Source organism: Marinomonas sp. 63XJN7_7_ISO-PGPR-S23-202, from assembly GCF_056173505.1.
This window is the reverse complement of sequence record NZ_CM149677.1, coordinates 3,483,024-3,540,694: the sequence shown is the minus strand read 5'-3', so window position 1 is coordinate 3,540,694 and position 57,671 is coordinate 3,483,024. Positions and strand designations below refer to the sequence as shown.

The following is a 57,671-nucleotide window of genomic DNA, read 5'->3' as shown; positions in this document are numbered from 1 at the left end:
TGCAATGGACTACTCATTGGCAGGAGTTCGGTACTAGATAAATGCGGCAAAGATATTACCATTGAAGAAGCGTTAACTGAAGTAACTAAGGACTTGGAAATTCCTGTTGTCTATGATGTAGATATTGGTCATTTACCGCCAAATATGACAATACTAAATGGCTCATATGCTGAGGTCGTTATGAATGGTAACGCAGGTAAAATACGTCAAACGCTGAAATAAACAACTAACAAAGCATTTAAGAGTGATTCGCAACGCTTGGCAGTTTCGCTTCGCTCAAGTATAGCCAATCGTCGCTCACACCTTAATGCGGCGTTAAATGCTCAAGGCGGAAATGAAAGAACTGCACGAAATCCTAGATGAAGTCAAAGATGAAAAAAGTTTCTTGGACTTTGCGAAAGCGCTGATGAAAGACCGTGAGGTTCATGAAGAAAAGCCTGTCTATGAGGTTGGTTGTGCTGGCGATTGGGCAAACAACGATATCGCTGGTTTCTTGGAGTCAGCTATTGCTTGGGCGGAAGATTCTGATTTTGGTATTAGGCAAGATTCAGATCTTCAGTCTAATAAATGGAAGCAATTCGCAGTGTTTTTGTATTGCGGAAAAATATATGAGTAATTCCGCATTTAACAAACAGCTCAAGCCGACCTCCACTGCGTTGTTTGTTTTGTGCTTTTCCGCTACGCTCGCACAAAACAAACAACTTCGTTCCGGCGGTTTAGCTGGGCGTTAATGCCCCAATCAGGAATTAATATGCTAGAAATATTACCTGCAAAAATCGAAGATTCAGAGTTATTACTAACATTTATAAAAGAGTTAGCCGAATTTGAAAATTTTCCGTATGAAATATCAGTTACTAAATCGGATATTGAAAATAATTTATTTAAACCTAATCCTGATGCAGAAGCTATCATTTGTTACGTAAATAAAATAGCATGTGGCTTTGCTGTTTTTTATTATACATTTTCTACTACTACAGGAAGGCGTGGACTGCATCTTGATGACTTATACATTCAACCTGAATTACAAGGTCAAGGTATTGGAAAAGAAGTGCTTAGCTATTTATCAAAGTTAGCAATCAAACAAAAATGTTCACGTTTTGAATGGTGGGATTTAAAAACTAATGACCCAGCAATACAGTTTTATAAAAAAATTGAGGCAACAAAACTGGATGAAATCTGTATATTTAGAATGGAGGAAGTTGAAATCTCCAGACTTGCGTCAAAAGACATATAACAAATTCATTAAATCGGACATAAAGCAGCTGGTTTTTCTTCTTGCCTCACAAAGAATATGGATATTATGACTAAAAAAACCATTATTTTTCTACATGGTGGACCTGGCTTCGATGATTATCTAAAGCCATATTTTTCAATCTTAAATGATACATTCAATTGTATCTTTTATAGTCAAAAAAAAGGACCTAATATAACTATTGATGAATTAATAGAAGAAATAGATATTCTAGTAAATAGGTGCGAACATAAGCCAATAATATTAGGGCACTCATGGGGTGGCGTTCTCGCATTAAAATATATATCTTTATTTAAAAATAAAATTTGTGGATTGATCCTGATGAATACAGGGTTGAATACTGAACAATGGTTAAAATATAGAGAAACGCTTAAATTATTTAATTTAGAAGATGCTGAGCCTGAAGATGTTTTTATGACAGAAAAAGAAAAGTTAGTGGGGTTAACTTTTTTTGAAAATATGTCTAGAACATTATCTGAGGATACATTTGATTCAATATTCAAAATTTTTTTATCAAACTTTGATCTAATCGATGAGTTATCAGAAATTACTTTTCCTATTTTGAATATTTTTGGAGAAAAGGATTATCGTTTTCCAGTTGAAATTCCAAGATCTTTTAAAAAATTTAATCGATATATAATTGAATTGGAGTTGAAGGGTTCTGGTCATTTTCCTTTTATCTTAGAAGATAAATTAGATAGAATTTGTTTGGCAATAAATAAAACATTTAACTGAGCAAATACTTTAGGTTTGGTGGTTGGCGTTGTTCACCACTTAACGCGGCGTTGGTCACAATACCGAGTTTCAGCTAATAGAAGAGCTTTACTTTAATTATTCCGCAACACTAAGAATATTCTCGGAATCTTGCATAGGTTTTGAGGGAATTAAAAGTGAGTTAGGAATTCAACCATCATTACCACATAATAAACCGAGTCCAAATCTCTCTTACCCCAAATCCCTCTGTTGTTGAATTCTCTGTTGGTAAAAGTGTGTTGATGCCACAGATTTAGGGCTTGCTGTTGAAAGCGAAATTATTTCAATAATGAGGCTTATTTAAATTTGTTGGTAGCCTTTTCTAAATCCGTCTTACGAGCATTCTGCAACATGTCAGCGGTTAACAATGAAGAGTCAATTTTAGTGTAACAGAGTGTAATACCTATCTATTTTTTTTCATGTTACCGTTTTCTTAGTCTTTGTTAGGCGATGTTGGCATGGCTGTCGTCACGCTAAGACTGGAGACGCAACTGTAATTCTCTAGCGGCTTGTTTAAAGCAACTTATTATTAACCCAACAAAAAAGAACAACTTATTATGGCTTCTAGCAGTTTTGCCTGTGATGTATCACAGGGATTTAATTTTCAAAAAGACGCCCAATGCTTGATTGGGCATATCACGTCACTAAAAATAGGTGATAAAGAATTTAACAAAGACTTGGCGGTTACCGTGCCGACCAATACCACAGGAGACAAAGTCAAGGTTGTTGGGGTAATTTCCAATATCTTCTGGGAAGGCGGTCATTCCGATCCGATCATGTTTGATTGCCGAGTGTCTACCGACAATAAACAGTCGAGTGTTTTATTACAACATCAAGAGTTGAGCGACACCAGCGTCGTGTACTCTTTTGTGGTTTACGATTATGACCCGAAAGAGAAAAAATTCTATCCTAACTTTCATACCAACGAAACCGACCTCAACGGGCTGGTGGCGAAAAGTGGTGGTGAACTGGATTTGGGCATTGATATGGATCAGGCCACGGATGTGGTATCGCCGGAAAACTACAGTTTTATACTCGGAGTCATGCCTACTGAAGAAGAACAGGAAATACATTTTGCAGTGAGTGTCAGCGGAAAATTCGTGAAAAAATGGGGCGTCACTGTCGCAGAATAGTTTTTGCCCGTATCGGAGCATCATTCTGATAATACAAACCGGTGTGAAACTGGGGGATTCGTGTCGCCAGCCTCGTCCCCCGCGATGATATGACTCGGTGGAAATAGGCTTGAGGCTAAAAAAATAAATTAATCAGTAAGTTAAGGGCTCCTTCTCTCCCAGTGAGAACAGGGCACCCTAAAGAGAATAATGTAAAGCTGGACTTGAATAAAAAGGACTTAAACATGACCAACATCACTCCTCAGCAGTACCTTGAACTAAATGACGACGAGCAATTAAAATACATTTGGGCTTTTACCCAACGAGGGTTGGTTTACCCCGCACCCCATGCCATTTTTGCGACGTTTTGGCTTCGTGACGAGTCAACTTATAAACGAAATCAGTTAGCTCAGTTGATGCTAGAAGTCAGAAATTATATTCATTGTACGGAAAGCCTTCGCTCACATAACTCAACGGCGGTGGTGGGGACTAGTTTCTCGCTTTGGCGCAAGTTTTGTCAGGATGACGGACTCAGTGTGCCTAAAAGTATTGAGCTGCACTTTCCAGAAAGTGACGATAAAAATACGTCTGAGGTTTTTGCTAAATCCGATGGCGTTTTTCAGCATTCTAAAGGCAGTTTATGGTTTCATATTAAGTCCGATAAAGTTGCCGATTGTAGTGCTATATTTGAATTTATTAAAAATAAATTGGAAAGCATTGCTGATAAGCATATTGAACAGCCTGCGTCTTCTCGAACAGAGCGTGAAGATGGCAAAAAAGGCAAGGTACTAGGATGTCGTTTCTCTGAAAACTTGAATAACCCATCGAGCCCCATTTCTCTTTCTAAGCACTCGGTTTGTGGTACCGAGGATCTGGAGCATATTGGCGCGTCGGTGGCTCTGGCACAACGATTCAATATTAATTGGGAGCATCTTCATTCAATGAGTGAAGAGGCCATTGAAGATATCATTGGTCGTCGCACGAACGACGCAATTATTCCTAATCGCGATCAGCGATCACATATTAAGTCGGCACGAATGCAAGATTCTAACGGCAATACCACGCCTGTTTTACGTTTGGGTTTGCCGTTTGGTCAATCAACCAATGCTAATAAAGGTCGAGGTTCGGTGTTATCGGAAGAGCAGGGTATTTATTTTGCTGGCTTTGCTAAAAATGTTCAGATCTTAGAAAACATCATGAGCCAGCAAATTGGTAGTCAATCTGGATTTATGAATGACAGGTTACTCAATCACATAAAATCCGACCTTGGTGATTTTTACTATATTCCTAGTCGCATTGATCTTGGCCTTCACAAACGTGATAACAGCAATAACTTCGACCGCCTGTTAAAACAAAAGCGTTGGGATAAATTTCCTGGTGTGGATTGGGAGCGACTCGACCGTCACTTCGAACAAGCTTCCGATAACGGTTTGATGTACTACAACCATAAAAACTACTTGTATCGCATGGCAACCATGTCCGATAAGCAAAGAGAAGCCGTTTGCGCATTCGACGCGCCAACAGCGCGAATTCTGAGCTTAATGGAGAACATGTTCTCGCTGTGGCAGGACAACTGGTACATAGATCGTGCTCAGCTTGAAATGAAAGGCTACATCAATGGCAGCCTAACCGGGAAGGTTGAACAAGGGTATGGGGATATCCGAGATTACATCGACCATTACAATAAACAGGGTAATATCGATGCGCCAGCGGACATCATGAAAGAAAGTGTGATGATCAGAAAAGGGTGGGCGACGCGTTTGCAACTTCACCAAGTGACTTCCGAAGAATATGGTTTCCGTGGTCGTAAAGTGCGTTACAACAATCACCTAGTACCTTTTTGCGAACACATTCAAGCCGATAAAAAAGACATTGTAAATGGGGCCGATACGTTTCGAATTTCCCCAGGGGAAATCATTGTTGGCGCAATGCCAAATTTGTCTTTAGGTCAGGGGCGACACTACATTAAGTACCTAACGGAACAAGAATATAAAAACGGCTTTTTGGATAGCCTGAGTGAGGCTTCGGGTGTGGGTCATAACGTGCCGGGGTTAGATAAGGTGTTGGATAAAGGCTTAGGCGGTCTCATTTCCATGTTAGAAGCTAAACGCGATGCTGCTAGCGACAAAGTATTTGGTGCTGCGAAATACAGTACAAAAGATTTTTATACGGCGAGCATATTATCACTACAAGGTGTGAGTGAAGTGTGTGAGCGTTTTGCCGCGCTGGCTACAAAGCAGGCTTCGCAATTGAATGCGGATCAACTCCGTGAGAAACAAAATCTTGAAGCTATCGCAAAGCGAATGAATAAGCTTTCAACGGAAAAGCCCGATACGTTGGTTGAAGCGGTACAGCTTATTTTCACCGTACATAGTTGCTTACATTTAACTGGTGAGCCAACCGCGCTTGGTCGCTTGGATCAGTTATTGGCCCCTTTCATGAAACAATCGCTTACGCCGGAGCAAATCCAATCAGGTGAAGTAGAGCCGGATCGTGATGAACAAGAAATCATTGATGCGTTCTACATTAAGCTTAGCGAAAAAGTGCAGTCAAATCGCCTTAATATTGAAGATCACCAACCATTAGGAAATCTTGCTATGGCAGGTGCAAGTGGGCCTTATCCACAGCATACCTCGGTGAACCAATGGGTGCAGCAAGTGACGGTGGGAGGCACAGAAGCCAACGATGATCCAGCAATTGATAACCCCGCATACAATCAAATGACGCGTATGTTCATTCGAGCGAGTGCTCGTTTACCATTAAATGCACCTTGTTTATCGCTACGTACAAGAAAGGATATGCCTAAATATATCTTGGAAGAAGCGAGTAAAGCCATACTTTCAGGGGGGGCTCACCCTATTTTGCTTAACGATGAGAAACTCATTCCGAGTTTGCATCAAAGTGGCAATGGTGTCGGCGGAAATGAACTCAAGAATGAGTTCTTTGATTCCAAAGTAAGTCTGAAGAGTGCGCGAAACTACGCTTGTGACGGCTGCTATGAACCTCAGTTTCCGGGCGAAAACTGGTTCACCTTGGGCGGATTCTCGGCGTTACAACCGTTAGAATGCGCTATGAATCAGGGTAAAACATGGTCTAGCGCTGGGGCGGGATACTTCTATGGTTCGGTGGTATCCTTCGGGTCAAAACCCGCCGCTCAAATTGAATCATTTGATGAATTGTTAGATTTGTACTTCGAACACTTCCAATATATTGATATGAAAAATCAGTCGGGCCGCCTAGCCTTGTTTGATTCGGTGTCGACCTATTGTCCTTCTCCTTTGTTGAATGTATTCATTGATGATTGCGTTGAAAAAGCACTGGATTTATATCAAGGCGGAGCCAAATATCATATTTTTGGACCTTGTTATATTGCGATAGCTTCCACTATTAACTCTCTTTTTGCCATTAAGAAAATGGTGTTCGATAAAAACTCTGCAGTGACTAACTTGGCGGAGCTGACGCGAGCACTGAGTTGTGATTGGGGCCATAAAATGGTGGAGCCGTTTGTCAGTGCGATGGCGGGAGAATTGCGAGCTAATGCGGAAGGTGAAAGATACAAGCGCTTACGTGATATCGCCCTTGCTCAACCGCGGTATGGTCGTGCGCAAGGCAAAGGACTACTGGAAGAAGCAAATGCGACGCTGGCTTCAACCAATAACATTGATGTATTTGGTGACTTATTCTTGAGCCGCTTGGCAGAAGCTTCGCGAAACACCTTCCTTGAGCCTGTAGATAGAATCAAAAATCAGTTAGAAGAGTTGGCTGGTAAATACGGGAGTCATACTGACGAGCAGGGCGATAAACTTCCCTTTGGTATTCAAATTCAGCCGGGTGTGGGTACCTTTGAAAATCATGTTGCAATGGGGTCTTGGAATGGTGCTAGTGCCGATGGCAGAAGGCTAGGCCAAACCGTTGCTTCTGATTTAAGTGCAGAGTCCAGTCCAGCGGACCAAACTGTTCAGCATCAAGAAGCTTCGTTATTTGATGTGGTTGAGCAACTTACAGGCCAAAGTAGGGAGCAAAAAGGCGCCGCTTATTATGCTAATGGGGCACCGACCGACATGAATATTCGTGAGTGTTTTAGTGCAGAAGAGCTGGTTGACGTAATGGCTGCTTTTGCCAGTGGAGAAGGTTCAAATGTACTCACTATTACAGCAGGCGATCCGAATAGCTTAACGCAAGCGATGTCCCAGCCAGAGAAGTACGACCTTCTGCGTAATCGCACTGGTGGATGGACAGAGTTCTTCACTGTTATGCCGCCAATCGTGCAAGAGCAGCACCGTCGTCGGCCGCTTTCAGTGGAGCGCAGGAAAGATAATTAACAAAAGTCGTAGATTATGAGCGCAGCACGTTAAAGCCTTGTTGCGTTTCATTATAGAAATATGATGTTGTCAATGCAGAGCCCCCTCAAGGCATGGATTGGTTTTGAGGATAGGAGCCAGGGCAGCTAATCACCAAGTTCCTTCCCCTTTTTTAAGGGGAAGGCTAGGATGGGGTTGTTCTGTTTGTTGTCTCTCAATCGCTTTGTATTTATGAGCTTTATTCCGCTCTGCTGAGCGGGTAACTTTTTGCAAGCGCCCAAAAAGTAACCAAAAATTCGCTTTTTTAACGAGAAGCGTGTGATCGACGTTTTATACAACTTACTTTCTCGGTACGCTTTAGGCTGTAAGGCATAGACTGGTTTTGAGGATAGGAGACAAGGTATTTTTAACTGACTTTGAAACACCATAAAGTCGCGCAACTTCGTTGCGTCGAAGCGGCTCTTTCAGTCTAATTACGTTCATCCTCGTATAGGCTTTAACTCCGACAGAAGGTGAGGGTGACTAATCACCAAGTCCCTTCACCTTTTTTAAGGGGAAGGCTAGGATGGGGTTGTTCTGTTTGTTGTCTCTCAATCGCTTTGTATTTATGAGCTTTATTCCGCTCTGCTGAGCGGGTAACTTTTTGCAAGCGCCCAAAAAGTAACCAAAAATTCGCTTTTTTAACGAGAAGCGTGTGATCGACGTTTTATACAACTTACTTTCTCGGTACGCTTTAGGCTGTAAGGCATAGACTGGTTTTGAAGATAGGAGACAAGGTATTTTTAACTGACTTTGAAACACCATAAAGTCGCGCAACTTCGTTGCGTCGAAGCGGCTCTTTCAGTCTAATTACGTTCATCCTCGTATAGGCTTTAACTCCGACAGAAGGTGAGGGTGACTAATCACCAAGTCCCTTCACCTTTTTTAAGGGGAAGGCTAGGATGGGGTTGTTCTTTGGGTCTTCCGGTGTATTTGTTTCCACTCAATTACTTTGAGCTGCTCGTTTATTCCGCTCTGCTGAGCGGGTAACTTTTTGCAAGCGCCCAAAAAGTAACCAAAAATTCGCTTTTAAGGGCAGCGCCTCGTTTCCTCATAGAGATATGATGTTGTCAATGCAGAGCCCCATCAAGGCATAGATTGGTTTTGAGGATAGGGGACAAGGTATTTTTAACTGACTTTGAAACACCATAAAGTCGCGCAACTTTGTTGCGTCGAAGTCGCTTCTACGGTTTGCTTGTCGCTAGTCAGCACAGAAGGTGAGGGCAGCTAATCACCAAGTTCCTTCCCCTTTTTTAAGGGGAAGGCTAGGATGGGATTATTTGGGCTCGGAAAATAGTCGGCTTTACCTCATTAACTCATCGCCACGAACACTTGGTTTCCTTCCGTTTTCGTCGCGTAGGTTTTGATGTCTTCAGTTAGTGGTTCGCTCATGGCTTTACCACTCTTAATACAGAAACGACCTTGATGAAGAGGGCACTCGATTTCACCATCTTCCAAAAAACCATCGCTCAATAATGCGTGGCCGTGGGTACAAATATTGTCTGTGGCAAACACTTCGCCTTCTACCTTATACAGAGCAATATTGTAGCCGCTGACGTTCACGCCAATAACATCCTCCTCTGGGATATCATCGATATTAATGATCTCAATCCAGTTGTTGTTCATAATGTGTCTCACTTTCTTTTTTATTAATCGCAAATTTTTTATTAATCGCAGAAAATGCCGATTTATTGTGTTTGCTTAAATGGGGTAAATCATTGAATTGAGCACCATATCGTTGTCGAAAATACAGTGTCTTGATTCAATTTTTAGTCCTTGATCCGTGATGCGAATACGGTCTTGATATCGACCGACGTTGTACACTTCCGCGATGCCATTACTCTTGGTACGAAACACCGTGTAATTTGCCTGAGCGACGATGAGAGTGTCGGATTCGTCAATAATTAAGGGTGAGGACACCATATGAAGCTGGTGGTAAGGATCGTGGTAAATGGTTTCCGTCACGCCATAAACACGGTCTTTTAGCATCCCTTTGCTGCTTAGCGATATGACCGCCATGGGTAAATTGCGATCGTAGTTCTCCCGTGTTTGCACCATGTACCGACAGTCTTCGGTGAATAAGTCGATCCAGGCATCCCAATCACCTCGATCCACAATGGCTGCGTAATTTTGGTAAAACTGAGTTAGCGTTAAATAGTTATCTGCTTTCATGATTACACTCCCATTGTCTTACGCCAGTAATCGTACATACCTCGAATGCAAGTTTCAGAAACCATATGATCGGCTTCTTCCACATTACGACCGCCTAATTCCGCGACGGCTTTTTTCGCTGCGTTTTGCTCAATACCTTGTTGTGAAAATTCGATGACTTCACCGTCATCAGCCGAGACGAATCCTGCTGGGCCAAAAAGGTTGGCTTGGCGTAAGCGGCGCTGTGTCATTTCTGGTGTGTCATCTTCATAGCCAAAATGCGTCCAGACAAAGTCGAAGGAATCGATTCCATTGGGTTGAATATGACGAGTGGTTACACTGTTGACGTTCTGCTGAAATACCACGCTTGGAAATAGCGTCATCATGACCGCCGTTGGGCCGCCCCACCAAGCTTCGTCTTCGATATCCAAGAAACTTGGGTCATGCAGTTGCATGGACTCTTTGAAGCTTGAGAAGTTGGTCGTTTGATCATTTTTACCGCCATCGCCACGAGTAGAGACCATAGCGGCATGGCGGAAATGTTTGTCCATTTTCAGTTCAGAGCGATTATCAGCACGCCATAGACCAAAGGTCACAAACCAAGTGTGAAGAAGGCCCGCGTGATAAGGGTCTTTGATGTTTTCTTGCATCAATTTCCAGTTGCCCGGAATGCGCTGTTTGTTGTAACCCAGAATGGTTAACTTGCGACCGTTAAACATGCGGTCGAAGTATTGCAAAATTGTGGGACCTAAGAAGTCTTCAAGAGATTCAACGTCATGGTCAAAGCTGGCGAACACCACACCGTTACGTTCAGCAACGCGTAGCTTGTTAAGACCATGGTCAGCGGGTTTAAAATCTTTCGGCATACCGCCTTTAACTTGGCCGTCTTGTTTGACACCACGGCGGAAGGGGACACCTTGAAGATTGCCTTCTAAGTCGTAATTCCATTGGTGATAAGGACAAGTGAAGCTTTTCGTTTTGCCGTGTTTTTCGCGGCAAAATTGCATGCCACGGTGGGCACAGCGGTTTTCGACGACGTAAATACTACGGTCTTCGTCGCGTACCATAATGACCGAGCGCTCACCGATGGCCGTGCGTTTGAAATCGCCGGGTTCTGGGATTTCGGCTTCAAGGCCAACGTAGCACCAGTGCTTGGTGTAGAAGAATTTTTCTAATTCTTGTTGGTAAACATCTTGATTAGTGTAAGCCCAATAGGGAATACGGCTGGTGTCTTCATGATCCCAAGTGGGCGTCAAAGGAATACGATTTTCCTGATTCATTTTATTCACCTTTTTTTGTATTTATTGTGGTTTTTATCTGGTTCTTTCCGCGAAGCTGGCTCACGAAAAGCGCGTTTTTAGCGGCGGCTAAACACCGCTGGGGTAAAATGCGTCGGCGTAAATTTGCTCAATGTCAGCGCCACGCTTGGTACAGGCGAGCGATGCGGCTTCGACCATGGCGGGTGCGCCAGCGAGATAGATGCGCCAGTTTTTCAGATCGGGGAAGTACTCGGCGATGGCTTCTGTCACCAAACCTTGAAAGTAAGCTGAAGCTTTTGGTGCGTGATCCAAGGTGATGGCATATCTGAAGTTGTCGTACTCGTTAGCAAGGGCGTCCAAAACATCGATACCGTACACGTCAATTTCTGTGCGCGCTCCGTAAATCAAATGAATGTCATTTGACATCCCAGACTCTAAGGCGCCTCGAATAATGGAAAGGATCGGCGCTAAGCCTGTTCCTGTGGCAACGCAAAGCATAGGGTCGCTGTTTTTGCGACGAAGATAAGATGCGCCAAGGGGACCGTTTAGCTTGATGGCGTTACCCACTTTGATTTCGCTGTCCAATTTCGAGGTCACGCGACCATTCGACACGATGCGGATATGGAATTCCAAAATGTCATCTTCAGCCACGCCCGCCATGGAGTAAGAACGAGTGCCATCTTCGTGCCAGAAGGTTAAGTTGGAAAATTGACCCGGAGAATAGTCGTAGGTTTTGGTCGTTTTTAAGCGTAAGCGACGCACATCATGGGCTAATTCATCATAACCAACGATTTCAGCTTTGAGTGTTTTGGTTGGGTGGGTGATGATTTCATCCACTTCTGGGATTTCGATCACACTGTCCGAATCGACTTTACTTTGACAAGCTAAAACGTATTGGCCGTGTTGTGCGAGTCGGCCTTCTGCGGCAGATGGGCCGCTCACCGAGCCTTCAATAACCTTGCAGCGGCAGGTGCCACAACGACCTGACAAACAGCTGTAAGAGATGGGAATCTGATTCTCCAAGAAGGCATCCAATAAGGTGCTGCCTGCTGAAGCCAAAATAGTTTGGTTAGTTGGTTTGATTAAAATTTCCACGGTTGCTCTCACTTATTCTTAGATTTATGTGCGATGCTTTGCATGAAAATCACTATAGAATGGTGTGAGCTATTCAGATATAAAATAACTCTAATAATAGATATTCACACTGGTGAGATCTCTGCCATGATTCGACTTAAAGATATCGACCTCAATTTGCTGGTTGTTTTTCAGCTAATGTACCGTGAACGCAAGACGGGCGTAGTGGCTGAGCAGCTTGGCTTAACCCAACCGGCGGTGAGTAACGCCTTAGCCCGCCTGCGATTAGCGTTACACGATGAATTATTTGAACGAACTGCGCGCGGTATGCGACCTACGCCGTTTGCCGATAGCATTGCTGAGTCTGTAGGTTATGCACTTACCACCTTGCACGACGGTTTGAATTACCAGGAGCGGTTTGATCCCGTAACCAGCGACCGAACCTTTTGCATCGGTATGACGGACTTGGGGGAGATTTATATTCTGCCAAAATTGATGGCCTATCTTGCGAAACACGCACCGAACCTTTCGATTACCACGGTGCGAGATCAAGATCATACGTTAAAAGAAAACTTAGAAGTGGGCATGGCCGACTTGGCGATTGGGCTCTTGCCGCAATTGGAAGCGGGCTTTTATCAGCGTCGGTTATTTGACCAAGATTATGTGTGTTTGATGCGCAAAAATCACCCATTGGCAGTGAAAAAGTTGGAACTTGCAGACTTCGAACACTTTGAACATGTCATTATTGAGGCGCAAGGAACCGGTCATTGTAATGTGGAAAAAGAGCTGGCTAGAAACGGTATGACGAAGCTTTGTAAGCTTAGGTTGGCGCATTTTACCTCTGCGCCTTATATCGTAGCTGAGACAGATTTGGTGGCTACCGTGATTGAAAAGCTCGCGCTTCAAACCGCAGAACGTTTTGATTTAATCGTAAAGCCTCATCCGGCCGATATGCCTTCATTGCAGATCAATATGTTTTGGCACCGTCGTTACCATCAAGACTCTGGCAATGTTTGGATGCGAAACGTCATCTTTGATTTATTCTCGGAATAGAGAAACGATAATGGCGTTTTTTGCTACTTGAGATTTTGTCCTCCCATTTGCAGCTTGATTATCGTCATCCTTGCGCTGGCGTGGGGTCTATGGGGTCTTTCGACCTGATCACCGACGGTTAAACGCAGAAGGCGAGGGCGACTAATCACCAAGTCCCTTCCCCTTTTTTAAGGGGAAGCTAGGATGAGGTTGTTCTGTTTGTTGTCTCTCAATCGCTTTGTATTTATGAGCTTTATTCCGCTCTGCTGAGCGGGTAACTTTTTGCAAGCGCCCAAAAAGTAACCAAAAATTCGCTTTTAAGGACAGCGCCTCGTTTCCTCATAGAGATATTATGTTGTCAATGCAGAGCCCCATCAAGGCATAGATTAGTTTTTCTGTTCGAGAGATCCTTTCTGCTAATGACCCTGAAAATCCATAGGGTCGCGCAACTTCGTTGCGTCGAAGCGGCTTTTTCAGTCTAATTGCTTTCATCCTCGTATAGGCTTTAACTCCGCCAGAAGGTGAGGGTAACTAATCACCAAGTCCCTTCCCCTTTTTTAAGGGGAAGGCTAGGATAGGGTTGTTCTTTGGGTCTTCCGGTGTAATTGTTTCCACTCAATTACTTTGAGCTGCTCGTTTATTCCGCTCTGCTGAGCGGGTAACTTTTGCCAAACGCTGCAAAAGTAACCAAAAGAGCTTTTATCGGGCTAAAGCCCAAACATCTCATTTTCTTTTTTAACAATATGATTCGCTAGATGCTCGATATCGTAAGGTGTTGAGCTGTTTTGTCAGTTAGATAAAGGTTAGCGGATACTGTTATGCAGCGCCGTACCGTCGTGCAACTTCGTTGCATCGAATAAACGATTTTAGATTGAAGCAATCTCTAGTTATCCCGCTATGGCGCCTAATAAGTCATCCCTGCAAAGGCGTGGGATCCATGGGGTCGAACACCTTTTCGACCTGATTAAAGCTAATTATTCTGATGTGCTTTCACGAAAAGGGCTTTGACCCTGCGCTGAATCAGATATCAACATGTTCTAGTTGGCGCTTATTTGAAAATAGATTAGAGTGTAAGGATAGCGTCTAGGAAGACGAAAGCCACATATTTTTCCCTCCTGATGCTCGGTTATTAGACAAAACAAGCATGCTTGTTTCATCTGAAGCCTGAAGACTCATTATGATAAATAACTTTATATAAATCATGGTGTTAGATAAATTTATCTAAATGGCTAAGACCAGAATAACGCGCACGCCGATTTATTGGATAAATGCGCATGCACACTATTAAAGTGTTAGCCCCGATTAGAATCAGCATAGTATGCAGACAAAGAAATCGTTTCTGTTTATATTTGTGGTACTGATGATCGTCTCATCGGTGGGCTGCATGGCCATCCGAAAAAAGGAGTCAATTCATATGACGGGGAATATGTTTGAACACGTGTCCGGTCGGTATATCTCTTGTGGCAACGCCAAAATATACGTGGAAGAAAAAGGGAATCCGGAGTTGCCAGTGTTGATTATGCTGCATGGCGGTTTTGGCAACATGGAAGACTTCAATACTATTGTTCCAATTTTGAGCCGCAAATTTAGGCTTATTGGTATAGACAGTCGCGGACACGGAAAATCGAGTATTGGGACGCGAAAGCTTTCCTACAAGCTGTTGACAGATGATCTGGCGCAGATAATCGATTCCCTTGAACTTAAGGAATTCAACATTCTCGGATTTAGTGATGGCGGCATCACCGCTTATTGTTATGCCGTTAGACAAGACCCAAGGCTTCGCAAAATAGTTACAATTGGGGCAAGGTGGGAAATGAGTCAGAATGATCCTGCATGGGGAATGCTTTCCGGTATGACCGGAGACATCTGGAAAAAAATGTTTCCCTCAAGCTATGAAAGTTATATGCGCCTCAATCCGGAGCCTGACTTCGACGATTTTTCCAAGGCCGTTGTGGCTATGTGGACGGATTTGAGTATTGATGGGCATCCCGGAACACTGATGGGGCAGATTGACAATGAGATGCTGGTTATCCGAGGAGACAAAGATCCGCTGACTTCACTCGAAAGTATGGTGAGACTTCGTGGAACTGTAAAAAATATAAGTTTCCTGAATATCCCGTTCGCAGAGCATGTTGCATTTAATGATGCGCAGGGAATCTTCCTTCAAGAGGTTGGTAGATTTTTTGGCGTCACGATAGATACACAAATGAATTGAAATGATGGGCTAACAAATCACTGCACTGGATTTTACTCCGCTGCGCTCCGTAAAAACCAGTGAGTTCAAACGTTACAAGCATTAGGGAGCTACTTTGAGTTTAAGAAAAGGAAAGACTAAATCAATTCTTGACGCTTCCATCGATTCGGCGCTTCTAGCAGTTGAAATCTATAATAAACCACGGACCACGTTTCGAAGTGAAGGTTTTATTACAATGATGATTATGGCATGGACTAGATTGTTTCATGCTCATTTTAACAACACTATTGGCGACAAATACTATTACAAGAAGAAAAACAATCGATATGAAATGGTTGATGGAGAAAGGAAGGCTTGGGAATTATCAACGTGCATCAAGAAGCATGGGAGCCTTGAGCCTAGTATCGAGTCAAATCTTAACTTTTTCATAAAGCTAAGAAATAAAATTGAGCACCGTCATATAGAAAAACGAGAGATCGATACTTTAATCTTCGGAGAATGTCAATCTTTGCTGTTCAACTATGAAAGTAAGTTAATTGAGTTTTTTGGTAGTTCATATTCTATCAACGAGTCATTGGTATATAGCCTTCAGTTCTCCCAAATACGTACACAAAAACAAGAACAGGCCAATCGTTCTGCGTTGTCTAAAGATCTTTCTGAGATAGTTTCTTTTGTTGAAAAATACCGGAATACGTTAGATGAACAAACGTATAATTCTCAAGAATACAGCATAAAACTCATTCAAATCCCTAAGATTTCAAATACTAATCGAGCTGATGCCGCTGTTGAATTTGTCAAATGGGATGCGTTAAGCGAAGAAGATAAAGCAGCCTACGAACAGCTAACCGTAATAATTAAGGATAAAACAGTAAAGATTGAAGCCGCGAATGTTGGTCGGCTAAAGCCTTCTGAAGTAGTTAAAAAAGTAAATGAAACTCTAAATAGGAAGGCATTAACCCAGAATCTGCATGTTAGCCTCTATAAGCTATTTGAAATACGGCCACCAAATGGAGAAAGTGATCCATTCGAAACTAATGCTGAGTTTTGCCTTTATGATGAGCCCCACAACGATTATGTTTATCAAGAGTCCTGGGTCTCATTTTTGGTACACTTTCTACAATCTACTGACCTAGAAGCTAAAGACATAAGAGAGAAAGAGCGAGATGGCGAGCGTTTGGCTATCGACCAGTATCGCATGTAACAAAAACAGGCACTGCGACTCGTAAACTCGCGCGTGCTGTAACCGTTAGTGCTAAAAAGAGTTTTTTCGTAACAATCGAATATATTTCGGCTTTTAAAGAAGTATGCTTGGCCGTAGCAGCAATTACGACAGCTTTTGTTGCAATCAGTAGCTTAAAAGTTGGCGAAAGGAACTTCGAGGAAAAGCCGCCTTCAAAATTTTCTCGGTGAGTTGGGCATTCTAATTCATATCAACTCAGACGATATTTTTCACATCACGATAAGTATTTTCATGAGAACCTAGAGCCATAAGTTCGAGAGTAACGGTATCATCTTCGTAGGTATAAACAAGTAATGTAAGTTGTTTTAGCATCTTAAATTTGTATACGCGGAGGAAGTATAAATCACCTTTCTTCTGTTACCCTAGAAGCGGATCTTCAATCAATTCTCTGATTGCCTTATCTAGATCCACCTTTTGGTTTTTATATAGCTTCTTGACTGCTTTTTTAAAGGTAGGAGTTTGAAGAATCTGAGTGATTTTAGCCATAATGATATTCCTCAAGTTTTCCGGCTTCTTTTTCTGCTTTGGCAATGATCGCTTGTTTAACGAACTCGTAAGGTAAATCAGGGCTATCTTCCATGATTTCACCAATTTTAGCCCAGTGTTCAATTTGTTTTGGTGTTGTACGGTTTAGAGCTTTAGCCATAATAGCGGCTTTATCAACTAGCTCTTGGTCGAGACGAATACTTGCAGTAGACATAATACAATCTCCTTAATGCGCTATAAGAAATGTAGCGTTCTGCTACATTGGTGGCAATATGAATCATAAAAAGGCTCTGCATTAGCCAAAAAAGACGATAAAAGTTTGCTCAAAAATAGAATAGAGCGGTTGCTAACGCGAGTTACTGTGTATTAGGTTTGAGTTTTCTAGCTCCCTCTGGGCGTACTTATGCTAGTTTGGCGATAGGAGGTTTGGCAGCCATAAAGCGATATCGGGCACTAGGCATAGAATAAGGGCCGCGGTGCACATGAGGATAAAGAAAGGGAAGGCGGCTTTTGCTACTTGGCCTATTTTTTCCCCCGTTAACCCTTGTAGGACGAAGAGGTTAAAGCCAACGGGTGGGGTGATTTGCCCGAGTTCTATCAATATCACTAGAAATACGCCAAACCAAAGCGGGTCGAACCCTGCTTGCACGACGATGGGCAAGGTAATGGGGAGGCTCATGACGGTGATGGAAATACCATCTAAAAAAAGACCTAATACAATATAAAAAATAGCTAAGGCGAATAATAGCCATGCTGGTGACAGGTGTAGGTTGGCAATATAGCGAGCTAACTCCGATGGTAAGTGCAAAAAACCCATGGCGGTTGATAATAGCGCGGCGGTGATGAGGATGCTGCAGACCATGGTGGAGCTGAGGAGTGTGGCGATCAAGGCTTCTTGAATCATTGCAAAAGAGAGTTGTCTTTCTTTTAGTAAGATTAACAAGGTAGCAAAAACACCCACCGCCGCCGCTTCAGAGGGAGTGGCAATGCCTGTATAGATGGCACCCATGACGATCACAATCAATGAGATCACAGGGAGAAGCAGCACAATGCTCTTGAGCTTACTGATTTGGCTAACGTTTTCTGGTGGACACAAGGACGGGTTTATTAAAGCGCGAATGATAAGATAGCCAGAGTATAGCAAGGCGATCAAAATACCAGGCAAAATCCCCGCCATAAAGAGTTTGCTGATGGAGACTTCGGATTGAATTCCATAGACGATCATGACTAAAGAGGGCGGAATGAGTAACCCTAAGCTGCCAGCTCCTGCTAAGGAGCCAATGGACAAGCTACGATTATAGCCACGTTTTTTTAATTCCGTTGTGGTGATCTTGCCAACGGTCGCCGTGGTGGCGGCACTAGAACCACTAACGGCAGCGAATAAGGCGCATCCGAACACATTGGTGTGCAGTATTCCCCCTGGTAGTTTTTTGGTCCAAGGTTCTAGGCCCTTAAATAATCGATCTGAAATATCGGAACGGAAAATCAATTCCCCCATTAAGATAAACAGTGGAATGGCGGATAACTCCCAAGAATTTCCCGCACTGAAAATAATACGACTGAGAATGGCGCCAGCCCGATGAAAACTAACGTCGCCAATCAGCACCAAAGACAAAAGGGCAACAATGGCCAAGCCTGAAAACACCCAGACGCCTAAACCAAGCACCACAAAAATAAGTGTCATCACGGCAACAGCGGTTAATACAATGTCCATGTTTACATCCTATTCATGGGATTGGGCTAACTCGATATGGGGCACATGTCGTGTTGATATCAATAACAACATTCTCACCAGCAGTGTAAAACAGAGTAATACTAAGCCGATTAGTACCATGCCTTCGGGTATCCACAGCGGGGTTTCGGCAATCGACGAGCTGGTTGTGCCGCGCTGAAAGCTTCTCAGGGTATTGATATACCAGTAGTAGGAAATCCACGTGAAAATAGCGAAGGACATAGCTGAAACAAGCAGATCTAGCAGCCAATGAAAACGTTCTGGTAAGCGATCCATGAGAATATTCACTCTAATCAGGCTATTTCTTTCTAGGCTGTAACCTAAGCCTAGAAAGGTAATGGCCGCCACCGCGTAGCCGACAAATTCATCCAGAACATAGGTCGATGTTCCAAATAACCGCAGTACAATTTCCAGCAGGATATGGCATAGCACATAGACGATTAATAGCATGGCTAAGGCACCAGATAACCGATTAAGTTTTCTTGATAGCGTGGCTAAGAATCGAATCAGCATTATTTGCTTTTCTCAAATTCAGCAATGATGGTTTGGCCCGGTTGCCCGGTATCTTTTAACCATTCTTTAAGGGATGGTTTAGCGGACTCTTGTAACCAATGGATAAAGGGCTTTGGCAGATTTTTGTGAATAGTGACCTTGTGTGCGGTCAATTCTTTATAATTTTCTGCTACCCGAGTTTTTACGGCTTGCCAATTGTGTTTGTCCGTGAGTGCGGCGGCTTTTAAAATGGCTTGCTGATCCTTTTTAGGCAGATCATCAAACTCATCTTTATTCATATGCACCATGTTGAGTGGAATGGCGTATTGAATGGCGCTGTAGTTGTCGAGATGCTCCCAAAACTTGCCACTGGCGCCCGCATCCGCAGAGGTGAGCACGGCTTGAATGCCTCCTGTCGACAGTTGAGGCACCACATCCGCCCAAGATAGTTTAATGGGATCAGCGCCAGCGTCACGTAGTGTTAACGTGCCATTTTTGTCATAGGTGCGGATTTTTAAATTCGCCAGCTCTTGTTTGTTGGTAACGGTTTTTTTTGACCAAATACCACTCGCCGGCCAAGGGGAAGCGTAAAGCAATATTTGCCCATTTTTAGCAAAGATTTTTTGGTAATAGGGTTTTGCTATTTTATAAAGGTCTTCGGCTTGTTTTTCGTTTTTTACTAAAAAGGGCAAAGAGGAGACTAAAAAAATAGGATCGATTCCCGCCATACTGCCCGCGAGGGTATCGGCTATTTGCACGGCATCATCGGAAACCGCATAAAAATTATCGGCGGATTTAAACCCCAACGAACCACCCGTATGCAGGGTGATTTGCACATCACCTTTCGTTAATTTGGATACTTGATCGATAAAATACTGATCGCCTTGAGCATGGATCGAAGTGGCATTGTATTCATTGGTAAAATCGAATTTCGTTACGGCAAATACCATAGGAGCTTGGCACAGAGTAGCGGAAAGTAATAACAAGCCGGAATAGCGCATAATGATTCTGTCCTACCAGTAAGAAGTGAAGTTTTACTGTAAGCGGCTATGTATTTTTAGATGAGTCGTATCACGACGAGTAGTTTACTCATCACGACAACGTGGTTGTTTAGAAAGGTATATAACAAGCTTTATTCGTAATAATAGCTAATCGAGATATTTACTCATAAACACGCTAAGAGGATGGTCAGGATAGTCGCCAAATGGGCCGCAAGTCTCATAGCCTTGTTTACGATAGAAGGCGATGGCGTCTGGCTGATAGGGGCCAGTCTCCAGCATAAGTGTTCGACAACCTGATTGATAAGCGCTGGTTTCCAAAGTGGCAATCAATTGTTGGGCCACGCCTTGGCCTCTGGCTTCAGGGCTGACAAATAGACGTTTTACCTCACCGTATGAATCATTCAAAACGATAGCCCCGCAACCTAGAGCTTTGTTCTGTTGATCTCGGGCGACAGCGAAAAGTACATTAGGTTGGGACAGAGAGGCTAAGTCCAATGCGTAACGGGCTTCAGGCGGGTACAAAGATGCTTGATAGGCATCGAGATCGCTAATCAGTGCCATGACATCGGGCTGGTTGGGGGGCTCTTGTTTAATATGTAATGCTTCTTCCATGTTTTTTGATCGTCTTATAAATGTATTACTTTGATATTGCCCGAACTTTTTTACTCACACAACCTAAACCTTGTCCACCTTGGTTTAGGGGAGTAAATTGACCCTCTAGGGTGTTCGTTTGCCGCTTTCCATTTAACAATAAGTATCGATTTATGCATTTAGTTCCGTCTTTGTTGCAGCAAATGTGTGTGTATCTTGTGTTGGCTTATATGCTGAGTAAGACGCCAATATTTCTGCCTTTGTTGAATATTTCCTCTCAGCGTTCCCATAAATTTAGTTGTTATGTGCTTTTTTCTCTGTTTTGTATTTTGGGAACGTATTTTGGCCTGAATATTAACGATGCGATTGCTAATACCCGCGCGATTGGGGCGGTCATTGGTGGCTTACTGGGGGGGCCGGTTGTTGGTTTTGCAGTGGGGTTAACGGGGGGGATTCATCGCTATACTTTGGGTGGTTTTACCGATGTGGCCTGCGCGATTTCCACGACCACGGAGGGTTTGATCGGTGGTTTATTGCACTTGTATTTAGTCAGAAAGGATAAATCCTACCTGCTATTTAATCCTTTGATTGTATTGGCGATTACTTTCGTGGCGGAAGTCAGTCAAATGCTGATTATTCTTGCGGTTGCCAAACCCTTTGATCGTGCCTATACCTTGGTGTCTGAGATTGCGGCGCCGATGATCATTGCCAATTGTGTGGGGGCCGCGTTATTTGTCAGTATTCTGCAAGATAAGAAAACCATTTTTGAGCGATATTCTGCGGTGTTTTCAAGGCGAGCACTGACCATCGCCGAGCGCAGTGTGGGAATTTGGAGTACGGGGTTTGATGGGAGCAGTGCGGAAAAAGTCGCTCGGATTATCTACGAAGAGACCAATGTGGGAGCGGTGGCCATTACGGATACGGAAAATACGTTGGCCTTTATTGGTATTGGTGAAGATCACCATAAGCCCAATACGCCGATTTCCTCCAAGTATACGCGACAGGCAATGGAGCAAAACCGCATTATTTATTTAGGCGCTCGTGAATCACCTTATCATTGCTCTATTTCAGATACCTGTAAGCTCGGGACGGTATTGGTTATTCCGTTGCGAGCGGGTAAAAAAGTGGTGGGTACCATTAAGCTTTATGAGCCCAAACGGAAACTTTTGTCGAATATCAATCGTTCCATGGGAGAGGGGATCGGGCAGTTATTGTCGAGCCAAATTTTATATGGCGATTTCCAACAGCAGCAAACATTGTTAACTCAAGCAGAAATTAAGCTGCTGCACGCGCAAGTGAACCCTCACTTTTTATTTAATGCGCTCAATACCATCAGTGCGGTGATTCGTCGGGATCCGAATAAAGCACGAGAGCTTATTCAGCATCTTTCGCATTTTTTTAGGAGTAATCTCAAGCAGAATATTGAAACGGTGGCGTTTAAAGATGAGCTTGCCCATGTGAATGCTTATTTGACGATTGAGAAGGCGCGTTTTACTGATCGTCTAACCGTGGAGATTGATATTCATGAAGCGTTACAGGAGAGGTTATTGCCCAGTTTTACCCTACAGCCACTGGTTGAGAACGCTATCAAGCATGGCATCAGTACGATGTTAGAAGGTGGGCGGGTGCGCATCTATAGTGAACGTAATGAGGTGGGGTATAATATTGTTGTGGAAGACAATGCAGGGCAGTTTGTGCCAGCGTCGGATGACAATCAGGGTCTAGGGATGGAGATTGTCGCAAAGCGTCTTGTGCATTTTTTTGGTGATAAAGCCGCGCTGCAAACGGAGTGTGAAGCAGGCAAAGCAACACGAATGCGTTTTCTCGTCCCTGATCCGGTCTCTTCTTAAGGTGTGGGGTTGGCTGCGCAATCATTCAATAACAATAATCGTCGAGAAAAGTGGTTATGCTAACGGCAATAGTAATAGATGATGAGTTCTTGGCCCGTGAAGAGCTGACAGAGTTGCTTCAAGAGTCCGCAAAAGTGAACGTCGTCGCGCAGGCCAATAATGCCATAGAAGGGCTCAAGTTGATTAATACGTTAAAGCCCGATGCTGTTTTTTTGGACATTCAAATGCCACAACTCAGTGGTATTGAGCTGATTGGTATGTTGGACCCTGAGACGATGCCGTGTGTGGTGTTTGTCACGGCCTTTGATCAGTATGCCGTTCGCGCGTTTGAAGACAACGCCCTTGATTACTTGCTGAAACCGGTAGACCCGAAACGTTTGGATAAGACTCTACAGCGCCTGTTAAAGGTGAAGCATAATCAAGAGGTGCCCCATACACAGGCGCAAATTGATGCGCTCACGCCAAAAATACTGCAGCAAGTGCCTTGTCTTGGACACAATCGCATTATGATCATTCCACTTCAGGAGATTGAAATGGTTTACAGTGATCTATCGGGGGTTCATGTGCAAACGGCTCATCAGACGGCAAGTAGCCAACTCACGTTAAAAACCTTGGAAGAAAAAACGGATTTACTGCGTTGTCATCGCCAATATCTTATTAATACGAAGAGCATTAAAGAGATTCAGTTACTGGATAATGGCTTGGCGGAAGTGGTGACACTCAGTGGGAAGCAGGTGCCGGTGAGTCGTCGTTACTTAAAGACTTTGAAGCATATGTTGGGGATTATTTAACGATGGTGACACCTTTGGAAGGAATGTGTACCCCTCGTCATCTTCATGGCATTTTACTGACCTTTTAAGTTTGTCCCGCTCCGCTCAATTTTTTCTATGACCGCTTAGCTTAGTATCTTGCCACTAAGCAAAAGCTCTGGTGATTCTTTAGAAAAGCCGATTTATCTTTGCTGTCGCAACTATAAAAACAATTATGCAATAGGAAGATAATAAAATGATGATGTTTCTATTCTGTGTAGCCGCGCTGATCGCGGGTTACTTCATTTACGGGGCTTTTGTCGAAAAAGTCTTCGGTATCAAAGAGAATCGTACGACACCTGCGTTTTCTAAGCGTGATGGTGTGGATTACGTTCCCATGTCGAACAAGAAAGTGTACCTCGTACAGTTATTAAACATTGCTGGTGTTGGCCCCATTTTCGGTCCCATTATGGGGGCGTTATATGGTCCTGCTGCCATGCTCTGGATTGTCTTTGGGTGTATTTTCGCTGGTGCCGTTCACGATTACTTTTCTGGGATGCTGTCTATTCGTAATGGTGGGGCATCGGTTCCCTCTATCACGGGACGCTATCTTGGCAAAGGCGCAAAACACTTTATGAATGTGTTTGCTGTGGTGTTGCTGTTATTGGTTGGTGTGGTGTTTGTGTCTGCCCCTGCGAGCATGATTACCAATTTGGTGAATCATCAAACCAGCGCAACATTGTCCATGGGAACCATGGTCGCCATTATTTTTGCTTACTATATTTTGGCAACCATTGTCCCCATCGATAAAATCATCGGGCGCTTTTATCCATTGTTTGGTGCGTTGCTGATCTTTATGTCTGTTGGGTTGGTCGGTGCGATTGGCTTTTCATCCCATCATGCGCTGTTAGCGAACTATTCGTTTAGCGATATGTTCACCAATATGAACCCAAATCATTTACCTCTATGGCCCGCTCTATTTATCACCATTGCATGTGGTGCCGTATCGGGCTTTCATGCCACGCAATCACCTTTGATGGCGCGCTGTTTGGAAAATGAGAAAAATGGTCGCTTTGTCTTCTTTGGCGCCATGATAGGTGAAGGGGTGATCGCTTTGATCTGGTGTGCGATTGCACTGTCCTTCTTTGGCACAATGGGTTCATTGGGGGCCGCCGTTGCCCATGGCGGACCGGGTAATGTGGTTTATACTGCGTCCTTTGGTTTGCTTGGTACGTTCGGTGGCATCATTGCCTTCTTGGGTGTGGTTATTTTGCCGATTACCTCTGGCGATACGGCATTCCGTTCTAGCCGTCTGATCTTGGCGGAATACTTTAGCATGGAGCAAAAGACAATGAAAAACCGCTTATTTATGTCTGTTCCTCTGTTCATTATTGGTGGCATTCTGACGCAGGTGGATTTTGCTGTGATTTGGCGCTACTTCGGTTTTGCCAACCAAATGACCGCAGTAATGATGTTATGGACCGCCTCTGCCTACTTGCTTCGTTTCAATAAGTTACATTGGATCTCTACGATTCCAGCGATGTTTATGACGGCGGTTTGTACGACCTTTATACTCAATAACAGTACATTAGGCTTTGGCTTATCTATGTCTGTATCCACTGCGGTTGGTATCGCTGTGACCTTATTTGTGACTGGCTATGTGATCAAAATCTCCAAAGGGAAAGGGGATCCAGCCCTTGATCATGTTGAAGAAGATAAGTTAAACACGGTGCCAAAAACTGTGTGAGTAGTGAGTAAAAAGAACAAGCGTTTCGATTTATATTGATAAAAAAGCCGATTGAGAAAGACCTCAATCGGCTTTTTTTTATAGGAAAATTTGGCGCGCTAAAAAGACTAAGAGTGCGCCATCTTGGGGCTTTTTTAGGCAGAAGGAACATCATTGCACGGGAATGGTTCAGTAATAACGGATTCTTTGTTGATAGGTGCCGCGTGAAATACGATTCAAATAATCCAATGGTGTAGTACTGACAAGTTTTTTGAACTCGCTGAGAAAGTGCGATTGATCATAAAACCCTAAGTCGCAGGCCAAATCAGAGAAAACCAATTCATTGTTGTTATGGATATCACACACGGCTGATTGGCAACGAATAATGCGACTGAATGTTTTGGGAGACACGCCGAGATCGTCGCGAAACTGTCTTTGTATGGTTCGCGTCGTGTAGCCTGTTAGGGCTTCCAAGTCTTGAATCCGAATATTGCCTTTTTTCTTGTAGATATCCTGAACCACTTGAAGGGTGAGTGGGGAAGGCTGTCTTATCTGCTTGCCCAATAAAAATTCGTTAAAAATGGCCACCTGTTTGGCAAAGCTAGATTGGCTAACAATCTTCTCGAAAGCCTCGTAACTGTTGGGGATCGTCTCTAAGAAGTCAAACTCTTGATCGATTAAATCCCCTGTGGCGACATTAACAAAATCCGGTATGACGCCTCTTGCAAACCGCACTCCGAAATAACGATGTTGACTGATAAGTTGGGTGTTACGAGCTTCCAGTGGCGTACCGCAAATCATGCCCCGTGGCTGATGTTCATCACAGTCAAATACCACATCGACACAACCATCAGGAATGGCAAAGTTAAGTTTGCATTCCCGTTTCAGTTCAAAACTGTAATAGTGGGATATGGCCGGATTTGACGACGGGTAAAGAGAGAATTGTTGAGCAGAATTAAGAACAAACCAAGGTTGTTCTGAGCGAATATCGAACATCGGAATAGCGCTGGATGATATTGACATGGCATGGCTCTGCTTGGATGAAGGACGAATAAAAAATCAGCATATAAGCTGCTTTCACTTTCTCTTAGGTGCTTAGGTATCTAAATAATCATGCAAAAATTATACCGTAACCTTTGGTTTGTTGGGTCAGCCTCGTTCATGTCGGAAAATTCCAATACGCAGCCATTCGACGGGACTAGGATCAAAGGCAAGCGTTGCTAATCCATTTGCATCAAGAGTCAGTGAGTCATTGGCGTTGAATCAAAATAAAGAGATTTATTTTGTCCGGTTTAGGAGCGAAAAAACAAAAACTATTCATTTCTATTATTAGGTATTGCTATGTCTGAGAACACAACTATCGATTTTATTTATCTATCAGAGCAGGACATGATTCGTGCTGGTGTTACCGATATGCCCAAATGTGTCGACACCATGGAAGAAATGTTTGCGCTTTTGCATAAAGGCGATTATCGCATGGCAGGTCCTAATAGTGATTCCCATGGCGCTTTGATTACGTTTCCTGAAGAGTCTCCTTTTCCAACGATGCCAAAACCCACGGCAGATCGACGCTTAATGGCCATGCCTGCTTATTTAGGCGGGGATTTTCAGACCTGTGGCGTGAAGTGGTATGGCTCTAACATCGCCAACCGTGAGAAAGGATTGCCTCGTTCTATTTTGATGTTAACGCTAAGCGACATTGAGACCGCTGCGCCTTTGGCTTATATGTCGGCCAATTTATTGTCTGCTTACCGCACAGGAGCGATCCCAGGCGTGGGCGCGCGTCATTTAGCTCGTAAAGATGCAAAAGTGATTGGGCTGCTTGGCCCGGGTGTGATGGGGAAAACTACCGTCTCTGCTTTTATGGCGGCGTGTCATCATATTGATACCATCAAGATTAAAGGCCGTGGTCAAAAGAGTTTGGATGATTTCATTGGGTGGGTGAAGGAAGCCTTTCCACAAATTACCAATATCCAAGTAGTGGATACTATTGAAGACGTGGTTAGAGGTTCAGATCTCGTCACTTATTGTAACTCTGGAGAGACTGGTGATCCAACGACTTACCCAATGGTAAAACGTGAGTGGGTGAAACCGGGGGCATTTTTAGCCATGCCAGCCAGTTGTTCGTTAGATGAGGGAATGGAAGGTCCTAGTGTTCGTAAGGTATTGGATAATACGCGCTTATACGAGGCATGGTATGAGGAATTACCGAAACCGGCCCATAACCATGTTCCACTAGTCGGTGTGCGCTTTATGGACATGATCGCCTCCGGTCAACTTGATAAAGCGGAGCTAGAAGACATTGGTAAAATCGTGGCAAACGAAGCGCCAGGTCGCCAAAACGACGAAGAGATCATCATTATGTCTGTTGGTGGTATGCCAGTAGAAGACATTGCTTGGGCAACCGTGATTTACCGCAATGCAATAGAGAAAGGTATTGGTGTCAAATTGAACCTTTGGGAAACCCCAGTACTGAAATAACAGCATAAATACTGAAGTAGCAGCATAAATACTGAAGTAGCAGCATAAATACTGAAGTAGCAGCATAAATACTGAAGTAGCAGCATAAATACTGAAGTAGCAGCATAAATACTGAAATAACAACAATCACAGAGCGAATCTGATGACATCCTCAATCAGGTTCGCTGCCATTGAGCGATTAATAAAACGACTTTTAAACATTATTATTTTATAGGGTGAATACCATGACGACTATTATCAAGGCAAAAACGGGTTCCATTTTTGAAGAGAAAGGCAGCTATTCTCGTGTGGTTTCTATCGATAATTGGATTTATGTTTCTAATACGGCAGGCCGTAATCCAGAGACAAAAGAAATTCCAGAGGATGTGATTGAACAAGCTAAACAAGTTTTCAGTAACATTGAGAAGGCTCTTAAGGCGGTCGATTCTGGTTTAGAAGATGTCGTTGTGTCACGAGTGTTTATTCAAGACCCAGCAGACACTCCCGCGGTGATGGAGTTTATTGGTACTAAGTTTAAAGGGGTTAACCCAGCGACGACGGTGACTTGTCCTCCTTTAGGCTCCACTGTTTATAAAGTGGAATTAGAAGTCACGGCTTATCGTGGCGCTTCGAAAGCCAATGTTCAAGAGATCACAATTGCTTAATTATCCGGTTTTTTAAAACACTAAGAGGATGTTTTCGTCATAAGAAAGCATCCTTTCATGCCTAGGGAATTTGTTATGACAAAAACACTCGATGCGGTACAAACGCAAGATCAGTTACCAGAGTCAACGACGGTTGTGGTGATTGGCGGTGGTATTGTTGGCGTGACGGCTGCGCTAACCTTAGCTGAGCGCAATATTCCTGTTGTTTTGTTAGAAAAAGGCCATATCGGCGGAGAGCAGTCTTCACGAAATTTGGGCTGGATTCGGAAAACCAACCGTCACTCAGAGGATGTGCCTCTGGCGGCCGCGGCTGATCGACTCTGGGCGCAAATGCCGGAGAGAATTGGTCATGATGCTGGCTATAAACAAGCTGGCATTATGTTTTTAGCAAAAACAGAAGAAGAGCTAGCAGCAAGTGAAGGCTGGCTGAAGTCCGTTCAAGCTCTGGATTTGGACTCACATTTATTGAGCAAACAAGAAATTGATCAAAAAGTGCCCGGTGGAAAGGGCGATTGGGTAGGGGGAATCTATACACCTTCTGACGGTCGCGCGGAGCCTGCCGTTGCAACCGCAGCCATGGCGAAAAAAGCCATTGAGCTGGGGGCTATAATGGTGCAAAACTGTGCCGTTCGCACTTTATCCATGTCGGGAGGCAAGGTCTCTGGCGTGGTAACAGAACAAGGAGAAATTCGTTGTGAACAAGTGCTACTGGCGGGGGGCGCGTGGTCAAGACGCTTCTTAGGCAACTTGGGGGTGTCTTTATATACCTTGCCATTAATATGTTCAGTGATGCGAACCAAGCCAATGGAAGGGCCGACTGATATTGCCGTTGGCGGTCCAGATTTCTCTTTTAGGAAACATCAAGGCGGTGGTTTTATTGTCACCCAGCGTGGGGCGTTAGATGCCAAACTCACTTTAGATCATTTATTGATTGGCCGACGCTACCTATCCCAACTACGCACTCAAGGTGGTTTTTTGCGTGTGTCGATGGGCCGTGAGTTTTTTAAAGATTTAGCCTTGGCACGGCGCTGGAACGGTAAGCAAGTGACGCCTTTTGAAAAAATCCGCACTATGGACCCACAAGCCAATCCAGCTTTGAACAATGAGGCCATAACTAACTTGAGAAAGGCTTGGCCAGCGTTTGAAGCGGCTGAGCTAGAAGAGGCTTGGGCTGGGGTGATCGACGTCACGCCTGATTCAAGTCCGGTGATTGATCATGTGAAAAGCATCCCTGGTTTAACGGTTGCGACGGGTTTCTCGGGTCACGGTTTTGGAACGGGACCTGCCGCGGGGCAGTTAGCGGCGGATCTTGTCTCCAACCACGAGCCTATAGTCAATCCTGCTCCTTATCGATTTGATCGTTTCTAAGGGCTTGTCTCCCAAAAAATACCGATACATTTTTGTGTCGGTATTTTTTTTCGCTAGATTCCAGTGTATAAGGAGAAACTCGGAGATCAATTATTATCATATGGACCGTGAGTATGAATCATTTAAGAATTATCAAAGTTATTTTAGTGGCCTGTGTTGCCTTGTTTGCAGGATTGGTTGCTTTTAATAATATCGTGGATTATGGATCCAATTATGCGTTTGTGCAGCATGTCTTAACCATGGATTCGATTTTCAATAATAATCCGCTGATCTATCGCTCTATTCAGACACCGTTTCTACACCACGCTTTTTATTGGCTGATTATCTTTACCGAAGCCATGGTAGGAATATTGTGTGTGCTGGGTGTGTGGCAAATGTGGCATAGCCGACTGGCTGACAACAGAACCTTTGATCGTGCCAAAAAATGGGCCAATATTGGCTTAGTGCTTGGGGTGTTACTTTGGTTTACTGGATTTATGACCATTGGTGCAGAGTGGTTTTTAATGTGGCAGTCTAAAATTTGGAATGGGCAATCCTCAGCATTTCGTTTTATCGTGGTGCTCTTTCTAGTATTGATCTTTATTAATCAAGAGGAAAAAGCGTATTAGAAGCGCTCTATTCGTTCTACTTCGTTTTTCTCGCGTTTTATATTGAGTACACGATGCTTATATTTGTGTGCTCAATATCTTGTATTTCTTTTATCTTCTTATCTTATTCAGGCAAGAGGGTGTTTGATTACCATCATCTCAAGCATTTGTTCTGCCATTTCGGTAACGTTTTCTTCATCAATATAGATACCATCGATTAAGAATCTGGCAAGGCCGTGTAGGCTCGCCCAGGTGGCTTGTCCGACCCTGAGTGGTGTATTGCTGCTGGTCAAAACGCCATTTTTTTGCAGGGCTTCTACCCAGTCTATCCAGCATTTAAAAGCCTGGCGTGATGCTAGCTTTAGGCTGTCATTAGGTGTGCCTGTTTGCCACAAGGTGCGGCCATACATGAGATCGTAGAGTTCACTTTGTTGTTGGGCAAAGTGTATGTATAAAAAGACGTATTTTTTAAAGGTTTCTTCGCTATGGTCTTGCTGGTTAATCAGCTGTCTAAGCTGTTCTGTTTGCTGCTCAAAGCCATTGGCTGCGATGGCGCAGAGTAAAGCATTTTTATCTTTGAAATGGTGATAGGGGGCGGTGCGAGATACGCCAACAATGTCTGCTAGCTTACGCATCGATAAGGCATTGGCCCCTTCTTTATGAAGCAGGTCGCTAGCGGCTTGGATTAAGGTGATTTTCAAATCACCATGATGATAGGTTTTTTTCGTTGTGGTCATGCTCGGATTAAAACGGTTTATCTTGACAGTGTCAAAATTAAATTCTATCTTGACAGTGTCTAGATTGTTTTCGGCTTGTTAAGAGACCTCTATAAGCGAACCCAGTACGAGGTATCGAGCACAGCAGTCGTGTCGTGGTTTGTATAACAATAACATCCTTAAAAGGGCATCATTATGAGTCAGTCAGTTTATCCGCATCTTTTTCAACCATTGGATCTCGGTTTTACGCAATTAAAAAACCGCATTATTATGGGATCCATGCATTTGGGATTAGAAGAAGCCAAAGATGGCTTTCCTCGTATGGCTGCGTTTTACGCAGAGCGAGCCAGGGGCGGCGTGGCTTTGATTGTAACAGGTGGTATCGGTCCAAATGAGGAAGGAGGGGTTTACGCTGGTGCGGCTTTGATGGCAAGCGAAAAGGATGTAGACAATCATCGTCAAGTGACGTCTGCGGTCCATGCCGAAGGCGGAAAGATTTGTATGCAAATTTTGCATTCAGGCCGTTATGCTTTTACCCCAAAATTGGTTGCTCCTTCCGCATTGCAAGCTCCGATTAACCCTTTCCCTCCCCATGAATTAACCCAGGATGAAATTGCTAAGCAAATTGATGACTTTGTGAGTGCTGCCTTATTAGCGCAAAAAGCCGGTTACGACGGAGTGGAAGTGATGGGCTCCGAAGGGTATTTACTCAATCAGTTTATTGCTGCTCGTACGAATCATCGCGAGGATGATTGGGGCGGAGAATACGAGAATCGGATGCGTCTTCCGGTAGAGGTTGTACGCCGCATTCGTGATGCGGTGGGTGAACATTTTATCATTATCTACCGTTTGTCTATGCTGGATTTGGTGGAGCAGGGAAGTACATTAGACGAAGTCACTTCTCTGGGTTTAGCGATCGAAAAAGCAGGCGCAACGATTATCAATACGGGCATTGGCTGGCATGAGGCCAGAGTACCGACGATTGCTACGAAAGTTCCAAGAGCGGCTTTTACTTGGGTGACAGCGAAGCTTAAAGAGTCGTTAACTCTCCCTTTGGTTACCTCTAACCGGATCAATATGCCAGAGGTTGCTGAGGGCGTTCTGGCTCGGGGCGATGCGGATTTGGTGTCTATGGCTCGGCCGTTTCTTGCCGATCCCGAGTTTGTGGTGAAAGCGCGGCAAAATCGAGCTGATGAAATCAACACCTGCATCGGGTGTAACCAAGCTTGTTTGGATCATGTTTTTTATCAGAAAGTCACATCTTGCTTGGTTAACCCAAGAGCCTGCCATGAAACGAAGCTCATTATTGCGCCCGCTGAAACGCCAAAGCGTATTGGTGTTATAGGGGCTGGCCCTGCTGGTTTAGCGTTTGCGACAACGGCGGCAAAACGAGGACATAAGGTCACTTTATTTGATATGGCCAGTGAGATTGGCGGGCAATTTAATATTGCTAAGCGTATTCCTGGTAAAGAAGAGTTTTATGAAACACTGCGCTATTTTAAGCGTCAAATTGCACTGACAGGTGTCACGTTACAACTCAATACATGCGTTGATGAATCGCTATTGAATCAATACGATTTTGACGATGTGGTTATGGCAACGGGTATCTTACCAAGGGAACCGGCGATTGAGGGAATCGATCATCCAAAAGTGTTGAGCTATTTGGATGTCATGAATGGTCATGCCGTTGGTAAGCGTGTGGCGGTGATCGGTGCGGGTGGTATTGGGTTTGATATCAGCGAATACCTGATCCATGACCTATCCCACGGGGCCAAAACCATTGGTGAGTTTATGAATCAGTGGGGGGTGGATATGACCTTTCAAACCCGAGGTGGCGTGGAAGGAATGAAGCCAAACTTTCAACCAGCCGTGAGGGAAGTCTTCTTGCTACAGCGAAAAGCCTCCAAGGTCGGTGCGAATTTAGGAAAAACCACAGGCTGGATTCACCGAACTGAGCTGTTGAAAAAAGGCGTGACCATGCTTGCCAATTGTGAGTACCAAAAAATCGATGATCAAGGTTTGCACCTCACTGTAGCTGGGGAGCCGCAATGCTTGGCGGTCGACAACGTCGTGATTTGTGCGGGTCAATTACCCAATAAAACCTTAGGTGAGAGCATAAATAGACCTGTGCACTTTATTGGCGGAGCGGATGTTGCATCAGAGCTTGATGCGAAACGTGCGATAAAACAAGGCACGTTATTGGCGTGTGAATTGTAAACATCTAGAGTATAGCAGAGACTTTACTCATGTTTGTTTTATGTGATTATCTGCTATTTGAGGGATAGAATTGTTTTCGTAAGTCTTATTCCCCGGCTCAGAGCTAACCTACTATAGCCATAATAGATCATGTCTTTTATGGCTATAGCATTGCTTACTGGGTAAAGTTTTCTGAATGCCTTTGTTAGCCTGATTTGTTTGAAAGCTGAGTGTTATTTCGATATGTCGAATGGTTTATATTTATTCTTCTTTTTGGGATGAAATCACCATTGCATACTCAATATATTTTCTATTTATTTTCTTATTCTCCTCTTTTTTTAGGAATGGTGTTTTTCCTTAAGAATTTTTTAAGTTATTCCTTTTTCTTATTTCAATAATGAGTAAAGTTAATTTGTTTTTGAATGGTGGTTAAAATAGCATAGCTTGGATTAGCCTCATTATTGAGGTGTTTTCAATACCTTGGGGGATGTATGTATGGGGGTTGCTGTTTTTCTATTGTTCGTGATATGCGCTTTTTATGTTCAGAACCGTGGTGTGGTTAAGCATAGTAAGTTATCTCGTCGAATTACCGATCATTCCAATTTCTTAGGCCCAATTAATTGTCTATTCTACCTGTTTTCTCGCGTTAAAAAGAGCCCTTTTGTTGATGTTAAAGCATTCCCTGAGCTGAAGGTTGTAGAAGACAACTGGGAAATGATTCGTGATGAGGCACTCGTCTTGAATAATTCAGCACAAATCAAGGCGTCTGATGATTTGGATGATCTTGGCTTTAATTCGTTCTTTCGTACTGGCTGGAAGCGCTTTTACTTAAAGTGGTACGGCGCTGATCTAAAGTCCGCTAAGCGGTTATGTCCTAATACAGTGGCGCTGCTATCCAGTGTGCCTGGTGTGAAAGGGGCCATGTTTGCCATGTTGCCTCCAGGAGCTCGCCTGGTGAAGCATAGAGATCCTTATGCGGGGTCGTTGCGCTACCACTTAGGCTTGGTAACCCCCAATTCTGATGACTGTCATATTGTCGTTGACGGTATACAGTATTCTTGGCGGGATGGCGAGCCTGTTATGTTTGATGAGACTTTTATTCATTATGCCGAAAATAAAACAGAGCAAAATAGAATTGTGCTATTTCTAGATGTTAAGCGGCCCGTTAATTTATTTTTAGTGGATTGGTTTAATGAATTTTTGTCTTACACATTACTGGCAGCCTCGGCGACAAAGAATGTAAAAGGTGACAAGGTCGGATTTCTAAATAAAATTTTTGCTTATTTGTATAAAGTAAGAGTGGTCGGTAAAAAACTTAAGGCCTTCAATAAACCTTTATATTACTTTGTACAATACGCATTATATATTTACCTTATTTATATTATTTTCTTTAAATAATATAAAACCGAATATTCACATTCGGTACTTGTCGCGAATAAAAAACCATAGATAACCTTGTCTAGGAGATGACTTCTGTCTCTAAAGAGAAGTGTTACTTCAATCTTGGATTTGTTTAAATAGGTAATTCTGGATCTGTTGCATATGTTGGTAGATGTTTATGATGTGTTGCACTATGTTCTCTTGCCGTTGCGCTAAGTATTCAGAGCTATGGGTTGCAGTTTGTGTCAGCTCCTTTGCTATCTCGTTTAAAGTAAACAATTCATTGTCAATCTTAAGAAAGTCGGAGAGTGAACGGAAGTTAAACTCATTGTCTGTACCTTGGTAATACCAACTACCAAAATCCGTCTCCTTGATGTCTCTAAAGGCGCTTGGTGTTTGGTTGCTTAAGGCGGCGATAAGGTAGGATGATTGCCATTGGTTAAGCTCTAGCAGACTGGCAGACCCATGGGCAAAGGCCATGGAATGGTAGCCCGCAGACATCATCTTTTCAGCATCTTGTGCGGTGAGTCGGAAGGATTGATCAAGCTGTTCGCAACTCTGACTGGCATCTGATACTGAGCGATACAGTATGTCGATTTGCCCGCTGACCGTGTTGGTACGGCCATCAATTTTTTGCACCAAGGTCGAAATTTGCTCGCTGGAGTCTCGAGCTTTGTTAGCCAGAGTGCGAACTTCGTCTGCCACAACCGCAAAGCCTCGTCCGTATTCGCCGGCGCGAGCGGCTTCAATGGCAGCATTGAGTGCTAATAAATTGGTCTGTTCAGAGATGCTTTGGATAATGTCGGTGAAGCTTTTAATGTCATTGGTAATGTTTTTGAGATTGTTAACATCGTCAAGAGTGGATTGGGTTTTGTTGGCAATGTCCGTTAAAGAGAGGGTGAGTTTAGCAATGTCGGATTTGTTGTCAGCAATTTTTTGGTTGCTGCCTTCCGATGCGCTCATGGGCTCAAATAGATATTCAGAAACTTGTGTGATCGCATTGAGAGCTTGGTTAAGAAGAGGTTGCTGGGCGAGTAGTAAACGCTCATCAAGCGTTTGTTGTGGTGAAGTGTTTTGATGTTTCTCTTTCTGCTGGAGTAATTCTTCCTTAAGATGATGAATCTCCTGTTCTAAAGCGATTTTTTCAGTGTTCACTTCCGCTAACTTGTTTTGCAAAGCCTCAAGGTTTTTCTTTTTACTAAACAGCATAGGCAGGTCCCGTTAATTTAACAGCGATAACAATATATTGAAAAAGCAAAACGCCAGTGACTAGAAAAGTCAGCTGACGTTTTGAAGTGGGAGTATTAATCCATATCAGGCTCGAATAGCCCTCGCTTCATATATAACTTCACCCAGAGAGCAGCGATCACACAAATCACCACCAACATGCCCCCAGCAATGCTATACACCATCTTGGTCATATCTGGTGACGGAGAGTTATTCAGCGCTACGTACACCATGGCCACGATTCCCAGAATTTGTGGTATTGGGAAGAAAGGTGTGCGATAAGGGCGCTTGTGATTTGGCATACGGCGACGCAAGACGATGACATCAATGTGTGCAATGATGTAAGCCAACAAATAACTTGTGGTGGCCGCTATTACAAAGACAATCAAAGAGTCTATAGTCATCAATAAAAAAGGAATGACGCTTAGAACGGCCATCATCACAATGCCCACCCAAGGTGAACCAAAGCGGTTGGTCGCTTTTAGAATAGGAAAAGCTTGTTTGTCGTGTGCCATACCGTGAAGCATACGTGGGAGTGCTGCAAAAATGGTATTTACGGTACTACAGGTCGCTGTCAACGCCATAACGGTGGCAATGATTAACCCCGCTTTACCAAATACGGCATTCGCATAATTTAGATAAGGAATAGGGGATTTCAGCAGCTCGTCCGTATTTAAGTATAAGCTCGCGCCGTAAACAAACAGGGCGAAGATACAGAAGATAGCGAACAAAGAAAGACGCATGGCTAGAGGAATGTTTTTCTCTGGGTTCTTCACTTCATTGATCATAGGACAGATGTATTCAGAGCCCACGAACAGCCACATAGCCAAGGCAATTAAACCAATAAAACTGCCGTTGGTTACCCCAGAGAAGCCCCAATCGACTGTCGCACCCGTTAATACAGGATGCGGTTCTGGGCTGCCTGAAACGGCCGCTAAACCAACAAGAATTAAGGCGCTGACCATAACAAAAGCCAAAACGTTCTGAACTTTGGAAAAAACATCGGTACCGATAATGTTGGTAATGGCCAAAATTGCTACGATCAGAATTGGGATCAGCTTTTCAGGAAACATGCCAGGCAGCAGCTGACCAACCATGGCATCCACTAGGAATAATTCGACGGGCAAGGCCAGGGTGGCGACGACGACATAGCCTGCAAACACCGAAACGATGGCAGGAAAATGACCAATGGCTTTTTGCGTGTAAGTCGCCAGTGTTCCTTCTTGTGGAAACATCAAGGACAACTCAGAAAAGCTCATGGCATTAAATTGTGCGATGATCAACGCCGCCAGCATAGCAAAGATAAAGCCCATGCCACCTAGACCAATACCTTGCATCGCAGAAATCATTGCCCCTTGCACAATAACCATACCAATACAAGTTGCCATCATGGTGAGCAGACCGATCTTTCTGCTCGACGACATGCCTTGACTTGTCGGTATTGAATTTATGGTTGATGTATCACTCATTGTTCCGTTCCTCTTATGATTAAAATCTTAGGTCGATTTTAGAGACGATCAAAGCGATAAGGGCTTGGATCGATTAATGGTGTTGCGTTGGATACTAAGTCCGCAGCTAACTCCCCTGCAGCGGGTCCTGTTCCAAAACCGTGGCCAGAAAAACCTGTCGCAACGGTTAATCCGGGGATTTTTTGAACATGATCAATCACAGGGTTTGAGTCAGGGGTGACGTCAATCACACCTGCCCAAGCTTCTTCTGGCTCGGCTTTTTCAAAAGCGGGCCAAGCATTACAAAGGTTGTTGAACGCATCTTGGTTAAGGTTGGCATTGAAATCTGGATCTAAGGTGCGGATCTTTTCGAATGGTGACACCTTGTTGCCTCCCCAGCGTCGAGCAAGGGCAAGGTCCTTAATAAAATGACGACCAAAAGAAATATTCAAAAAGCCGCGTTGAGTGCGAAGTTGATCCATATAACGGCGACCAATCAGCAAGTGATCCAGCGTAATGGGCGCATCAAGCTTGCCGCGCTGGGTGATAATAAACCCACCGTCTTTATGTTTTCTAAAAGAGAAATCAGGACCGCCCACGGCGATATCAGTCGGGCCTTCCATCGGTTTGGTTCTAAATACAGAACAAATCAACGGTAGTGTCGGCAGCGACACACCCAAATTGCCGAGGAAGCGACGTGACCAAGCACCACCCGCAAGCAGTACGCGATCACAGCGGATTTCCCCTTTTTCAGTGACGACACCAGAGACTTTGCCTGCGCTCATGGAGAGGGTGCGAACGGCACAGTGCTGAATCAAAATAGCCCCTTTTTTCTGGGCTGCTTTCGCCATGGCAGGCACCGCTATCGAAGGTTCAGCACGACCATCTGAAGGGGTGAAAATTCCGCCTTCCCAGTGGCCTTGACCACCCGGTACTTTTTGGCTGATTTCTTTAGCGCTTAATATTTTGGAACCGAGCTCTAATGACTCAACGGATTTTAGCCAGCTTTCATGCATCGCAAGCTGTGCTTGGGTTTTAGCAAGGAACATGATGCCCGCTTGTTTGTAGCCAACTTCTTGGCCTATGCGGTTTGGCATCTCTGCCCATAGTCGATCCGCTTGCATGGCCAAAGGCACATCATCAAAATGGCGATTGGTTTTACGCACCCAGCCAAGATTACGGGAAGATTGCTCGCCGGCTATGTGACCTTTCTCCAACAGCACCACTGGGATATTGCGTTCAGCAAGGGTGAGTGCAGCTGTGACCCCCACAATGCCGCCACCAATGATCACCACACTGGTGCTTTTGGGGAGCTGATCTTGTGTTTCAATTGCGTCGAGTGTTTTTGTCATAGCACATTTCCAGATGATGAAAGAGAGTATTTGCAGAGAATAAGCAATGCAAAACTCCGGTTAAGCCAATTTGATTTCCTGAACGTCTGCTTTGGCTGCACCACGATACGCGGTGACTTCCAGCTCCACTTTGTAGACAGTGGAACCCAGCGGCGGGCAAGTCACGGTTGTGGCTGGATTAACGCCTTTAAACTGAGTGCCGATGAATTCCATGACGGCGTTTGTGTCTTCTGGGTTTTGGATAAATACACGGGACATCACTACGTCCCCAAGAGATGCATCTACGGTCGATAATGCACGCTCGATATTGGCGAAGACTTGTTTTGTCTGCTCAATCACGTCTTCTGGTATTTCTTGCGTGACTGGGTTTCGGCCCGCTGTATTGGAGACAAAAATCCAGTTATCCACTTCGACTAAACGGGAGTAGCTGGCGATTTCTTCAAACTTAGAACCGGTTTTTACTTTTACAATGGTGCTCATTTTTCTTCTCAAATCTCTTATAAGTTGGTAACGAGATACGCTGTAAGCAAGCCCCTATTTAGACATAGGCGCTTGCTTAGCCGCTATTAGCGAGTCGTTGCTGTTAGCGAAGCGCTGGTGTATCCCAAAGATTGAGTTTTACACCGATATTTTTCTCGATGGCATTACGGTAAACCACAGTAGCCCATGCCACATCTTCCACTGGCATACCGCCCACTGACATGATGATGATTTCTTCATCGTTTAGACGGCCAGGAGCCTCTCCAGCGGTGATTTTGCCGATGTCTTCCAACTCTTCTAGCGTTAGCTTGCCTTCCTCAATCATGTCCATGAAGCGAACACCAGGGAGTGGAATATAGTTGTGGGCAGGTTTTGGTACTTCGTGATACCAAGCTTGGTACAAGCCAGTATTGTCCAAGACTTTACGTACATCTTTTTGCTCCATGGCATCGTCTAAGCTGCAGTAAGCTGGCATCGCAAGAAAGGTGCCTGGTTTCACCCACTCACGTTTGACGATTGGATAAGTAGATGGGTCACCTGTTTCGCCTGAATTACAATAAGTGACGATGTCGGAATCACGTACCACTTCTTCTAGGGTATCGACCACTTGAATATTCGTGACTTGTGGGTAATTCTCGTTTGTCCATTTCACAAATTCGTCCAAGCTTTTTTGACCGCGACCTTTTACTTTAATGGTGTCGATCCCTGGGCAAGCGGCGATAAAGGCTGCAACTGCTGTTCTGCCCATGACGCCAGGGCCAAGTAAGCCAATGACTTTGGAGTCTTTACGTGCAAGGTGGCGAGCGCCAACACCTGGAACTGCGCCTGTACGATAAGCCGATAGTAGGTTAGCTGACATATAAGCCATCGGTGCACCCGTATCGATGTCATTCAAAATAAACATCAGGATAGAGCGTGGAAGGCCTTTTTCACGGTTGGCAATGTTGGAGCCATACCATTTTACTCCGCAGGTTTGGAAGCTACCGCCAAGGTAAGCGGGCATGGCCATTAAACGGCGGTCCGCAGTGGGTTTTGGCATCGTTGGAAAAGGGGATTCGTCAGGGAAAGTGATCATAGCACCATGAGAGTCGCTATTGGGGCCCGCCATACGGTAGTCGCCTTTGTAGAGCAGGGTGAACATCTCTTCCATGGTATCGACACAACTTGGCATGTCCGTGACACCAGCTTTAATCATGTCTTGTTCTGACAGGTAAATAAAATCAATCTTAGTATCTTCTGACATAGCAACACCTATTTTTTGTAGCGTGGTTTTTGAAACGATTTATTTGATCCTAGTCAGGTCTTTGTTTGGCGTATTGAATTTTTGCGACATGGATAAAAATAGTTTTCCCGCAATTTTTTGGCATTGGGTTTGCTATATAACAACAAAGTGTTCTCATTAATGGGTGGGGTTATGTCAAAACATGCGCTGGTAAATCGTCTTGCGGAAATCCGCTCTAAGCAACCTTGGCTGGTAATGAGTGCAGCGAAAAATTTCTATCTGTCTAGATCGGATAATCCGGCCATTTCCCATTATTATAGTTTTGAAGCGAATGACTCTAACGAACAGACATTCGCTATTCCTGACGGCTGTGTGGACATCTTATTTGACTGCGATAGCAGCCATCCTACAGCGGAAGTGTTTGGGACGCCGATGGCGGCGATTGATATCGAATTGAAGAGCCTTCATCGCTATTTCGGTGTGCGTTTTGCATCGGGGGTCGTGCCTGATTTTTTGCAGGTATCTGCGGAAGAATTAATAGAGCATCACTATCATTTTATTGAAGTGATTCCTGAATCAAATCAAGTATTTGAGAGTATTGTTAAGCAGGAAAATTTCACCGATCAAGTGGCGCTTTTTAAACAGTTTTACAATGGTCAAAAAACGCGTCAATACTCTTCTTTGACGGTACAGGCGGTGAAGACGATTTGTGAAACCAAAGGCAGTGTTCGAGTGGAAGAATTGGAAGATTTAACGGGCTTCTCGACACGCACGATACAACGCCAATTTAAAGCGGATTTAGGCATGTCACCAAAGGCCTTTAGTCGTATTATTCGCTGCCAATCCGCCGTCTATAATATCAATCACAATGACCAACTCACCTTCTCAGACCTTGCCTGTGATCTTGGTTTTAGTGATCAACCACACTTCCTTAGAGAGTTCAAAAAGCTGGTTAATAGCACACCAATGGCTTACCAAAGCCGTGTCAAAGAGCAAAGCTATCTTGACCGTATTCGATACGTTTGATTTAAAACAGTGCTTACCAAGATGAAACTTGCTCTTTTATAGTGCGTTAATTGTCCTTTTTAGGGGAAAAATCGCTTAATCCGCCATAATGGCCTCGCGTCGAAGGGAGAAAAACGCTTTGCTTGTTAGTTCTCCGATAGATCGCTGCCAGGACGTTTTAGTACTTTAAAGGCTAGAAACTGATTGGTTTCATGTTTATTAAAGTTATTATCTGCCTCAATAATCAACACTTCCTGACCTGTTTTCGTTTTGCCAATGGTAATGCCTTCTAGATTATCTGGCTTAATCCCTAGAGCACGAATGTTGAGAACTAGGGTTTTGCGAACCGGGACGATACGTTGTTTGCTGTGGATTAAGGAGGCGATGTTAGATACATCGGTGGCGCCACGAATGTCCACCAAAAACAGCTTAGCATAATTGCCGACGCCCTCAGCCCAACCACGCTCTAGTGCTAGGTAGTGGGTGTTATCTAGAGCATAAATTTCCGATACTCCATTATCATTTCCCCCCTTGGCTGTTGCTGCCGCTTGAGGAATAGGGCTGACAGGATAAACATACTCTGCTTTAGGTTTACCTGTTTGAGCATCGTAGCGAATAATTCGAGCGAGACTACCATGCAATAGACTGGAAATAGGACCATCTTGGTAGAGAGCGGTTTCCATGCCAATCAAAATGTCACCGTCGGGCAAGATGGTGGAACCTTCAAAAGCGAGATTATCCCGAATACCAGAGTGATGATCCTTGGTCGGTGCAAAGCCTTTAGGCAGAGTAAACTCCCTTATAAAGCGGCCATTCATATCGGCGATGCGAACAAAAGGTGGCATGCCATGGCTACCCCAGCCTTCACTTGTCCAAAGGACTTTACCATGGAATACTCGGATAGATTCAGAGTCTGCCATCATTTTGCCAAATGGTTTGCCCTGTTTATTGAGGAGTGTGGTGGATTTGAGGATATGAACCGCTTTAAGACCCTCTTTGGCAAAATCCAGACTCAGAGTATAAAAACGAGTAGGTCCCTTTTCTGATCGGTCATCGGAAATGGCAATATAATGGCCCGTTTTGGGGTCATAGTCGATCCCAGAGAGTCCACCGACTTCTACATTCTGAAAAAACGTGTCAGTTGGTACATCCACTTCACCAAAATAAGACAGTTCAAACCCATTTGAGCATTCTCCAAAGGGGCAAGGCGTGTTGATTTTAGTGCCTATTTCAAGTGCTTGGGCCGTCATAGCGGAGCTAAGCAGTAGACCGAAAAACACGGTGTGGAACAATTGTTTTTTCATCATTAAATCTCGACTCATGCCAGTGAAAGAGGGAGGAAATCAAGAACACCCTAATACAGTGTAGTCATTTGTCTTGTCAGATTTATGACTCGCATTTTATTGTATGAGGAGAATGAAAGATTTTCGCCTCAAAAAGACAGTAATAAACCGACACCCCATTCGGTCGAGTTATTATCCGGCTCAACATATACTTTTCCACCGCTTATTCCCGTGTTTGATTGCTTTACATCCCAATGTTTGTAAAAAGGTTGGATCGTTACGGCGGTTATATTGGAGAGGGCTCTCGTAAAATCGAGGCTCATCCTGTAGCCAGATCCACTATTTTGTTTGAAGTGAAGGTCATTTTTGCCTGGAATATAGCCTAAATAGGTATGATTTCTACCAGCGATAAAATAATCGTATTCCAATCTAGCGCCAAGACGCCAATTTCCACTTAGGACACCATTTTGAATCTCAATACCTATTGGGCTGTACCAGTACACCTGTTCTCGTTCATAGCCAATATGATTGGTTGTTGTGATCATGCCTTTGGAGTTATCGTTTAAATTACGATAGCCCAAACCAATGTAAGGGGTGACTCTGTAACCAGACTGAAGATATAAGTCACGGCCCAACATGCCTCGCACTTCTAATATGCTGTCTGGTATGTTGTTCAACTTTCCGCTACCGTCGTAATCCACATCGCCTTCTGAATACATTAGGTCTAGCAAGATAGCCCGGTCATTGTTGCGCAGAGAAATTTGCCCCTTCAAACCTGTCATCAGGCCTTTTTCTGTCATAACACTAGGTTCTTTATAAGTAATAGACGAGGCATAAATACCGAGTTTTACGTCGTGGCTAGCACTCGCAGCAAATGTATAAGAACTCATTCCCAACAACATCAAAGCAACAACTTTTGTACCCATAGCGCACTCTACTTTTGTGATAGACAACTCATCATATAACAAACAGTTAGAGTATACATTTCGTTTTGAATTGTCATAAGACTAATTTATATACGATAGGGTATCGCTCACTGGGTGAGTGGAGACATCCGAATGAGGTTTGACCAAGACGGCATAATGAATCAGTTACTCGTGACTAAGACGGGAGCGTTTTCTAGGAATAAGATAGATGAACTGTGTGCGCTTTTCGATACGCAACCTGAAGCCAGGGAGTTAGACGAATCGTTGGGCATGATTCAAGCGGTATTAGCCTGATAATGAGTCAAATCATCCTTTGAAATAAGGAGCATTTGGGATGATAATCATCCGGTTACTGATTCAGCTATTCGTAATGATCTAATGTTTAAGAAACACTTGGAAGCGCCTTTGGTCATTTATTCTCTATTGTGCTAATTCGTGCTTTGTGCATTTAACTCTTTGGATTCCTAGGAGAATTCAAAATGGCCGTTTTTTCACTTGTCTTTATCTTTTTGGGTGAGTTGTTGGTGATTTATTCAGAACTTGCTGTTTCCCATAAGTTTCAGACTGAAAATAGTCAACACAGATTACTGTTCCTGCTCGCCATGATATTGCTAATGGCCGCTGCTGGGAGCTTATTGCTGTTGGGGTTTATGGTTGGCATTGAAGAATACAAATCCATCTGGGTGGTTAATGTTATATCCACATCCTTGGTTATCATTATTGAGCCCATTATTGCCTACGGTATATATCGCTATGCACCAGATTCCGCCACCAAAAAATCCTTGGTGTTTGCTGTACTCGGCCTTTTAAGTGCCATGCTGCTTTAATATAAGGATATTTCCAATGTTTGGAAAAATAGTTGCTTCTTTGATTTTGATCGTGGGCGAAAGCGCTTTTGTGTTTGCCGAAATGAATGCCGCACACCAGCTTGCCATACATCAAGATACTTTTTTCGATATCTTTTTTGATAACTTACCCATCATTTTGGTGGGAGGTATTCTAGTACTATTGGGATATTCCTATGGCATCAAAGCGTTTGAGTCTATCTGGCTCGTTGTGGTTGTCTCCATCTTTGGCATGCTGCTCGTTGAGCCAATTATTGCCTATTCTTTATTCAGAACACTGCCTGAGCTTGGTGCCATTATCGGGATGATTTTTTCTTTTATTGGCTGTATTTATACTTTTAAAAGTGAACACTGAAAGGTTACACCAGTACTTGTCGTGTATTCGCTATATAGTGGTGGACCTGAGCTTCAATGTCAGGGTCGATCATGGTGTCAGGGCGACAGTGGTTTGGACAAGCCAGATGTGGCGTTGTGCCGAAAAGTCGACAAATCAGTGGGCGTTCGTCGTAAACTTCGCAGCCATTGGGCCCCAGGTGTACGCAGTTAAAATCGGCTAAGGCAGCGTTGTGTTCGGCTTCTGTTTTGACGGGAAGGCGCGACATTTCTTCCGAGGACGCGGTGATGGGGCCACAGCAGTCATGACAGCCCGGTTTGCATGCAAACGAAGGGATGTTCTCGCGTAGTTTGGCTATAATATTGCGGTTATTTGTCATCGTATTATCATCCGTTTTGCCGTTCTTTATGGGTCTAATTTCGGGCCTAACCCCGTGCTTTGTGATTGTTTTATAAAGTGCTTTATCCATTTGACTAATCGTGTAACTTATCACTATAAAGGATATGATAGAAGTCGCTGATGTTCGCGATATGGATGGTTTAGCTGGATACTATTTGAGTTGAGGTTTATGCATATATTTGAGGTGTTGTTTAGTTGGGTTGGTTTACATTTAGTCACAATCATTGTTGTTTTGCATGTCGGTTTATCGATTATAACATCACTGCATGTTCTTTTGTTTAAGGAGAACGAACGCACATCACTGGCTTGGATTGGCCTTGTTATATTATCACCCGTTGTGGGCAGCTTGTTCTATTGGCTGTTTGGGATCAATCGTATCAAGCGTTTGGCGCGAAAGGAGCACCCGCAAACCCTTAAACAAGATTTTCGTCCAGAAGAAAAGACGGTGGATTTTCACCAACTCCCGAAAAATTGGCATTCCGCCATTATTGCTGGATATGCCATTCACTCTGTTAATTATGTCGCGGGTAACAGGGTGGTGCCACTCATCAATGGGGATATGGCTTATCCGGCGATGATTGAGTCCATTGATCGTGCACAGCGTCATATTGTTTTATCCAGTTATATTTTTGATTATGACTCTCTTGGTCATCAATTTGTCGATGCATTAGCCAAAGCCCATGAACGAGGTGTCATCGTCAATGTGCTGTTGGATGGTGTGGGCATTGGTTACAGTTGGCATAAGTCTGATAGAGCCCTAAAAAAACGCGGGGTTAAAACCGCTCGTTTTTTGCCGGCCATTTCACTCACCAGTACGCGATTTATTAACTTAAGGAATCACCGAAAAATATTGTGTGTCGATGGGGAGGAGGCTTACATTGGCGGCATGAATGTCAGTAAAGACAACTTGGTTTCGTCGTCTAAGCACCCCATTGATGACATCCATTTTAAAGTGACAGGCCCTGTTATCGATCAAATTAGCCAAGTGTTCATCGAAGATTGGTTCTTTGCGACGGGTAAGTTAATTGAATTTCCTTCGTATCGTTCAGACGCGCAGACGTCCATGGTCGATAAATCTGTTTTTGCCCGAGTGGTTCAAGATGGGCCAGATGAATACCATGATAGAATACATTGGACGTTAATCAGCGCACTCGGTTGTGCGCAAAAAAGCGTTAAGATTATGACACCCTATTTTATTCCAGACCAAACGCTGATGACGTCTCTTCATGCGGTCGCATTACGTGGTGTCTCAGTCGAAATTATTGTGCCTGAACACAGTAATATTCCGTTTATTGATTGGGTAATGGAAGCGAATTTTTCTCGAATCATGGAGCATGGAATACAAATTTATAAAAATAAGCGGCCTTTTGATCATAGTAAAATTGTGATGATTGACGATATATGGTCGTTTATAGGTTCGACAAACTGGGATGCCAGAAGTTTAGAGTTTAACTTCGAAATTAATTTAGAGTGTTTTGATGCAGGGCTAAATAAGCAGTTAACGGAGTTCTTTCTGGAAAAGAAACAGAACGCGTCTCTGGTTACTGAGAGCGATGTTAGGGCTGTGCCGAATTATAAAAAAGTTCGAAATAATTTGGTTCGTTTGTTCTCGCCTTACCTGTGAGACATGGCTAGCACGATTCTTAATAAGGGCGAATATTCCATGATGAAAAGTCGTTATCGAAAAATAGAATCCCTAAAGATAATGGGGAGCGCATCGAAAGCAGTAATGGGGCCAAACGTTGATGTGTTGTTATGGAATATTTTTAAGTGCCGCAAAGAGGGGTGGCAGGAAGACTTCCAGACACTCATTCATGACAAAGATTTGGTACTCTTGCAAGAAGCCGTTTTTAATTCTCCATTCGATGTGATATTTAGTCAGTCAACTCAGCATCAATGGATTATGGCGCGCAGTTTTAAAAATCTGCAAACCAGTGTTGAAACAGGTATTAAAACCGGATCATCCGTCACCGCCAATAAATATTTTTGTTCTGCTTCTCCCTACAGTGAGCCCATAACAAGAACCAAAAAGATGTTATTGGCGACTGAGTATCCGATTGCCAGCGTCGATAAGTCTTGTAATGAGCTTCCATTGCTGGTGGTGAATACTCACATTATCAACTTTGTGTCTTTGAAAAAATTTAAAACCCATTTGGATCAAGTTTTTCAAGTTTTGAGAAATCATAATGGTCCGATTATATTGGCTGGCGATTTTAATACTTGGAATAGAAAGAGGTTGGCATATTTTAATGAGCTTGCGATCTCGCTTTTTTTAGAAGAAGTCAAGTTGGTTCGTCATCCACGACTAAGCCATTTTTTTAAACATCTTGATCATGTTTATTGCCGTGGCTTAGAGGTGGTGGATGTGCATGTGCATAGCGATATTCACTCATCGGATCATTTTCCCATTAGCCTGTCGCTAAAAACGGTATCGTCCAGATAAAACCAGAAAACGGTAATTAACCGAGAGGCGGCGATAACGTAAATGAGAATAGCAATTTAATACGGCAGATTGTCAAGAAGACTATTGGTATGGCAATGAGCAATAAGCATTATCGTTTTTTTCAAGGTGTATTACCGCTCAAGTGGGCTCAGTTTCCTCAAAATGTTATGGCGGGTTTAACGCTAGCCGCCCTTGCTATCCCTGAAGTGATGGGGTACACGCAAATTGCAGGCGTGCCTGTGGTGACAGGGCTCTACACTATGTTATTGCCGATGTTTTTGTTCGCTCTGTTTGGCTCGTCTCGTCAACTGGTGGTCGGGGCGGATTCCGCAACCGCTGCGATGTTGGCGACGGCGTTAGCTGGGTTAGCCGTGGTGGGGTCACCAGAGTATTTGGCGTTGGCTGGAGTATTGGCCTTAATGGTTGGCGTTATGTTGCTGGTTGCTCGTGTGTTTAATTTGGGAATGTTGGCTAATTTTTTGTCGAGAACGGTACTCATTGGTTTTCTAACCGGGGTAGGCATCCAGGTCTCTTTAGGTCAAATTGCGGGAATGCTAGGCGTGCCATCAGGCGGGATGGGGAACTTGTTCCACACTCTAGTTCACTGGCAGGAACTGGAAATCGCTAACATTGATAACATGGTTATTGCTATCGCGACCTTGGTGGTGATCATCAGCTTACGACAACTGTCTAGACGTGTCCCTGGAGCTTTGATTGCCGTTATCACTGCTATACTGGTCAGTTGGTTGTTTAATTTACAGCAATACGGGATTCAATCTCTTGGAGCGGTTCCCAGTGGTTTGCCACGCTTGACATGGCCTGATGTCGGTCTTAGTTGGCAGACATTTGAGACACTTATTCCACCTGCTTTTGCTATGTTCATTGTCATTATCGCGCAGAGTGCGGCGACATCTAGAGCTTATGCTGCTCGGCATGGAGAAACGGTCAACGATAATGATGATTTAATCGGGCTGGGAGCTGCCAATATCGGTGCGGCTCTTTCTGGATCGTTTGTGGTCAATGGTAGTCCTACCAAAACCCAAATGGTAGATAGTGCAGGAGGGCGTAGCCAGCTGGCCCATTTAATTACGGCGGCGATCGTGACCCTCGTATTATTACTACTCACTGCTCCCTTAACTTATTTACCCCAAGCGACTTTGTCTGCGGTGGTGTTTCTAATCGGCATTGAGTTGATCGATATAAAGGGAATGCGCAGTATCTTATCTGAACGCCCTTGGGAGTTTTGGGTTGCCTTGATTACCACATTGGTTGTTGTTTTATGGGGAGTTGAGCAGGGGATTTTACTCGCCATTGTTCTCTCTTTATTGGTTCATACTCGTCATGGCTATCAGCCACACAATAGTATAATTGTCCCCTCTAATGGCGGCCGTTGGCGTGCGGTGACATTGGATAAAAACGCACAATTAACGCCAGGATTGCTTGTTTATCGTTTTACCCACAGCATGTATTACGCTAATGCGTCATATATGCGTCACCAGGTCATGTATTTGGTCAGTCAGGCGAAGCCATCACTGCAATGGTTTTGTATTGATGCCGGAGCAGTGGATGATGTCGATTTTACGTCAGCAAAAACATTGTTATCCTTGCATGAAGCGTTGCAAGCGCAAGCAATACATTTGGTATTTGCTGATGTTGCAGACAATGTACGGAGGGAGTTGGATCGTTCTGGTATCACTCAGTTAGTTGGTGCTGAGGCCTACTACGAGACGGTGGCCGATGTTGTTGATGCATTTCAAAAACACGTCAAGTAATCCCTCCCTTCTCACCTTCCCATTTTGGTATGAACGAGCGACGAGAGACAACTTTGTAACAAATAAGCTTTTCTTTGCTTATTTTGATCAGAAGGGCATTATTCTGAGAATAACAGCGAGTTTTGCCTAAAAGGTCATCTTGTCACTTTCTATTTTTCATTTTTTTTTCTTTTTTCTATCTGGCTTTGATTTCGATCTGTCCTCAAACTACGCCGACAAGTATTGATTTTAAAAAAGAAGTATTAAAAAATATAATTTTTGATATGAATTTATTTAATATCTTTTCCTCTTAAGTTAAGTTTTTCGCTTATTTATCGTATTGAAGGATGATGTCATGGGATTGGCCGTTTTACTGATTTTCATATTATGTGGAGTCTATGTACAAAATCGTGGGGTTGTGCAGCATCAGAGATTGAAACGGAAAATTACTGACCATTCAAATCTGTTAGCCCCCATTAATTGCTTGTTTTACTTGTTTTCACGAGTAAAAAAAACACCTTATATTAGTGTTAATGAGTTCCCAGAGCTTAAGGTTGTCGATGAAAACTGGCAGATGATCCGTGATGAAGCATTAAAGCTCAATGAGGCAGCGCAAATCAAAGCTTCTGATGATTTGGATGACCTAGGTTTTAACTCCTTCTTTCGCACCGGGTGGAAGCGTTTTTATTTGAAGTGGTATGGTACCGACCTGAAGTCCGCTATGGAGCTTTGTCCTAAAACGGTTGAGCTTTTGTCGGGTATTCCAAGTGTGAAAGGGGGCATGTTTGCCATGTTGCCACCTGGGGCAAGATTGGGTGAGCATAGAGATCCGTATGCTGGGTCTTTTCGTTATCATCTCGGGTTGGTAACCCCTAACTCCGACGATTGTTACATTGTGGTGGATGGTGAAAAATATTCATGGCGAGATGGTGAATCCGTTATGTTTGATGAAACCTATATTCATCATGCTGAGAATAAAACAGACCATAATAGAATCGTGCTTTTTCTCGATGTCAAACGTCCGGTGACTTTCTTTTTAGTGGATTGGTTCAACCAATTTTTGTCTTATACATTATTGGCAGCCTCCGCCACTAAAAACGTCAAAGGGGATAAAGTCGGTGTTTTAAATAAAGCGTTCCACTATTTATTCAAAGCACGTAATTGGGTGAGAAAGTTAAAAGGCGTTAACAAACCTCTATACTATTTTGTTCAATACGGTTTGTATATTGGCTTAATTTATCTGTTGTTTTTTTAATGGCTTGTCAGTGGAGGCCTAATCATCACCTAGGCCTCTTGTTTCTCTTTGGGTTGCTAATAGCCTATCTAGGTGTTGCAGCCGATGAGTGACTTCTTTTTTATCTAAATCGATTAGCGATCGCTGTTTTAGTCCGTGCTCAATCATGTGCTTTTGGTGGTCGATAAAAAACCAATGGCTTGAATGGTTTGCTTGCTCTGCAATATGAATCAACCCTTCTAATTGGCGTAAACTGATGGCCAGACAAGTTTGCGAGTATTGGCGTATCTGATCAAAGGCAATGCTGGCCAGGTTATGGAATGAGGTGACTTTATAGTGTACGCGTTCAAGGTTATCTTCGTCACAGGCATAGCCTTTTGGAAAGGTTTTTTGTGTCATATCACATAAGGTGGCGGTGAGCTTATCCACACAGGCGATGGCTGAATAAGGGTCATTAATACCCGGGGAAAGGGCTCTTAGGGCAATCTCGACAAGCTGGTGAATGGCGAATTCGGGGTCTTGGATTGGGGTTCGTTTCGCACCAAAAGTAAAGCAGCGGTGAAGGGCTTGTTCGTCTTCTTTTGATAGATAGGGCAGATAACATTTCATGGTTACCATGCGCTTGACCACAAAATCACCCTGTTTCACAACGATCTCGATATAACCATCAAGCTCTTTCATTATTTTGCACAGACAAGCATAATTAATGGTTTGAATATAGCCGCACTTATCGCTTTTTAGCTGAATGGCGTCAGCTAGATTAACTATCGCTTTTTGATCGTCTGTTTTGGCTTGTTCTCTTGTTGGTTGGTGTTGCTTGCTCTCAGTGTTTTCATCTTCTTTTTGTTGGTCAAATATTTTCTCAAGTGTGCGCTGTAACTCTAAATGAACGTTATCAATGACATTGTCTGATTGCAGGTTTTGCGACACATGATGAATAAAATAAATCAGTAGCAGTATGCCGTATAGTGTCATAAGCATGGCACCTGCGATGGTGAGCCCCGGGAGATAATCGCCATTGGCAAAGTGGTCAGTCATGCGTACCAGAACAAGGCAGTAGACAAAGAGTGCGATAAATGTTCCCAGTACCAGTTGGGTGCTGGTGTCGTCCATGAAGTTACGAATAAGTCTTGGCCCAAACTGGGATGACGCGGTGGTAAGTGCCACAATGGTGATGGAGAACGTGATGCTGACGACGGTCATGATGCTACCAGCTATGCTGGTTAGTAGACTGCGAGTAATGTCGGCGTCAGCATGGTATAAAAAATGTAGCCAGCGGATCGAATGGAGCCCTGAATAGAGGTCAATGCATAGCAATATCACGCAACAGGACATCGTTAATAGTAAAATCAGACAAGGTGTAAACCAGAAGCTGGTTTTAACGGTGTCGTAGCTTTTTAGCGAGACTGTAACTAATTTTGTGTAACTGCCTACCACAACATATTCTATTAAGAATTAAGGATAGGTAGATGCAAATGAACAAAAAAGAACTTGAAGCGTTCGCAAAAGAAGCCGCCAAGGGAATTAAAACGCCTGAGGATCTCAACGAATTTAGCCAAATGCTGAAGAAGATTACCGTTGAAGCGGCATTGAATGCAGAAATGGATGACCATCTGGGTTACGAGAGACATCAAAAGTCCACCTCAACCAATAGTCGTAATGGCAAGAATAGCAAGCGTATTAAGACGGAAGATGGTGAGTTTGAACTGGATACGCCTCGTGACCGAGAAGGCTCTTTTGAACCCAAGCTGGTCAAAAAACACCAATCCCGATTCACTTCTATGGACGATAAAATCCTGTGGCTCTATGCGCAAGGCATGAGTACCCGAGACATCGTCAATGCCTTCGATGAATGGTATGGTGCCGAGATATCTCCAACACTGGTATCACGCGTTACCAATGCGGTCATTGAGCAAGTGACTGAATGGCAAGCACGCCCTTTGGATGCCATCTACCCCATTGTGTATCTTGATTGTATTGTGTTGAAAATCCGCCAAGATAAACGCGTCATCAATAAATCGATCTTCTTGGCACTCGGTATCAACACTGAAGGTCATAAAGAACTCATGGGCATGTGGATTGCGGAGAACGAAGGTGCGAAGTTCTGGCTCAACGTCCTCACTGAGCTTCAGCAGCGCGGCGTAGAAGATATTCTCATCGCTTGTGTTGATGGTCTAAAAGGCTTCCCAGAAGCCATCAATGCTGTTTTCCCACAAACTAACATCCAACTGTGCATCGTACACATGGTACGCAACTCATTGAAATATGTATCATGGAAAGACTATAAAGCAGTGACGGCGGATTTAAAGCAAGTTTACCGCTCCGCAACGGAAGAAGAAGCCTTGCTAGAGTTAGATCGTTTCGGCGACATCTGGGACGATCAATACCCGCAAATTACCAAATCATGGCGCAATCACTGGCATCACCTCAATACGTTGTTTAATTACCCTGACGATATCCGAAAAGCGATCTACACAACGAATGCGATTGAGTCCCTGAACAGTGTTATCCGTAGAGCCATTAAAAAACGTAAAGTCTTCCCAAGCGATGATTCTGCGAGGAAAATGGTATACCTTGCCATTAAAGAAGCCAGTAAGAAATGGACGATGCCAATTCAGAACTGGCGCCAAGCAATGAGTCGATTTATTATTGAGTTCGAGGAGCGTCTCGAAAAGCACCTTAACTAAATGGCAGTTACACAGAATCTGTTACAGGGTCCTTTTTAGCAGTTGCGTATCTTTTATAAAGAATGTCAAATGGCACGACCTTGTCTCAAGTTTGAATGTATTTTAGCGAATTTGCATGTATTAATGCGCTACTGGCTTTTTTCGTTGGGTTCACCTGTTTTTAGTAGTTTCAATAAGTCCTCTCGCTCAAGGCTGCCTTTTAGCGCGAGGTCCAGTTGGTACTGGTACTGCTCGTTCCATTTTTTTAGTTCAGGGGTGTTGTCTTGGAGTTGCTTGGTTAAATCACTCATCGAGGCTTTTAGTACTTTTAAGAAGGCTTGAATGTTATCTTCTTGATTGATTAGGATATTCTTTAATGCCGTGGCACTGCTGTGCCTTAGGTACAGTTTCAGAATGTCGTTCTCAGCCTTCATAGCTTTTAGCTTTTCATTTTGACTGTCGATGGTTTGCTGAAACGTCGCTAATTCTTTAGCTACATCTTTATCTTCCGTTGCGCTGCTTTGCTTTGCTTCCTTGGGAGCAAGAAAGAAAGTGATGCCTGCTGAAGTGCCAACGCTAACAAGAAAGCAGAGCAAGAAGCCAAAGATGAGCTTTTTACTCTTTTTTTTAGTGGGTTCCTCTGGGGCGGTTGTATCTTTATCTTTGTCTTTTGCTTTGTTAGTGGATGTTGCCATCTTAACTCCTACGACTTCTGTATTAGGTGCAAAGTCATTTTATCTGACATTTATTTCTTATTATGCTGTTTTCATACCTTGTATATCGGTACTTTGCGCAATTTCTTAAAGTCTAGCTTTATTCTTGCTCATTTTTATGAACTTTTGGCGATATAAATAGTGAAATGATGAGTATTCCTTGAGTGAAGGTTTTGTTTTTTTGGCGTGCAACGTAAAATATGCCCGTTTTAATTATTAGAATGAATTCGTTTTTTGTCGTTGAAAAATAACCAAGTAAAATAGTCAGGTAAATACTTGATCAAAACAGTAGGTTTTGTGTACTATCTGTTGTGAATACACAGTCTTAATTGGATAGCTTATGCGCTTGACAACAAAAGGTCGTTACGCTGTAACCGCCATGCTCGATCTGGCGTTACATTCAGATCATGGTCCCGTGTCGTTATCAGATATTTCAAATCGGCAAGGCATTTCACTGTCATACTTAGAGCAGCTTTTTGCCAAGCTTCGAAAGCAATCTTTGGTGTCCAGCGTTAGGGGGCCAGGTGGCGGCTACCGCTTAAGCCGTTCCTTAGGGGAAATTTTTGTCGCACAAATTGTTGATGCGGTAAATGAGTCCGTTGACGCGACAGGTTGCAAAGGCAAAAGTGATTGTCAGGGTGGAAATACCTGTTTAACGCATCATCTTTGGTGTGATTTAAGCGATCAAATACACGATTTCTTAAGCCAAATTAGCTTAGAACAATTGGTTTTGCGCAATGATGTTCGAGAGGTTGCTCGACGTCAGAATGCCGAAAGCATTAAAAATTGTTCTGAGAATGACAAAATTAGTGCCGCTCTTGTTGGCTAGGGTAGCGTAGACATTAGTGAATGATGTGGTAACTCATATCTATTCCGATAAATAGTGAGTGTTAATATGACTGAGCAGATAGATAAGGCGCTGGCGCGAGAATACGAAGCCGGGTTTGTGTCTGATGTAGAATCAGAAACCTTTATGCCTGGTTTGGATGAAGACGTTATCCGCCGTATTTCAGCAATGAAAAATGAGCCTGAATGGATGCTCGAATGGCGTCTCAGCGCATTTCGTGAGTGGTTAGCAATGGAAGAGCCCGATTGGGCGTTGGTGGATTATCCTAAGATCAATTTTCAATCCATCTCTTACTATTCCGCTCCAAAGAGCATGCAGGACAAGCCTAAATCTCTAGACGAAGTAGACCCAGAGTTGCTGCGGACTTATGAAAAACTTGGTATTCCTCTGGTTGAGCAACAGATGTTAGCGGGCGTCGCGGTAGATGCCGTGTTTGACTCTGTGTCTGTGGTTACCACGTTTCGTGAAAAGCTAGAAGAAGCGGGCGTGATTTTTTGTTCCATTTCTGAAGCACTGCACAAGTACCCTGATCTTGTTAGAAAATACATCGGTAGTGTGGTACCGAAAAAAGACAACTACTACGCGGCATTGAATTGTGCTGTTTTTACCGATGGCTCGTTTGTCTATATTCCTAAGGGCACTCGTTGTCCAATGGAGTTGTCTACTTATTTCCGTATCAATGAGCAGAATACGGGGCAATTTGAGCGTACCTTGATTGTTGCGGATGAAGGCAGCCATGTAAGTTACCTTGAAGGCTGTACTGCACCACAGCGTGATGAAAACCAGTTGCATGCCGCCGTGGTTGAGTTAGTGGCTCTGGATAATGCGGAGATTAAATATTCCACGGTTCAGAACTGGTATCCAGGGGATGAGAACGGCAAAGGCGGCATTTATAACTTTGTCACCAAACGTGGTATTTGTCATACCAACGCGAAAATTTCCTGGACTCAGGTTGAGACAGGATCATCGGTTACTTGGAAGTACCCAAGCTGTATTCTCAAAGGGGATAACAGTGTAGGGGAGTTTTACTCGGTCGCTTTAACGCGTGGTCGCCAACAGGCGGACACCGGTACCAAGATGATTCACCTTGGTAAAAACACGAGATCCACCATCATTTCCAAAGGCATCTCAGCGGGTAGAAGTAATAATAGCTACCGTGGTCTTGTGCGAATGAACCCTGGGGCTCAAGGGGCACGTAATTATACTCAATGTGACTCTTTATTGATTGGTGATCAGTGTGGTGCGCACACTTTTCCTTACGTAGAAAGTCGAAATCCATCCGCTATTGTTGAGCATGAAGCCACTACCTCTAAAGTGAGTGACGAGCAGTTATTCTTGTGCCGTCAGCGTGGTCTGGATCCTGAAAAAGCTGTGTCCATGATTGTGAACGGTTTCTGTAAGGAAGTATTTAAAGAATTACCCATGGAATTTGCCGTTGAAGCGGGCAAGTTACTAGAAATAAGCCTCGAAGGCTCTGTAGGTTAAGGAATTATTAGTGATGTCAAACACAAAGAGTTTGTTGACGATAAAAGATTTGCACGCCAGCGTAGAAGAAAAGCAGATTATTAAAGGCTTGAGCTTAGATATTAAGCCCGGTGAAGTACATGCCATTATGGGCCCGAACGGTGCGGGTAAAAGTACCTTAGGTTATGTATTGTCTGGCCGTGATGGTTACCATGTTGAAAGCGGCAGTGTGGCCCTTGATGGTGATGATTTACTGGCAATGGAAACCGAAGAGCGTGCTCGTGCCGGTTTATTCTTAGCCTTCCAATACCCAGTGGAAATCCCAGGCGTCAGCAACTTGGAATTCTTGAAGGCGGCGGTTGATGCGCAACGACAGGCTCGCGGAGAGGACCCCGTTACCTCAGCAGATTTTCTGAAAGAAGCCAAAGCCGCTTGTAAACAGGTAAACCTGCCTGTGGCCTTCTTGAAGCGTGGCGTGAACGAAGGATTTTCCGGCGGCGAGAAAAAGCGTAACGAACTCATGCAAATGTTGCTGTTGAAACCAAAGCTTTGCATCTTGGATGAAACCGATTCGGGTTTGGATATCGATGCCCTTCAAGTGGTAGCAGAAGGGGTAAACAGCCAGCGTTCTGATGACCGTAGCTTTATTGTCGTAACTCACTATCAGCGTCTTTTGGATTATATCAAACCTGACTTCGTGCATGTTTTGTCAGGTGGCAAAATTGTCAAGAGTGGCGATGCTTCTTTAGCGCTTGAGTTAGAGGCGCAAGGTTATGCTTGGCTACAGAATGAGCCAGCTGAAGACGAACTTGAGGGGTAATGCATGAGTGAATGGTTAGAAAGTGCCATTGCTCGAGCGCAAGGTATTAATGACTGGCTTGCTCCAAAACGAGCTAATGCACTGGATCTTCTTGCCAATAGCCAATGGCCAACACGTAAAACAGAAGCATGGCGTTATACACCGCTTCGTCCGGTTGAGCGTACGCAAGCCAAAGCGTTAACTGAATATGTCGATTTAGCGCCGATAGCCATTGCGGATTTGTCTGCCATTGAATTGGTCTTTGTGAACGGTCAATTTGATCCGTCCCAATTAGCCAAAACGCTGCCTGATGGCGTGTCCATTGCCTTAGGTCGTGATTTGGACTCAACAAAACAAACGGATGCCCTGAATGCTTTTTCAACCATTAAGCCACAGCGACATCTTTTTGGTTTGGTTAACGATGCTTTAGCACAAGATGTGGTGATTGTGACGGTTGCAGAAGGTGTTGAGGTTGCCGAGCCCATTCGTATTAGCTCTTTACTGAGCCAAGGTGCGGAATCTCATACGCGAGTTCAGGTATCAGTGGGCGCTGGTGCTCGATTAACGGTGATTGAAGATGTGCAGGCCCAAGGTGACAGCTTAAATACCGCATTTGTTGAGTACAATGTCGCTGCAAAGGCTCACTTAGAACATTATCGCTTTGCTTTGCAGACAGGAACCAATGTTGCCATCGGTGGGAGTCATTTTAACCTGCATGACCATGCCAAAATGCGCAGCTCGATTGTTGCTTTTGGTAGTGATTTATCGCGTTTAGACACGGATATTATTCATGCGGGCGAGTATGCGGACGCTAAGCTCAATGCCAT

General features: G+C 43.8%; 53 protein-coding genes and 1 pseudogene (2 of these 54 cut by a window edge). 32 read left to right on the top strand and 22 right to left on the bottom strand.

Annotated elements, in window-relative coordinates; all coding sequences use genetic code 11:
* From AC0VYG_RS16390 to AC0VYG_RS16360, 7 genes are all read left to right on the top strand, one after another.
* Positions 1–222, top strand: the 3' end of a protein-coding gene (locus tag AC0VYG_RS16390) for a S66 family peptidase (protein WP_475429018.1). 804 nt of this gene lie to the left of the window's left edge; 222 of the gene's 1,026 nt are visible here — the last part of the coding sequence; its start codon lies off the left edge, out of view; the stop codon is at positions 220–222.
* 112 nt (positions 223–334) lie between these two features.
* Complete coding sequence (locus tag AC0VYG_RS16385; RefSeq protein WP_475429017.1) at positions 335–616, top strand: DUF7660 family protein; 282 nt, start codon at positions 335–337, stop codon at positions 614–616.
* Positions 609–731: a hypothetical protein gene (locus AC0VYG_RS16380; protein ID WP_475429016.1), complete on the top strand. Its 123-nt coding sequence runs from the start codon at positions 609–611 to the stop codon at positions 729–731. The genes AC0VYG_RS16385 and AC0VYG_RS16380 overlap by 8 nt, the downstream gene beginning before the upstream one ends.
* Before the next feature lie 20 nt (positions 732–751).
* The gene (locus AC0VYG_RS16375) at positions 752–1,234 is read left to right on the top strand and encodes an N-acetyltransferase family protein (protein ID WP_475429015.1); all 483 of its coding nucleotides are present in this window, start codon (positions 752–754) and stop codon (positions 1,232–1,234) included.
* Between the two features lie 66 nt (positions 1,235–1,300).
* A complete protein-coding gene (locus AC0VYG_RS16370) occupies positions 1,301–1,987 on the top strand; it encodes an alpha/beta fold hydrolase (RefSeq protein ID WP_475429014.1) in 687 nt (228 codons plus the stop codon).
* A 575-nt stretch (positions 1,988–2,562) separates the two neighbouring features.
* Positions 2,563–3,138 (top strand): hypothetical protein, encoded by a 576-nt coding sequence (locus AC0VYG_RS16365; RefSeq protein ID WP_475429013.1) that lies wholly within the window; start codon positions 2,563–2,565, stop codon positions 3,136–3,138.
* 224 nt (positions 3,139–3,362) lie between these two features.
* A complete protein-coding gene (locus AC0VYG_RS16360) occupies positions 3,363–7,439 on the top strand; it encodes a Dyp-type peroxidase (protein WP_475429012.1) in 4,077 nt (1,358 codons plus the stop codon).
* Between the two features lie 1,329 nt (positions 7,440–8,768).
* On the opposite strand, the gene AC0VYG_RS16355 is transcribed toward AC0VYG_RS16360, so the two are convergent.
* From AC0VYG_RS16355 to AC0VYG_RS16340, 4 genes are all read right to left on the bottom strand, one after another.
* Positions 8,769–9,083, bottom strand: a complete 315-nt coding sequence (locus AC0VYG_RS16355) for a non-heme iron oxygenase ferredoxin subunit (protein ID WP_475429011.1) — start codon at positions 9,081–9,083, stop codon at positions 8,769–8,771.
* 75 nt (positions 9,084–9,158) lie between these two features.
* A complete protein-coding gene (locus AC0VYG_RS16350; RefSeq protein ID WP_475429010.1) occupies positions 9,159–9,629 on the bottom strand; it encodes an aromatic-ring-hydroxylating dioxygenase subunit beta in 471 nt (156 codons plus the stop codon).
* A gap of 2 nt (positions 9,630–9,631) precedes the next feature.
* Positions 9,632–10,888 carry an aromatic ring-hydroxylating dioxygenase subunit alpha gene (locus AC0VYG_RS16345; protein WP_475429009.1) on the bottom strand — a complete coding sequence of 419 codons (1,257 nt, stop codon included), beginning with the start codon at positions 10,886–10,888 and terminating at the stop codon, positions 9,632–9,634.
* Between the two features lie 87 nt (positions 10,889–10,975).
* On the bottom strand, positions 10,976–11,962 hold the full coding sequence (locus AC0VYG_RS16340; protein WP_475429008.1) for a 2Fe-2S iron-sulfur cluster-binding protein: 987 nt from the start codon (positions 11,960–11,962) through the stop codon (positions 10,976–10,978).
* A gap of 126 nt (positions 11,963–12,088) precedes the next feature.
* On the opposite strand from AC0VYG_RS16340, the gene AC0VYG_RS16335 reads away from it, so the two are divergent.
* The 3 genes from AC0VYG_RS16335 to AC0VYG_RS16325 all read left to right on the top strand — a co-directional run bounded on the left by AC0VYG_RS16335 (position 12,089) and on the right by AC0VYG_RS16325 (position 16,368).
* Complete coding sequence (locus tag AC0VYG_RS16335) at positions 12,089–12,994, top strand: LysR family transcriptional regulator (protein ID WP_199474871.1); 906 nt, start codon at positions 12,089–12,091, stop codon at positions 12,992–12,994.
* 1,393 nt (positions 12,995–14,387) lie between these two features.
* Positions 14,388–15,188, top strand: a complete 801-nt coding sequence (locus AC0VYG_RS16330; protein WP_475449864.1) for an alpha/beta fold hydrolase — start codon at positions 14,388–14,390, stop codon at positions 15,186–15,188.
* 94 nt (positions 15,189–15,282) lie between these two features.
* Positions 15,283–16,368: a DUF3644 domain-containing protein gene (locus AC0VYG_RS16325; protein WP_475429006.1), complete on the top strand. Its 1,086-nt coding sequence runs from the start codon at positions 15,283–15,285 to the stop codon at positions 16,366–16,368.
* A 234-nt stretch (positions 16,369–16,602) separates the two neighbouring features.
* On the opposite strand, the pseudogene AC0VYG_RS16320 reads toward AC0VYG_RS16325, so the two are convergent.
* The 6 genes and pseudogenes from AC0VYG_RS16320 to AC0VYG_RS16295 all read right to left on the bottom strand — a co-directional run bounded on the left by AC0VYG_RS16320 (position 16,603) and on the right by AC0VYG_RS16295 (position 20,730).
* Positions 16,603–16,893: pseudogene (locus tag AC0VYG_RS16320) on the bottom strand (type II toxin-antitoxin system RelE/ParE family toxin).
* Positions 16,886–17,107 carry a TA system antitoxin ParD family protein gene (locus tag AC0VYG_RS16315; protein ID WP_475429005.1) on the bottom strand — a complete coding sequence of 74 codons (222 nt, stop codon included), beginning with the start codon at positions 17,105–17,107 and terminating at the stop codon, positions 16,886–16,888. The pseudogene AC0VYG_RS16320 and the gene AC0VYG_RS16315 overlap by 8 nt, the downstream one beginning before the upstream one ends.
* Positions 17,108–17,299: 192 nt before the next feature.
* On the bottom strand, positions 17,300–18,607 hold the full coding sequence (locus tag AC0VYG_RS16310) for a TRAP transporter large permease (protein ID WP_475429004.1): 1,308 nt from the start codon (positions 18,605–18,607) through the stop codon (positions 17,300–17,302).
* Positions 18,608–18,616: 9 nt separating this feature from the next.
* Positions 18,617–19,138 carry a TRAP transporter small permease gene (locus AC0VYG_RS16305; RefSeq protein ID WP_475429003.1) on the bottom strand — a complete coding sequence of 174 codons (522 nt, stop codon included), beginning with the start codon at positions 19,136–19,138 and terminating at the stop codon, positions 18,617–18,619.
* A complete protein-coding gene (locus AC0VYG_RS16300; RefSeq protein WP_475429002.1) occupies positions 19,138–20,118 on the bottom strand; it encodes a TRAP transporter substrate-binding protein in 981 nt (326 codons plus the stop codon). Before AC0VYG_RS16300 ends, AC0VYG_RS16305 begins: the two co-directional genes overlap by 1 nt.
* Positions 20,119–20,265: 147 nt before the next feature.
* Positions 20,266–20,730, bottom strand: a complete 465-nt coding sequence (locus tag AC0VYG_RS16295; RefSeq protein ID WP_475429001.1) for a GNAT family N-acetyltransferase — start codon at positions 20,728–20,730, stop codon at positions 20,266–20,268.
* 152 nt (positions 20,731–20,882) lie between these two features.
* Here AC0VYG_RS16295 and AC0VYG_RS16290 point away from each other — a divergent pair, with 152 nt between their 5' ends.
* From AC0VYG_RS16290 to AC0VYG_RS16280, 3 genes are all read left to right on the top strand, one after another.
* Positions 20,883–22,559, top strand: a complete 1,677-nt coding sequence (locus AC0VYG_RS16290; RefSeq protein WP_475429000.1) for a LytS/YhcK type 5TM receptor domain-containing protein — start codon at positions 20,883–20,885, stop codon at positions 22,557–22,559.
* Positions 22,560–22,615: 56 nt separating this feature from the next.
* A complete protein-coding gene (btsR, locus tag AC0VYG_RS16285; RefSeq protein ID WP_475428999.1) occupies positions 22,616–23,350 on the top strand; it encodes a two-component system response regulator BtsR in 735 nt (244 codons plus the stop codon).
* 214 nt (positions 23,351–23,564) lie between these two features.
* Complete coding sequence (locus AC0VYG_RS16280; protein WP_475428998.1) at positions 23,565–25,055, top strand: carbon starvation CstA family protein; 1,491 nt, start codon at positions 23,565–23,567, stop codon at positions 25,053–25,055.
* 168 nt (positions 25,056–25,223) lie between these two features.
* On the opposite strand, the gene AC0VYG_RS16275 is transcribed toward AC0VYG_RS16280, so the two are convergent.
* Positions 25,224–26,057: an AraC family transcriptional regulator gene (locus AC0VYG_RS16275; protein ID WP_475428997.1), complete on the bottom strand. Its 834-nt coding sequence runs from the start codon at positions 26,055–26,057 to the stop codon at positions 25,224–25,226.
* Positions 26,058–26,375: 318 nt separating this feature from the next.
* On the opposite strand from AC0VYG_RS16275, the gene AC0VYG_RS16270 reads away from it, so the two are divergent.
* The 4 genes from AC0VYG_RS16270 to AC0VYG_RS16255 all read left to right on the top strand — a co-directional run bounded on the left by AC0VYG_RS16270 (position 26,376) and on the right by AC0VYG_RS16255 (position 30,135).
* The gene (locus AC0VYG_RS16270) at positions 26,376–27,515 is read left to right on the top strand and encodes a tyramine oxidase subunit B (protein WP_475428996.1); all 1,140 of its coding nucleotides are present in this window, start codon (positions 26,376–26,378) and stop codon (positions 27,513–27,515) included.
* Between the two features lie 224 nt (positions 27,516–27,739).
* The gene (locus AC0VYG_RS16265; protein WP_475428995.1) at positions 27,740–28,159 is read left to right on the top strand and encodes a RidA family protein; all 420 of its coding nucleotides are present in this window, start codon (positions 27,740–27,742) and stop codon (positions 28,157–28,159) included.
* Between the two features lie 75 nt (positions 28,160–28,234).
* Entirely contained in the window at positions 28,235–29,527 is a 1,293-nt protein-coding gene (locus AC0VYG_RS16260; protein ID WP_475428994.1) for an NAD(P)/FAD-dependent oxidoreductase, read from the top strand.
* A gap of 113 nt (positions 29,528–29,640) precedes the next feature.
* Positions 29,641–30,135, top strand: coding sequence for a DUF2165 family protein (locus AC0VYG_RS16255; protein ID WP_475428993.1), 495 nt, complete (start codon positions 29,641–29,643; stop codon positions 30,133–30,135).
* 107 nt (positions 30,136–30,242) lie between these two features.
* Here AC0VYG_RS16255 and AC0VYG_RS16250 read toward each other — a convergent pair whose 3' ends face one another.
* On the bottom strand, positions 30,243–30,851 hold the full coding sequence (locus AC0VYG_RS16250) for a TetR/AcrR family transcriptional regulator (RefSeq protein WP_475428992.1): 609 nt from the start codon (positions 30,849–30,851) through the stop codon (positions 30,243–30,245).
* Positions 30,852–31,025: 174 nt separating this feature from the next.
* Here AC0VYG_RS16250 and AC0VYG_RS16245 point away from each other — a divergent pair, with 174 nt between their 5' ends.
* The gene (locus tag AC0VYG_RS16245; protein WP_475428991.1) at positions 31,026–33,047 is read left to right on the top strand and encodes an oxidoreductase; all 2,022 of its coding nucleotides are present in this window, start codon (positions 31,026–31,028) and stop codon (positions 33,045–33,047) included.
* A gap of 474 nt (positions 33,048–33,521) precedes the next feature.
* Entirely contained in the window at positions 33,522–34,424 is a 903-nt protein-coding gene (locus AC0VYG_RS16240; protein WP_475428990.1) for an aspartyl/asparaginyl beta-hydroxylase domain-containing protein, read from the top strand.
* A gap of 99 nt (positions 34,425–34,523) precedes the next feature.
* On the opposite strand, the gene AC0VYG_RS16235 is transcribed toward AC0VYG_RS16240, so the two are convergent.
* The 5 genes from AC0VYG_RS16235 to AC0VYG_RS16215 form a co-directional block, all read right to left on the bottom strand.
* On the bottom strand, positions 34,524–35,369 hold the full coding sequence (locus AC0VYG_RS16235; protein WP_475432554.1) for a methyl-accepting chemotaxis protein: 846 nt from the start codon (positions 35,367–35,369) through the stop codon (positions 34,524–34,526).
* A gap of 341 nt (positions 35,370–35,710) precedes the next feature.
* The gene (locus AC0VYG_RS16230; RefSeq protein ID WP_475428989.1) at positions 35,711–37,102 is read right to left on the bottom strand and encodes an APC family permease; all 1,392 of its coding nucleotides are present in this window, start codon (positions 37,100–37,102) and stop codon (positions 35,711–35,713) included.
* 38 nt (positions 37,103–37,140) lie between these two features.
* The gene (locus AC0VYG_RS16225; RefSeq protein ID WP_475428988.1) at positions 37,141–38,433 is read right to left on the bottom strand and encodes an NAD(P)/FAD-dependent oxidoreductase; all 1,293 of its coding nucleotides are present in this window, start codon (positions 38,431–38,433) and stop codon (positions 37,141–37,143) included.
* Positions 38,434–38,493: 60 nt separating this feature from the next.
* A complete protein-coding gene (locus tag AC0VYG_RS16220) occupies positions 38,494–38,913 on the bottom strand; it encodes a RidA family protein (RefSeq protein WP_475428987.1) in 420 nt (139 codons plus the stop codon).
* Between the two features lie 103 nt (positions 38,914–39,016).
* Positions 39,017–40,156, bottom strand: coding sequence for a tyramine oxidase subunit B (locus AC0VYG_RS16215; RefSeq protein ID WP_475428986.1), 1,140 nt, complete (start codon positions 40,154–40,156; stop codon positions 39,017–39,019).
* Positions 40,157–40,327: 171 nt separating this feature from the next.
* Here AC0VYG_RS16215 and AC0VYG_RS16210 point away from each other — a divergent pair, with 171 nt between their 5' ends.
* A complete protein-coding gene (locus AC0VYG_RS16210; protein WP_475428985.1) occupies positions 40,328–41,161 on the top strand; it encodes a helix-turn-helix domain-containing protein in 834 nt (277 codons plus the stop codon).
* Positions 41,162–41,286: 125 nt separating this feature from the next.
* Here the strand turns inward: AC0VYG_RS16210 and AC0VYG_RS16205 are convergent, their stop codons facing one another.
* A complete protein-coding gene (locus AC0VYG_RS16205) occupies positions 41,287–42,447 on the bottom strand; it encodes an esterase-like activity of phytase family protein (RefSeq protein WP_475428984.1) in 1,161 nt (386 codons plus the stop codon).
* Between the two features lie 125 nt (positions 42,448–42,572).
* A complete protein-coding gene (locus tag AC0VYG_RS16200; protein ID WP_475428983.1) occupies positions 42,573–43,349 on the bottom strand; it encodes a hypothetical protein in 777 nt (258 codons plus the stop codon).
* A 156-nt stretch (positions 43,350–43,505) separates the two neighbouring features.
* On the opposite strand from AC0VYG_RS16200, the gene AC0VYG_RS16195 reads away from it, so the two are divergent.
* The 3 genes from AC0VYG_RS16195 (at position 43,506) to AC0VYG_RS16185 (ending at position 44,549) form a co-directional block, all read left to right on the top strand.
* Positions 43,506–43,643, top strand: a complete 138-nt coding sequence (locus AC0VYG_RS16195; protein WP_475428982.1) for a hypothetical protein — start codon at positions 43,506–43,508, stop codon at positions 43,641–43,643.
* 185 nt (positions 43,644–43,828) lie between these two features.
* Complete coding sequence (locus AC0VYG_RS16190; RefSeq protein ID WP_475428981.1) at positions 43,829–44,176, top strand: hypothetical protein; 348 nt, start codon at positions 43,829–43,831, stop codon at positions 44,174–44,176.
* A gap of 16 nt (positions 44,177–44,192) precedes the next feature.
* Positions 44,193–44,549, top strand: coding sequence for a hypothetical protein (locus AC0VYG_RS16185; RefSeq protein WP_199474968.1), 357 nt, complete (start codon positions 44,193–44,195; stop codon positions 44,547–44,549).
* A gap of 4 nt (positions 44,550–44,553) precedes the next feature.
* Here the strand turns inward: AC0VYG_RS16185 and AC0VYG_RS16180 are convergent, their stop codons facing one another.
* On the bottom strand, positions 44,554–44,907 hold the full coding sequence (locus tag AC0VYG_RS16180; protein ID WP_475428980.1) for a YkgJ family cysteine cluster protein: 354 nt from the start codon (positions 44,905–44,907) through the stop codon (positions 44,554–44,556).
* Positions 44,908–45,096: 189 nt separating this feature from the next.
* On the opposite strand from AC0VYG_RS16180, the gene AC0VYG_RS16175 reads away from it, so the two are divergent.
* From AC0VYG_RS16175 to AC0VYG_RS16160, 4 genes are all read left to right on the top strand, one after another.
* Entirely contained in the window at positions 45,097–46,551 is a 1,455-nt protein-coding gene (locus AC0VYG_RS16175; RefSeq protein WP_475428979.1) for a phospholipase D-like domain-containing protein, read from the top strand.
* A gap of 39 nt (positions 46,552–46,590) precedes the next feature.
* Complete coding sequence (locus AC0VYG_RS16170; RefSeq protein WP_475428978.1) at positions 46,591–47,370, top strand: endonuclease/exonuclease/phosphatase family protein; 780 nt, start codon at positions 46,591–46,593, stop codon at positions 47,368–47,370.
* 89 nt (positions 47,371–47,459) lie between these two features.
* Entirely contained in the window at positions 47,460–49,142 is a 1,683-nt protein-coding gene (locus tag AC0VYG_RS16165; RefSeq protein ID WP_475428977.1) for a SulP family inorganic anion transporter, read from the top strand.
* Positions 49,143–49,476: 334 nt separating this feature from the next.
* Positions 49,477–50,376: an aspartyl/asparaginyl beta-hydroxylase domain-containing protein gene (locus AC0VYG_RS16160; RefSeq protein WP_475428976.1), complete on the top strand. Its 900-nt coding sequence runs from the start codon at positions 49,477–49,479 to the stop codon at positions 50,374–50,376.
* Positions 50,377–50,394: 18 nt separating this feature from the next.
* Here the strand turns inward: AC0VYG_RS16160 and AC0VYG_RS16155 are convergent, their stop codons facing one another.
* Complete coding sequence (locus tag AC0VYG_RS16155; RefSeq protein ID WP_475428975.1) at positions 50,395–51,792, bottom strand: DUF2254 domain-containing protein; 1,398 nt, start codon at positions 51,790–51,792, stop codon at positions 50,395–50,397.
* Positions 51,793–51,830: 38 nt separating this feature from the next.
* Here AC0VYG_RS16155 and AC0VYG_RS16150 point away from each other — a divergent pair, with 38 nt between their 5' ends.
* Positions 51,831–53,042, top strand: coding sequence for an IS256 family transposase (locus AC0VYG_RS16150; protein ID WP_475432512.1), 1,212 nt, complete (start codon positions 51,831–51,833; stop codon positions 53,040–53,042).
* A gap of 128 nt (positions 53,043–53,170) precedes the next feature.
* On the opposite strand, the gene AC0VYG_RS16145 is transcribed toward AC0VYG_RS16150, so the two are convergent.
* On the bottom strand, positions 53,171–53,716 hold the full coding sequence (locus AC0VYG_RS16145) for a hypothetical protein (RefSeq protein ID WP_475428974.1): 546 nt from the start codon (positions 53,714–53,716) through the stop codon (positions 53,171–53,173).
* 358 nt (positions 53,717–54,074) lie between these two features.
* On the opposite strand from AC0VYG_RS16145, the gene iscR reads away from it, so the two are divergent.
* The 4 genes from iscR to sufD all read left to right on the top strand — a co-directional run.
* The gene (iscR, locus tag AC0VYG_RS16140) at positions 54,075–54,563 is read left to right on the top strand and encodes a Fe-S cluster assembly transcriptional regulator IscR (protein ID WP_199474989.1); all 489 of its coding nucleotides are present in this window, start codon (positions 54,075–54,077) and stop codon (positions 54,561–54,563) included.
* Positions 54,564–54,629: 66 nt separating this feature from the next.
* The gene (sufB, locus tag AC0VYG_RS16135; protein WP_475428973.1) at positions 54,630–56,066 is read left to right on the top strand and encodes a Fe-S cluster assembly protein SufB; all 1,437 of its coding nucleotides are present in this window, start codon (positions 54,630–54,632) and stop codon (positions 56,064–56,066) included.
* A 13-nt stretch (positions 56,067–56,079) separates the two neighbouring features.
* Positions 56,080–56,865 carry a Fe-S cluster assembly ATPase SufC gene (sufC, locus tag AC0VYG_RS16130; protein WP_475428972.1) on the top strand — a complete coding sequence of 262 codons (786 nt, stop codon included), beginning with the start codon at positions 56,080–56,082 and terminating at the stop codon, positions 56,863–56,865.
* Positions 56,866–56,868: 3 nt separating this feature from the next.
* A protein-coding gene (gene sufD, locus AC0VYG_RS16125; RefSeq protein WP_475428971.1) for a Fe-S cluster assembly protein SufD crosses the window boundary here: on the top strand, positions 56,869–57,671 show its 5' portion. 457 nt of this gene lie beyond the right edge of the window; the window shows 803 of its 1,260 coding nt (coding positions 1–803); the start codon lies at positions 56,869–56,871; its stop codon lies beyond the right edge, outside the window.

Excerpts from the sequence above, each read along its gene's own strand:
- AC0VYG_RS16335 (WP_199474871.1), top strand. The coding sequence starts at position 12,089 with ATGATTCGACTTAAAGATATCGACCTCAATTTGCTGGTTGTTTTTCAG.
- AC0VYG_RS16170 (WP_475428978.1), top strand. The coding sequence starts at position 46,591 with ATGATGAAAAGTCGTTATCGAAAAATAGAATCCCTAAAGATAATGGGG.
- AC0VYG_RS16185 (WP_199474968.1), top strand. The coding sequence starts at position 44,193 with ATGTTTGGAAAAATAGTTGCTTCTTTGATTTTGATCGTGGGCGAAAGC.
- sufC (WP_475428972.1), top strand. The coding sequence starts at position 56,080 with ATGTCAAACACAAAGAGTTTGTTGACGATAAAAGATTTGCACGCCAGC.
- AC0VYG_RS16295 (WP_475429001.1), bottom strand. The coding sequence starts at position 20,730 with ATGGAAGAAGCATTACATATTAAACAAGAGCCCCCCAACCAGCCCGAT.
- AC0VYG_RS16240 (WP_475428990.1), top strand. The coding sequence starts at position 33,522 with ATGGGGGTTGCTGTTTTTCTATTGTTCGTGATATGCGCTTTTTATGTT.
- AC0VYG_RS16245 (WP_475428991.1), top strand. The coding sequence starts at position 31,026 with ATGAGTCAGTCAGTTTATCCGCATCTTTTTCAACCATTGGATCTCGGT.
- AC0VYG_RS16385 (WP_475429017.1), top strand. The coding sequence starts at position 335 with ATGAAAGAACTGCACGAAATCCTAGATGAAGTCAAAGATGAAAAAAGT.
- AC0VYG_RS16165 (WP_475428977.1), top strand. The coding sequence starts at position 47,460 with ATGGCAATGAGCAATAAGCATTATCGTTTTTTTCAAGGTGTATTACCG.
- AC0VYG_RS16150 (WP_475432512.1), top strand. The coding sequence starts at position 51,831 with ATGAACAAAAAAGAACTTGAAGCGTTCGCAAAAGAAGCCGCCAAGGGA.
- AC0VYG_RS16145 (WP_475428974.1), bottom strand. The coding sequence starts at position 53,716 with ATGGCAACATCCACTAACAAAGCAAAAGACAAAGATAAAGATACAACC.
- AC0VYG_RS16350 (WP_475429010.1), bottom strand. The coding sequence starts at position 9,629 with ATGAAAGCAGATAACTATTTAACGCTAACTCAGTTTTACCAAAATTAC.
- AC0VYG_RS16205 (WP_475428984.1), bottom strand. The coding sequence starts at position 42,447 with ATGATGAAAAAACAATTGTTCCACACCGTGTTTTTCGGTCTACTGCTT.
- AC0VYG_RS16380 (WP_475429016.1), top strand. The coding sequence starts at position 609 with ATGAGTAATTCCGCATTTAACAAACAGCTCAAGCCGACCTCCACTGCG.
- AC0VYG_RS16300 (WP_475429002.1), bottom strand. The coding sequence starts at position 20,118 with ATGCGCTATTCCGGCTTGTTATTACTTTCCGCTACTCTGTGCCAAGCT.
- AC0VYG_RS16210 (WP_475428985.1), top strand. The coding sequence starts at position 40,328 with ATGTCAAAACATGCGCTGGTAAATCGTCTTGCGGAAATCCGCTCTAAG.
- AC0VYG_RS16280 (WP_475428998.1), top strand. The coding sequence starts at position 23,565 with ATGATGATGTTTCTATTCTGTGTAGCCGCGCTGATCGCGGGTTACTTC.
- iscR (WP_199474989.1), top strand. The coding sequence starts at position 54,075 with ATGCGCTTGACAACAAAAGGTCGTTACGCTGTAACCGCCATGCTCGAT.
- AC0VYG_RS16345 (WP_475429009.1), bottom strand. The coding sequence starts at position 10,888 with ATGAATCAGGAAAATCGTATTCCTTTGACGCCCACTTGGGATCATGAA.
- btsR (WP_475428999.1), top strand. The coding sequence starts at position 22,616 with ATGCTAACGGCAATAGTAATAGATGATGAGTTCTTGGCCCGTGAAGAG.
- AC0VYG_RS16190 (WP_475428981.1), top strand. The coding sequence starts at position 43,829 with ATGGCCGTTTTTTCACTTGTCTTTATCTTTTTGGGTGAGTTGTTGGTG.
- AC0VYG_RS16195 (WP_475428982.1), top strand. The coding sequence starts at position 43,506 with ATGAATCAGTTACTCGTGACTAAGACGGGAGCGTTTTCTAGGAATAAG.
- AC0VYG_RS16370 (WP_475429014.1), top strand. The coding sequence starts at position 1,301 with ATGACTAAAAAAACCATTATTTTTCTACATGGTGGACCTGGCTTCGAT.
- AC0VYG_RS16310 (WP_475429004.1), bottom strand. The coding sequence starts at position 18,607 with ATGGACATTGTATTAACCGCTGTTGCCGTGATGACACTTATTTTTGTG.
- AC0VYG_RS16225 (WP_475428988.1), bottom strand. The coding sequence starts at position 38,433 with ATGACAAAAACACTCGACGCAATTGAAACACAAGATCAGCTCCCCAAA.
- AC0VYG_RS16275 (WP_475428997.1), bottom strand. The coding sequence starts at position 26,057 with ATGTCAATATCATCCAGCGCTATTCCGATGTTCGATATTCGCTCAGAA.
- sufB (WP_475428973.1), top strand. The coding sequence starts at position 54,630 with ATGACTGAGCAGATAGATAAGGCGCTGGCGCGAGAATACGAAGCCGGG.
- AC0VYG_RS16270 (WP_475428996.1), top strand. The coding sequence starts at position 26,376 with ATGTCTGAGAACACAACTATCGATTTTATTTATCTATCAGAGCAGGAC.
- AC0VYG_RS16230 (WP_475428989.1), bottom strand. The coding sequence starts at position 37,102 with ATGAGTGATACATCAACCATAAATTCAATACCGACAAGTCAAGGCATG.
- AC0VYG_RS16260 (WP_475428994.1), top strand. The coding sequence starts at position 28,235 with ATGACAAAAACACTCGATGCGGTACAAACGCAAGATCAGTTACCAGAG.
- AC0VYG_RS16355 (WP_475429011.1), bottom strand. The coding sequence starts at position 9,083 with ATGAACAACAACTGGATTGAGATCATTAATATCGATGATATCCCAGAG.
- AC0VYG_RS16215 (WP_475428986.1), bottom strand. The coding sequence starts at position 40,156 with ATGTCAGAAGATACTAAGATTGATTTTATTTACCTGTCAGAACAAGAC.
- AC0VYG_RS16360 (WP_475429012.1), top strand. The coding sequence starts at position 3,363 with ATGACCAACATCACTCCTCAGCAGTACCTTGAACTAAATGACGACGAG.
- AC0VYG_RS16290 (WP_475429000.1), top strand. The coding sequence starts at position 20,883 with ATGCATTTAGTTCCGTCTTTGTTGCAGCAAATGTGTGTGTATCTTGTG.
- AC0VYG_RS16265 (WP_475428995.1), top strand. The coding sequence starts at position 27,740 with ATGACGACTATTATCAAGGCAAAAACGGGTTCCATTTTTGAAGAGAAA.
- AC0VYG_RS16180 (WP_475428980.1), bottom strand. The coding sequence starts at position 44,907 with ATGACAAATAACCGCAATATTATAGCCAAACTACGCGAGAACATCCCT.
- AC0VYG_RS16175 (WP_475428979.1), top strand. The coding sequence starts at position 45,097 with ATGCATATATTTGAGGTGTTGTTTAGTTGGGTTGGTTTACATTTAGTC.
- AC0VYG_RS16250 (WP_475428992.1), bottom strand. The coding sequence starts at position 30,851 with ATGACCACAACGAAAAAAACCTATCATCATGGTGATTTGAAAATCACC.
- AC0VYG_RS16235 (WP_475432554.1), bottom strand. The coding sequence starts at position 35,369 with ATGAGCGCATCGGAAGGCAGCAACCAAAAAATTGCTGACAACAAATCC.
- AC0VYG_RS16220 (WP_475428987.1), bottom strand. The coding sequence starts at position 38,913 with ATGAGCACCATTGTAAAAGTAAAAACCGGTTCTAAGTTTGAAGAAATC.
- AC0VYG_RS16200 (WP_475428983.1), bottom strand. The coding sequence starts at position 43,349 with ATGGGTACAAAAGTTGTTGCTTTGATGTTGTTGGGAATGAGTTCTTAT.
- AC0VYG_RS16330 (WP_475449864.1), top strand. The coding sequence starts at position 14,388 with ATGACGGGGAATATGTTTGAACACGTGTCCGGTCGGTATATCTCTTGT.
- AC0VYG_RS16160 (WP_475428976.1), top strand. The coding sequence starts at position 49,477 with ATGGGATTGGCCGTTTTACTGATTTTCATATTATGTGGAGTCTATGTA.
- AC0VYG_RS16255 (WP_475428993.1), top strand. The coding sequence starts at position 29,641 with ATGAATCATTTAAGAATTATCAAAGTTATTTTAGTGGCCTGTGTTGCC.
- AC0VYG_RS16375 (WP_475429015.1), top strand. The coding sequence starts at position 752 with ATGCTAGAAATATTACCTGCAAAAATCGAAGATTCAGAGTTATTACTA.
- AC0VYG_RS16365 (WP_475429013.1), top strand. The coding sequence starts at position 2,563 with ATGGCTTCTAGCAGTTTTGCCTGTGATGTATCACAGGGATTTAATTTT.
- AC0VYG_RS16305 (WP_475429003.1), bottom strand. The coding sequence starts at position 19,138 with ATGCTGATTCGATTCTTAGCCACGCTATCAAGAAAACTTAATCGGTTA.
- AC0VYG_RS16315 (WP_475429005.1), bottom strand. The coding sequence starts at position 17,107 with ATGTCTACTGCAAGTATTCGTCTCGACCAAGAGCTAGTTGATAAAGCC.